Genomic DNA, 48,814 nt, shown 5'->3' on the forward strand with positions numbered 1-48,814 from the left:
CCGCTGGTGCCCCATGGCCGAACGCATCCTCGACGGGTTCCACATCGTGTCCTGGGCGACCGACGCGCTCGACAAGGTCCGCACCGCCGCATGGCGCGAGGCCAGAAAGGCCGGCACGGCCCGGAAGGGCGCCAAGGACCCGATCAAGGGCGCGCGTTGGGCGCTGCTGAAGAACGAGAACGACCTGACCGCCGGCCAGAAGGCCCAATTGGAGTGCGTGGCGAACACCAACGAGACCCTCTGGGAGGCGTACAAGCTCAAGGAACGCCTCAGGATGATCCTCAAGCAGACGGCGGACGAGGCCGCGCCCCTGCTGCGCCAATGGGCCGCGGACGCGTTCCTGTCCGGCATCCCGGGCTTCGTCCCGCTCGGAGAGAAGATCGCCAGGCGCCACTTCGACATCCTCGCAACCATCCGTTCCGGACTGTCCAACGCCAGGCTCGAGGCCATCAACAACAAGATCAAGACCACCATCAAGATCGGCTACGGCTACAGGAACCTCGACAACCTCATCAGCCTCGTCATGCTCAAATGCGGAGGACTCAACCTCACACTCCCCGGACGCCAATAGCCAGCAGGCCAGACCAGCAATCTACACCCACACAAACACCCGAAGAGCCAGAAGTACTTCGTGCGCCAGCAGGTGGCGCTGGGCGATGTGAACGGTCATGTGGAGGAGATGTACGCTGGGCACCTCATCGTCAAGTCGTACAACGGCGAGGCGGATTCGATCGAGCGTTTCGAGAAGTACAACGCCGATCTGTACGAATCCGGCTGGAAGTCGCAGTTCCTCTCCGGTCTGATGATGCCGCTCATGCAGTTCGTGGGCAACCTCGGCTACGTGGTGGTGTGCGTGGTGGGCGCGGCGCTCGCCATGGACGGGCAGATCGAGTTCGGCGTGATCGTGGCGTTTATGATGTACATCCGCCTGTTCACCCAGCCGCTTTCGCAGTTCGCCCAGGCCTTCCAGAACCTGCAGCGCTGCGCGGCCGCCGCCGAACGCGTGTTCGGCTTCCTCGAGGAGCCGGAGATGGCCGACGAGTCCGGCAAGCCGGCCCTGCTGGGAGCCGAAGGCCGGCCGGTGCGTGGCGATGTGGAGTTCAGCCATGTACAGTTCGGTTACGAGCCGGACAAGCCCATCATTCACGACTTTTCCGCGTCCGTCGCGGCCGGGCAGAAGGTCGCCATCGTGGGGCCCACAGGCGCCGGCAAGACCACGATGGTCAACCTGCTCATGCGCTTCTACGAGATCTCCGGCGGCTCGATCTCCATTGACGGCGTGGACACCAAGTCCGTGCCGCGCTGGAACGTGCACGACCAGTTCTCCATGGTGTTGCAGGACACATGGGTGTTCCGAGGCACCGTGCGCGAGAACATCGCGTATGCCAAGCCCGGCGTGACCGACGAGGAGATCGAGGCCGCATGCCGTGCCGTGGGTCTCGACCATTTCGTGCGCTCGCTGCCGCAGGGCTACGACACCGTGCTCGACGACAAGTCGTCGCTGTCCGCCGGACAGAAGCAGCTGCTCACCATCGCCCGCGCGATGGTGCAGGATGCGCCGATCCTGATTCTGGACGAGGCGACCTCGTCGGTCGACACCCGTACCGAGGAGCTCATCCAGAAGGCCATGGACGCGTTGACCGTCGGCCGCACGTCGTTCGTCATCGCGCACCGGCTCTCCACCATTCGCGATGCCGACATGATCCTCGTCATGAACCACGGCGACGTGATTGAGCGCGGCACCCACGACGAGCTTCTGGCGGAGGGCGGGTTCTACGCCGACCTCTACAACTCCCAGTTCTCGCTCGCCGACTGATGGCGCGTCTTCTGCGTTGCTGCCCGCTGCGACGTACCTTCGTACGCCTTTGCGGGCGCGCCTTGAAGCCACGCGCATCAGTCGGTTCGCTGCGCTCGCTGATTGATGGCGCGTCTTTTCGACGTACATATGGAACCGGCTCGCGTCATGCGAGCCGGAGATACATACTGTTGGTGCCGGGAATGGGTTTGAATCCGAAATGACTGTAGAAGGAGCGGGCTGAATCATCATATGGGTCAACGATGATGGCTCTCGACCCCAGCTGCAGACTGATGCCACGCGATCGTGCGATGGCGAGAGGATATCTCGCTTGTGAGGGGTACATTGGCGGGTTTTCGGGCACGTATCTGCTTTGCAAGGGGTACGTCGAATGCGGAATCGCGAGTACGAACGTTGCTATTGCGCCGTCTATACATGGGGTTCAGGCAATGAGGTACCCCTTGCAAAGCAGATACGTGCCCGCAGGGGCGCGAATGTACCCCTTGCAACGGAGATAGCTTTGGGCTGTGGCGTGAGGACGTTATTTCACGAAGAAGCTGCCGGGGAAATCGGGGGATTGGGCCGCCGTGCGGTCGGCGTTGAGCACTGCGCACTCGAAATGGAAGTGGGCGCGCAGGTGCGTGGCCGGGGTGACGAACAAGGCGGTGGCCAGTCCGTCGGCCACGGCCGTGCATGGTGCCGCAACCCATGTAGCTGCGACGTCATTGACGGGCAGGCCGTCGATGGCATTGAGCAGGTGGTGCAGCCGGTGCCCGGCAACTTCGCCCCAATGCCGGCGACTGGGCGAGCTCGCACAGAACGCGCCGGCGCCGATTTCGGCCGTGCCCACAGCGTTGCTCGGGTTGGCCGGATCTTCAAGGGCGATGGTGATCGGTTCGTCTGTGTGAACCAGCAGGTCGCCGCCCGCGTCGATGACGTATTGAGGGGATGGCGGCATGGGCTGCGTGGGTATGGTGTCTGGGCGATTGCCGCTGATATGGCCGGAATTGTCGGGCTTATCGTCCGCATCACGGCGTTCGTCGCCTCTGCCTGCTGGTTCGTCGGTTTGTACGACCTGCGTGCGATGCTGTCCGGCGGTTTCCAGCATCTCCGCAATCAGATCCACCAGATATCCCTTGCCGCATGCGCCGAAATCGAGCGCGACCGGTTGGTGCGTGATGAGTGTGGTGCCGTGCCGCTCCACATCGTCGCGCCAGGTCGCGCGACCGTGAAGTGCGCCGAGATGGCCGCCGTTCCGCAAACGCCCGCCGTTGCCTATAATGCCGGTCGTGTCGTCGTCTTCGTGGCCGTCGTCGGCTAGGTTACGGTTGGCGGTGTCGTTGCCGGTTGCGTCGCCGTCTGCCTCGAACGCTCCCGGCTCCACCGTAAACGAATATGCGGCGTCGTACCCCAAGCGAATCAAGTCCTCGCCGACGCATGGGTCGATCGCACCGTCGGTCGCCTCGATCAGCCGGTCGTACAGGTCGAAAAGCGGGCCGCACCAATCGGGGAACGTGAAGGTTCCGCCGTGTTCGGCCCGCCGCATCCGCGTCACCAACGATTTCGCGCGGAAGCGGGAGAGCGCGGCCTCGTATTCGTCGATGAGGATGTCGATGGCATCGTACAGCGAGATGGTGGGCGGTGTGGCGCCGGGTGCGGCGTGAGGTGTGGGGGAGGCGGTGCCGTCCATCCGCAGGGCGTCGCAGGTCGCGAAGTCGTTGCTCCCGCCCTGCAATAGCGCCGGCAAGGGGACGCGCTCGTCTCCGTCCAATGTGGACTGAATGATAAGCCCTGTGCCGAGAGCGTGCGGGAATGCCATCGTGTGCGGCAGGCGATGTTGAAGTCCGTCCATGTCTACCATCGTAGGAGGCGTGATGGGGCAAGTCGCACAGACGGTTTGGGCGCGGTGCGTGCCGCACGCGCCGCCGGTGTTAGACTAATGTTGACACAGCGTCAACAAGGAGGTTCGACATGGGTGACTCTGCGCGTGCTGCCGTACATGGCGGTGTGGTCGATGCGACGACGAGAGAGGATGCGGCGGCGAATGTCAAAGCGGTCAAAGACCTGCCGCTGCCCAAGGTATGGGCCTTCGCGATTGGCCAGTTCGGCTGGGCGCTGCTGTCCGGCATCATCTCCAACTGGCTGGTCTACTTCTACCAGCCCGATCAGGAGACCATCGCCCAAGGCCAGACTGTGTTCGTGCCGCAGGGGCTTGTGGTGCTCGGCATCGTGACGGTCGTGGGCGGCATCACCGCGTTCGCCCGCTTCTTCGACGCCTTCGTGGACCCAGCCGTCGCGTCCCTGTCCGACCGCTGCGACGCGCGTTCGGGCCGCCGCATGCCGTTCCTCAAGTTCGCCGCCCTGCCGCTCGCGCTGATTACCGTGCTCGTGTTCTGGAGCCCGATCAACGGTACGAGCTGGGTGAACGCCGCGTTCCTGTTCGTCACCGTGATCGGCTACTACATCGCACTCACGTTCTACTGCACGCCGTACAACGCGCTCATCGCCGAGCTCGGGCACGATTCCAAGCAGCAGCTCACCATCTCCACCGCCATTTCGTTCACATGGGTGGCCGGCACTGCCATCGCGTACGTGGCGCCGGTGATTTGGGGAGGCCTGGTGCCGACGATGGGCCGCATCACCGCCATCCGCGTGACTTTCACCATCATGGCTGCCGTGGCATTCGTATGCATGCTGGTGCCGCCGCTGGCCATCCGCGAGCGTGACTACGTCAACTCGCAGCCCACCTCCGAATCGACCATCGACTCCCTGAAGCAGACGTTCGGCGACGGCGAGTTCCGCAAGTTCGTCTGCTCCGATGTGGTCTACTGGGTGGCCATCACCACGTTCCAGACCGGGTTGCCGTTCTTCGTGACCTCTCTGCTCAAGCTGCCCGAGACCACCACGACCATCTACTTCGTGCTCATGACCGGCGTCTCCGTGCTGTTCTACCTGCCGGTGAATCTGCTGGCCAACCGCGTGGGCAAGAAGCGCCTGCTGCTGGTGGCGTTCGTGATTTTTACCTGCGCGTTCGCGTTCGCGGGTGCGCTCGGTTCCGGTGCGCTCGCCTTCCTGCCGGCGATGACGCAGGGACTGATCCTCTCGGTGGTGGGCGCGATTCCGATGGCCGCATTCGGCATCCTGCCGCAGGCGATCGTGGCGAACATCGCCGATGCCAGCTCGCGCGTGACCGGTCAGGATCGTCAGGGCATGTTCTACGCCGCCCGCACGTTCGCGATGAAGATGGGCCAGTCCGTGGCGATGCTGCTGTTCACAGGCGTTTCGACGATTGGTGTGGCGTCCGGTATGGGCTACCGCATCGCGGCGGTGTGCGCGGCTGTGCTGTGCGGCATTGGCGGCATCGTGTTCGCGTTCTACAACGAGCGCAAGGTGCTGGATGTGCTGGGTGCGGAGCGGTGACGTCCGGCGCCTGAGACCGGTCGGCCGGTCGGTTGGTCGGTCGGGAGATCGGGCGGTATGGAGATATAAAGGTAATACGATGAGCATGACGATACGACGCCGGTGATACGACAGACGATACGACACACTGGACACGCGAATTGCGTTTGACCGCACCCCGTACTATATTGATGCGAGTTGCTTTGCGGAGCAGAGCAACAATCCAATGGGGCTGTAGCTCAGTTGGTAGAGCGCTTCGTTCGCATCGAAGAGGTCGCGGTTTCGACTACCGTCAGCTCCACTAGCCTCCCGCTTTCATTCCACCGCGGGAGGCTTTTTCGTTATCAACCGTAGTGGCTGGGAGAACTGTTTCGGGCGGTTGCGCTCAGTGCCGTGCGTTTGCGAAGAATTTACGTAGCCTGAGGGTCGCGTTCCGTGGCTTGGGGAATACTGGAGTGTATGACAAGTGCAACCGATTTCCCCGAACAGCTCCGCAACGACGACGCCGCGGAGGTAAAGCCCGACGAGTCCGGTGAGTCCGGAAAACCCGGCGTTTGGGGGCATGGTCGGGCGGAATCGGACGCGGCCGGCTCCGCAGCAGTCCGCGATTCCGGCATTATCGACAACCCGGCACCCGCGGATGGCGAATCCGCTGAATCTGTGTCTGCATCCGAATCTGCATCCGAATCCGAATTTGAGTCTGCATCCGAATCCGTTGATTCCGGTTCCGATGCCGAGTCTGCTGCGCCCGCATCCGACTCCCGCGCCGCGGCCGTGACCATCCCGTCCGGAACCGTGGTGTTGGCCGCCACGCCGATCGGCAACACCGGTGACGCCTCCGCCCGTCTGGTCGCCCTGCTCGAACGCGCCGACATCGTGGCAGCCGAGGATACCCGCCGCCTTTACGACCTCGCCCGGCGTCTCGGGGTGTATGTGAACGGCCGTGTGGTCGCCTACCATGACCACAACGAACGCGGCAAGGCGGACGGTCTGCTCGACCAGGTCGAAACCGGCGCCACTGTGCTGGTGGTCTCCGACGCCGGCATGCCCACCATCAACGATCCGGGTCTCGCCATCGTGCGCCGCGCCATCGAACGCGGACTGCCGGTCACCTGCGCGCCCGGTCCTTCCGCCGTGCTGGACGCGCTGGCGCTCTCCGGCCTGCCCACCGACCGCTTCTGCTACGAGGGTTTCCTGCCGCGCAAGCACGCCGAGCGCGTGCAGTATCTACGCACGATGCTCGGCAAACGCCGCACCATCGTGTTCTACGAGACGCCTCACCGCATCGCCGATTCGATGGATGACCTGCTCGACGCCTTCGGTCCCAACCGCCCGATGGCGCTGTGCCGCGAGCTCACCAAGGACTACGAGGAGATTCGCCGCGGTACGATCGGCGAAATCCGTCAGGGTGTGATTGACAATCCGCCGCGCGGCGAGATGGTACTGGTGATCGGCGGCGCCTCCGACGAGGAGGCCGAAGCCGCCGCGCCCAGCAGCCTAAGCGTGGAGGACATGGCCGTGCTCGCCATCGATCGCGCGCTTGAGGACGGCCTGCGCATCAAGGACGCCATCGCCCAAGTGGTGCAGGAGCATCCGCAGGCCGACGGGTCGCTGGCCAACCGCAAGCAGGTGTATCAGGCCGTACTGGATATCAAGGGGTGATTTGAGGCTGCTCTGAGGCTGTTCAGTCCTCCTCTGTTCAGCCCTCCTCTATCGAGGTGAGCAGGATTTCCAGCGCGCGTCTGACGCCGGGGCCGCCTGCCTGAGAGACGTATTCGAGCAGTTCCGGGCTTGCCTGCGGATTGGCGACCAGCCATCGCCTCAGTTCGGGGACGTGCCATGCGATATGCCACAGTATCTCGGGGTCGGTGTCCGGCGAGCACGCCACTTCCGGCGTCAGGGCGATGGGTGGCTCGGGCGGCGCCGTCATGTCGTTGATGAGGTGCTCGTCCGATTGGGCGGCGGGCTCCGGCAGTCGTTGCCGTTGCCGGAGCGAATCCAGTCTGCTCGCTTTGTCTCGTCGCCGCCCGATCATCGTGGCTCCCCGGATGTCGTCGGCTCTGACGTTGTTGGTTTCGGCGCCGTTGTCTCCAGTGCCGTCGTGAGCGATGGTCGTTCGGGTGGCACCGGGGTCTGCAGTACCGGGGTTTGTGCCGAGGTTTGCGTCGCTGGCTGCGTCGCCTGTTGCGTCGCCGGCTGTGGGTCTACCTCGTTCATTTCCCGCTGGATGGACTCGAAGAACAGCCGTGCGCGTCCGGCGTACTTGTGATGACGGTGCTCCTTGATGATGTCTAGACAGTCGTTCGGGCGGAAGCGGTACGCAGACATCAGCTGACAGACCAAGTCGTTGATGCGGCTCGGCGTGACGTCGTCCTCCGGCGTCATCACCAGATCGCAGGCCGTGCGGGTCGGCGTGGTAATCGGCAGACTGCCCAGTTTGATGATCTGTTCGGGCAGGGTGAGTCGCCGGAAGACCCGGATACGGCGTCCGGCCGACGTGGAACGGAAGTGGGATGTGGATATCACGTCGATGCTGGCGGGGAATGGCGCGTCGCCGAGCCATACCCAGGCGGCCGTCTGCATGCAGGCCACGGTGCCGAACGGCGCGACGGTCGAGACGATGGTGGCGCGGCCGTACAGGGTGCCGGCGTGTTCGGACCAGTAGCTGGCGGACTCGTCAAGCTTGTGCACCGTGCCGAATGCGGCGAGGCGGTTCATGCTGAGCGGTCCGGGCAGGTCCTTGGTGAACAGGACTGCGGGAATCATCGCTGAGTCCGCGGTGGGCGGCGGGTGTGAAGGTCTCATGGGGCGACCATAGACGTTCTGCGCTGGTTCGCGCCACCGTCGTAGGCGAAATGGTGGATAAGTGCATGACGGCGGCGGGCGGAGGAAAAATGTGGATAAGTCGGTGGATAAGTTGTGGTGATTGGGCATGACGGTGGTGATGATGGCTGGTAGCTCGCATCTGGCGGCCCACATATGAGGCGTGTCCCGTGCGCGCCGGATAATCGGGCCTATGAGTCATGTTTTGGTGAATGTTGCTTGGCCGTACGCGAACGGCCCCCGTCATATCGGCCATGTTGCGGGCTTCGGCGTGCCCTCCGACGTCTACGCTCGCTACGAGCGTATGAAGGGCAATGACGTGCTGATGGTCTCCGGCACCGACGAGCACGGTACCCCGATTCTGGTCGAGGCGGAGAAGGAGGGCGTCACCGCCCAGGAGCTTGCGAACCGCTACAATCGCGTGATCGCCAAGGACCTGTGCGACCTCGGCCTGAGCTACGACCTGTTCACCCGCACCACCACGGGCAACCACGAGCACGTCGTGCAGGAGATGTTCAAGCAGTGCCTTGAGAACGGCTACATCTACAAGGGCACCCAGCAGGTGGCCATCTCCCCGTCCACCGGCCGCACGCTGCCGGACCGCTACATCGAGGGCACCTGCCCGATCTGCGGTGCCGAGGGCGCCCGCGGCGACCAGTGCGACGCCTGCGGCAACGAGCTGGACCCGGACGAGCTCATCAACCCGGTCTCCAAGATCAACGGCGAGACCCCGCGCTTCGAGCAGACCGAGCACTACTTCCTCGACCTGCCGGCGCTCGCCGAGGCCAACAAGGCGTGGCTGGAGACCCGCAAGGGCTGGCGCACCAACGTCATCAACTTCTCGCTCGGCCTGTTCAAGGAAGTCAAGCCGCGCGCGATCACCCGCGACATCGACTGGGGCATCCCCGTGCCGGTCAAGGGCTGGATCGACAACCCGAACAAGAAGCTGTACGTGTGGTTCGACGCCGTGATCGGCTACCTGTCGGCCTCCATCGAGTGGGCCCGCCGTCAGGGCGACCCGGAGAAGTGGCGCGAATGGTGGAACGACCCGAGCTGCCCGGCCTACTACTTCATGGGCAAGGACAACATCACCTTCCACTCCCAGATCTGGCCGTCCGAGATGCTGGCGTACAACGGTCAGGGTTCCAAGGGCGGCGAGACCGGCCCGATGGGCCCGCTTAACATGCCCGAGCAGGTGGTGGCCAGCGAGTTCATGACCATGGAGGGCAAGAAGTTCAGCTCCTCGCGCGGCATCGTGATCTACGTCAAGGACATCCTGTCGCGCTACCCGGTGGACGCCGTGCGCTACTACATCTCCGTGGCCGGCCCGGAATCCTCCGACTCCGATTTCACATGGGCCGAGTTCGTGCGCCACAACAACGAGGAACTGGCCTCCTCCTGGGGCAACCTGGTCAACCGCGTCGCCAACCTCATCAACAAGAACTTCGGCGAGATCCCGGCTTTGGACGAGGACTCCATGACCGATGAGGACCGTGGCCTGCTCGAGGAGACCTCCGCCGCGTTCGATGTGGTCGGTTCCTCCATCGAGACCCACCACCAGAAGCACGCCCTCGCCGAGGCGATGCGTGTGGTCGGCGACATCAACAAGTACATCTCCTCCACCGAACCGTGGAAGATCAAGGACGACCCGGCCCGTCTCGGCACCGTGCTGCATGTGGCTGCGCAGGCCGTGTCCGACGCGAACCACCTGCTCGCGCCGTTCCTGCCTCATTCCGCGCAGAAGGTCTGGGAGGCGCTGGGTGGCACCGGCACTTTCTCGCCGCTGCCCGAGCTGCGCGAGGTCGAGGATCTCGACAAGCCCGGCTTTACGTACCCGATCATCACCGGCGACTACGAGCTGGGTGTGAACGTGCATCCGTGGAAGAGCGAGCCGATCGAGGTGGGCGCTCCGGTGGCCAAGCCGACGCCGATCTTCGCCAAGATTCCGACCGAGGCCGTGGCCGAGGAGCTGGCGCGTTTCGACGAGGCGCTGGCCGCCCGTCGTGCCGCCGAAGCCGAGCGTCTGGCCGCGGAAAAGGCCAAGCTGGCTGCGGAGGCGGACGAGTCTGTGGCTGCCGAGGACGCCAAGCCCGCCGAGTGACGGTGGTCCGGCGCGGTCCTGATTCCACTAGTGGTCCATCTCTTAAATAATTGAGGGCTTCAGCTTTTCTTTTTCCCGTCAGATTCGCTGCCAGCTCCCTCATCAGAGAGGGCTGATACCCCTCAAACAATTGTGAGACAGACCACTAGTCGTCGGCATGCCTTGGTGATTTCTGGGGCTGCCGAGCGGTGGATGATTCGGCGTACTGCGTTTCGGGTCATCCAATTGGCGGTTCGGCTTCGGCGTGGCGACTCGGGGCCATGAGCGCCGGCCTTTATAGGGCTGCTGGAATCGCCGATTCAGGTCAATGAGCGGTCGTCATCGTGTTCACGCGGTGACGACCGTTTTGTATATGGGTTGTTGAGGACAATTGCGGTGGAATTGTCGAACGGCGTCACAAACCCGACACAGTTTGTCAAGAGTTTTCCCAGATAAGTGCATCGAATTCTCAAGGAACGGGCGGTTATATAGGAAACGTCAACGGATGGAGTTCAACGAAGTCCATCCCATGGCGAGGCCCATTCGGACCCCATAACTGAACCCTTCTTCTCTCTTCTCTCTCACCCGGCGGCTCCCTCCGCCGGGTTTCTTTTTGCTTGTGTGAAACCAGAATTGACATGCGCTACCCAATCTGGGTTCAGAGTGGGTTGATTTCCCAAGGGAATCCAACCCACATGACTCACCCTGTATGCCAATAGTTGGTTGAACAGCGTCTTCTGTATCTGGCAGACCGGCTTGGAGCCGGCTCCGAGTCTCAAGACGAGGCGACGCATGGATGTTCTCGTGAAAATCAGTCCGGCCTGAATCTACGAGGCTTGATTCCACGCCGACGGCAAAGAATGGCAAATAATGCTTCCCGTCGGTGGCAAATAGTGGCAAAGCAATGGGCAATATGCTGTGAGCTGGTTGTGGTCTGGAGGTCGCGGTGGCGATTGCGGTTCGGCAACTGCGGTATCGGCAGCGCTTGGACGGGCGCGGTTGGGCGGTACCTCTGCCATCGCCCGGCAATGCGATGGGCTAGAGCTCATGCCCGACGCTTACGGCTGTCAGGCCGAGGCGTGGCCCGAAGACGGACGAAAATGGAAAGGAATGATCATGGTGGATCAGGCTGTGGTGGCCGCTGCGACGCTTGCAGTGGATTGGGGCAATACGTTCTCCCAGCTGGGTGGAGCCTTGGGCAAGGGCTTCCTTGTCGTAGTGGTCGTGGGTGTGGGCGGAGCGCTTACCGATGCGGCCGCCCGATATATCAAGAACCGCTTCATGTGATGTGGAGCGCGGGTTCCCATGATGGGAATCCGCACGTTTTTGTCGTCGTACCTTTGCCGGGACGGCACTTGCGCGGCAAAATTCGTGGATTGTTCGCTGCTCAGCCCCTCGTAACGCCGATATGTCCCGATAAATGCCATTTGGGTAGGCTATCTGCGTTGCGAGGGGTACTTTCGCCGCTTTGCGGAGAGCTATCTGCTTTGTAAGGGGTACATGCCCAAGTAGAAGACGTTCCAAAACGCTGGAATGGCGTTGAAGAAAAGCCTCCGATACTTCGGTTTCGGCATTCGAGGTACCCCTTGCAAAGCAGATAGCTCTCCGCAGCGGGCCGAATGTACCCCTTGCAAGCGAGAAATCCCAATGCGGCTCCATAAATCCTGCGCATGCTGGATGTGCGCATGCTGGATGCGCATGCCCATATTGCTGGTGTACATCCGGTGCGCAGCCTGTGCGAAGGGGCGGATCGATTCAGCTGATGTAGTTTTCGTTTCTCCGCGGCCGCGTCGGCAGCCCGCCGTCAAGGAGCCCCGCTGGAATTCTCTGCCATCATAGGGTGGGGCGATGCCACCTAGTATCCCGCGTCAATAATTCGTTGATTATATTTTTGGTTCCCCTGTTAGGGGTGTTGGTCCGCGAAGCGGGTCTGAGGGGTAGGGAATTAATAAATGAATTTCTGACGCAGCATACTAGGCAATTGCGAGACAGACCACTGGCCCAACCTGAAGTTTCGTTCCCTCAAGGGGCTTCACCGTCCAGCCGACTACTTGACGGTGAAGCCTTCCTGCTTGCCGTACTCCCTGAGCGCTTCGGCCCATTGGTCGAGCCCCTGCTGCAACGTGACCTTGCCATGGTATGCCTGACCGACCGAATTGACGGCGATTGAATTGGCGTAGGCCATGTACGGCAGGTATTCGAAGTCCGTCGTCACGTTCTTGGCGGCATCGGCGATCACCTGATGCGTGGCCTGGCCGCCGAAGAACTCATCCTTCTCGGCCAGCCAATCGGCGTCCGACAGCACCGAATTGAGCGGCGGCAGACCGCCCTGCGCGAGGTTCACCGCAACGCCGTCGCCGTGAGCGAACCACTCGGCGAATTCATACGCCGCCTGGGTTTTGGAGTCGTCCGAACCCTTCGGCATGGCCAGCGCGCCGCCGCCGTTCTCGCCGTTCGCATGCGCGCCCGCCGTATATTGCGGCATCGGGGCCAAACGCCACGAACCGGCGCTCGTCGAAAGGTTCTTCTGCATCGACGAAACCAGCCAGGCGCCCGTGAGCACCGTGGCGATGGAACCGTCATCCAGCTTGCGCCACCAGTCGTCCGTCCACATGGCGGTGGAGGTGTCGATAAGCTTGTCGTCCATCATGGACTGCCACATCGAGATGAACTTGCGCACGTTCTTGCCGCCGAAGTCCACGCCCACCGTGGTGCCATCCACGCTGAACGGCTTGGCACCGGCCTGCCAGAGCATCGAAGTGAGGAATCCTCCGTCTCCGGTGTCGTTGGTGATATGGGCATTGCCCTTCAGCGCGGCCACTTTCTCCGCCGCCTCGCGATACTCGTCCCAAGTGGTCGGCGCCTGCGCGACGCCGGCCTTCGCGAACACGTCCTGGTTGTAGAACATCACCATCGGGCCCGAGGAGATCGGCAGTCCGTACGGCTGGCCGTTCACCGATACGTTATTCTGCGCGGCCTTGGTGAAGTCGTCGCGGATGTCCGCGTAGCCGTAGTCGTTCATCGAGCGCAGCTGGTCCGAGATGGCGAATTGATGCACGGCGTTGAAGTCGAGATAGACCAGATCGGGGATGCCGTTGCCCGCGTTGAGCGCATTGGTCAGCTGCATGTACTCGTCCTCGTTGGCGCCGGCGTTGGTCACCTTCACCTTGATGGTCGGGTGGCTCTTCTCGAACGCGCTCACGAAATCGCCGATGGTGGACTGCCAGGTCCACAACGTGATTTCGGTGGTGCCCGCCGTGCCGGCCCCGGCTCCGTTGCTGTTCGCGCCAGGTACGCCGCATCCGGCGAGGGTTCCGATGAGACCTATGGCAACGACTTCGGCCGTCGTCGTGCGAAGGCGTGCATTGCGAGACAAGCGAGACATGCGAACACTCCGATTGTGCTGAGTAAGTGTGCGGTGTCGGGTCGGTCCGTTCGTCGCCCGACGCCCGCCAGCCGGCTGCAAAGGTCTACGCCTACCGGCGGGAGCCGCATCATTGACGCTCGCTCATACGGGCTCTCCGCCGCGGTTTGCCGTCCCGTGCGGCGTGGCTCTCCGCCGCAAACCGGCGGGCGGACATCACGGACGCACAGGCGTGCGGGCGTTGGCGGACAGGCGAACGGGCGGCAATCGTCGTGGAGCGAACCGGCCCAAACCATTTTCCGAAAGCAGAGTTTACCTGCGCATGGAAGAGGGGAGGCCGATGAAGTCAAGATTCATGGGAATTGGCAAAGACCGGCAAGTTCGCGCCCATTTCGCGCAAACGCGGATTGGCAAGAAATGGCAAACGGCAGCAAAGCACAACAAATCGGGGATGGCAAAAAACGACAAACACCGTTTCCGCCGTATCTTATGCCATGTGAACCGGGAACACCCGGCGGGCCGAAGCAGCGATGACAACCGACGACGGTTTCGGCTCGAAGTGCAAGGATGTGCAAGAAAGGGACTGCAATGAGGCTCAACCTCAATGGAGTGTGGGACTTTTACCCGAACGGCGGGGAGCAGCGTTACGACATCGTCGTGCCGACTTGGTGGGATTCGCTGAGCCGCACCACCGGCTACCCCGAGGAGTGGGAGAAAGGCCTGCACCACGGCGTGTACGTCAAGACCGTGGAACTGCCGGAGAACATCACGGACGAGGACGTGTTCCTCCACGTCGGTGCGCTCGCCACGCTCGGCAAGGTGTTCGTCAACGGCAAGTCCGTGGGCCCGCTGACCACCAAGGGCTACCTCATGACCCTGCTGCCGTACGACCTTGACATCAACGATGCCGTCAAGCCGGGCGAAACCAACGAGATCCGCATTGAGGTGTGGTCCGTCAAGGCCCTGCCCGAAGACGCGCTCGCCACCGAGGGTGGCCCGGACCGCCTGCTCTTCCCGTTCGGCGTGGAGAACATCGTCGGCCGCGTCGGCATCGGCGAGGACGTGGAGATCGTCACCAAGCCGAAGCTGCGCATCGACGACCTGCAGATCATGCCGGACCTCAAGAAGAACGCCGATCCGTCCGACGACGAGCTTGGCGTGAACATCACCATCGTGAACCACACCGGTGAGGACGCGGACCTGACGCTCACGGCCGCCGTCCACCCGGTCAAGGGTGACGCCGCGGACGCCGCGCTCGACTTCGGCGCGACCGCCGTGCACGCGCCGGCCGGCAAGGCGACCGTGGTCAAGCTGGCCAAGGGCTGGCCGACCGCCCACTACTGGTCCCGCACCGACCCGTTCCTGTACACGCTCGACGCCGCCATCGCCGCGGCCGGCGCACCCGCCGACGCCGCGCCGGTCAACGAAGCGTCCGACCGCTTCGGCTTCCGCCAGTTCTGGCGCGAGGGCGACAAGTACATCCTCAACGGCGTCAAGATCCGCCTGCGCGGCGACTCCCTGTGCCTGCTCAACCAGGGCGACCGCGACCTCATCAACGAGATCGGCGACGCCTACGGCGTGATCCTGGACGACAACCACGCGATGGACGAGATGGCCAAGGTCTGGCTCGACGCCTACCGCCACGCCAACTGCAACATCATCCGCAACCACATCCGCTCCGTGCCCTCCCATGTGCTTATGGACCACGCGGACGAGACCGGCATGCTCCTCGAGGAGGAGACCGCCTTCTGGAACCCGGGCTCCACCTCCAACGTGTCCCTCGAGCCGCCGTACTACCTCAACTACTCCGACGAGGCCATCGGCTACTACACCGAATGGGTGGAGCGCTGGGTGCGCGAATACCGCAACCACCCGTCCATCGTGCTGTGGTCCACCACCAACGAGGCGTGGAACCCGAACGACGCCGAAATCCTCATCCCGCCGCTTGAGGCCGCCGCGAACCGCGAGGACCCGACCCGCATGGTCATCAACGACGGTTTCAACAAGCCGATCACCAACGAGGACTCCCGCCACTACTTCGGCGGCTACCCCTCCGGCATGACCAGCGCCCCGGACATCTACGACCTCTACCAGATCGACGGCGACCTGCCGCTCGGCGCCGGCGAGGAGTTCTCCGTGTCCACCGCAGGCATCCCGCAGTACGCCGAGGACGGCACGATCAAGGACATCTACCACGGCCGTCTCAACGGCAACCCGGACACCATCTCCCGCGCCGACTTCGGCCGCGAGGTGGGCCGCGTGACCCGTGGCGTGCGCACCACGCGCATGGCCAACTGGAAGCCGTTCTGCCTGTCGATGTTCATCTACGACAACATCGAGAAGGTCATCGAACTCGATCAGGAGCACACCAAGCACGGTCTGAACCCGAAGGCCCTGCTGCGCCCGCAGTTCGATCCGACAGCGGAGGGCGACGCCCGCTGGATTGAGGGCGATGGCTACCAGTACTTCGCCAACTCCTACGCCGACGTGGCAGCATTCGACAAGGAATTCGACAAGGAGCCGCGCCTCGGTCTGCCCCACCACATCTACCAGCTCGGCACCGCCTCCCAGCGCACGCTGATCGTCTACAACGACGAGGAGATCGACGGCACCGAACTCGAGGTGCGTTGGACCGTCTCCGCGGTCAACACGCAGGACGGCACCGTGCGCGAGGTGGAATCCGGCTCGAAGACCCTCACCGTGGACCACGGCGAGTTCACCGAGACGCCGATCACCATCCATGTGCCGGGCGAAGTAGAGACCTACGAATCCAAGCTCGTCGAGACGCTGAGCGTGGTCAAGAACGGCAAGCTCAAGTTCACCGAAGACAACTTCCTCGGTTGGATCGGCCGTCCGGCGCCCGCCAAGATCGGCTCCAACCGCCCGGACATCGACCTCGGCACCGTGGATTGGGTTTCGCGCAACGTCAAGCACTGCCTGCACCTGAAGCAGGAGGGCGGCGCCCTGAGCGAGAAGTGGACCGCCCGTGTGGTGGACGACGCCGACGGTTCCATCAGCTTCGAGCGTCTCGCCGGCAACCTGCGCCACGAGCAGGAGCTGTTCTACACGGTGAACGTGGCCGGGCTCGAATCCGGCAAGGAGTACACCGGCCAGATCGAATACACCGGCGAGAACGGCGACACCGTGACCGTGACCGTGCGCTTCGTGGCCGGCAAGATGCCGTGCCAGTGCCAGGCCGCCAACAAGGCCCTCGGCGCCACCGTGCGCGTCTCCTCCAACTCCGAGCGCAACGGCTGGACCGCCGCATCCCTGGTGGACGGCGAGTTCAAGGCCGATTACAACCATTTCGGCTGGTCCAGCAAGCCCAGCGCCGAAAACCACGACGAGTGGGTGGTCCTGAAGCTCGCCCGCCCGACCACCGTCGCCCAGGTGGTACTCGCTCCGCGCGGCGAGAACCCCGGCGGCACCGTGGCCGAGGCCTTCCATGGCGAAGGCGAGGGCGTCGGCGGTGTGCAGGAGTTCGCGGCAGGCCACCGCGCCTTCGACCCGAACCAGGGTCAGGGCTTCCCGGTCGACTTCACGATTTCCGTGTCCGCCGACGGCAACGCGTGGACCAAGGTGGCCGACAAGCACGGCTACGCACTGCCCGCCAACGGCAAGCCGCGCGCCTTCGACTTCGACCCGGTGCAGGACGTGCGCTTCGTCAAGGTCGAGGCGTCCAAGCTGCGCTCCAACCCGAACGAGCACGACGAGTACGCCCTGCAGCTCGTGGAGATCGCCGTCTACGCCGACCATCACATGCCGGCCATCCCGTCCGAGCCGGAACATGTGACCGTCTCCGTGCAGGCGCACGACGTGCAGGTCGAATGGGCGTTCGCCTCCGACGGCCGCTCGCCGATCCTCGGCACCACGCTCACGCTCACCAACGCCGCCGGCGAGATCATCCCGGCCGCGGTGGAAGGCACCGACACGCACGCGCTCATCGCCGACGTGCCGGCCGGCGAGTGGACCGTGACCGTGCAGGGCCGCAATGAGATTGGCGAGGGCGAAACCGCCACGTCCGAGCCGTTCAAGGTGGGCCGCGCCTCCGCCAACGAGGTGGATACGCTGCTGCCCGTACCTAAGGCCCCGGTGGCCGAGCTGATTGTCGAATCCGGTGCGGTGGCCGTCTCCTAGAACGACGTGGACACCCGCTCCGGCTTCGGCAAGGGCGGCACCAACATCCACCTGACCCCGGTGGATGTGGCGGCCGAACTGCCCAAGCGCGCCGCCTGGGCGCCGATCGGCACCACCGCCTACACGTTCGCCGATGTGGCTCGCGGCACCTACCAGGTGACCATCGAAGCCACCACCGGCGAAGACAAGGTCTCCGCGGCCAGCGAGCCGAGCGAGCCGATTATCGTCGCCGCAGTACCCGCCAAGCCCAACAAGCCGGGCGTCACTTCCTCCGGCGACACGATGAACGTGACCTGGCAGGCCCCGGCCGACGGCGGTACCCCGGTCGCCTCGTACGTGCTCACCCTGCGCAACCTCACCGAGAACACCGTCAAGGTGGTCAAGGCCGAGGCCGGCGAGGAGGCCAAGAGCGTGTCCGGGCTCACGGCCGGCAACTACACGGCATCCGTGATCGCGGTCAACGCGATCGGCATGTCCGCCGAGTCCAGCCCGTCCCTGCCCTGCCTGATTAAGTAAGGGACAGCAGCGCGCGCAATCGGAGGGTGATTCGTGCTCACCCTCCGATTCGATGCGCTAGCAACAAGATTTGTCGTCGTTTCGGCGGCGACATCGCTCCTTGGGGAGCGAGCCGTTCCTTTGAGAACGGAAAACAAGGAAAAAGAACTAAGGAGTTCTCAAAAATGAGCACTGCAATAGCGCAGCCGGCCAAGAAGGCCCCGCAGAAGCTGACTTGGCTGAACATCGTCGGTTATGGTTCCGGCGATCTTGCGAACAACATCGGCTGGCGTATGATGTCGATGTTCCTGGCCACCTACTACATCTACATGGGCATCGACCCGGTGACCACCGCCAACATCTTCCTCTTCGCCCGCTTCTTCCAGGCCGTCGTCTACCTGCTCGCCGGCAACTACGCCGACCGTGTCAAGCCGAACAAGAACGGCAAGTTCCGTCGTCTGGTCGTCTGGTTCGGTGTGCCGATGATGGTCGCCATCGCCCTGATGTACACCATTCCGGCCGATGCCGAGATGGGTGTCAAGGTGGCATGGGCCATCGTCACCTACCTGCTCTACCAGCTGCTCGGTGCCCTCGGCGGCGTGCCGTACGGCGCCCTGCTCGGCGCCATGACCCAGGACCAGAACGAGCGTCAGCGCCTGTCCTCCGCCCGTATGGTCGGCGGCGCCCTGTTCGGCCTGATCGTCACCTTCACGCTGGCCCCGGCCATCAACACCGTCAAGGACCAGGCCGCCCTCGCCAAGCGCATGCTGCCGATCGTCTCCATCTTCTGCCTCGTCGGCGCCCTGATCTACGTCTTCCTGTACAAGACCACCATCGAGCAGATCGATGTACCCGAGCAGCCGAAGGTCTCCTTCCTTGACACCCTCAAGGCCATCGTCATGAACCCGGCCCTGCTCATCCTGTGCTTCGCCACCGGCTTCTACCTGATCGCCACCTGCGTGGGCTCCATCGGACCGATCATCGCCAAGGAAGTCCTCGCCAATGGCGCCGACGCCGGCACGCTGGCCCTCATCACCACCATCGTCACCCTGATCAACGCCTCCATCGGCGTCGTGGCCTCCCCGTTCGGTCCGGTCATCGCCCGCCACCTCGGCAAGAAGGGCGGATGGTACCTCGGCTGCGCCCTCGGCATCATCGGTGGTGTGATGTTCATCTTCGTCTCCAACGTCTGGCTGTCCCTCGTGGGCATGGCGCTCAACGCCATCGGCGCCCAGTTCTGCGGCAACTACGTGTGGGGCATGGAAGGCGACACCGTCGAGTACTACGAGTGGAAGACCGGCAAGCGCACCGATGGCGCCGCCATGGCCGGCCTGAGCTTCTTCCGCCAGATGTTCGGCGCCCTGACCTCCTGGCTCGGCCCGGCCATCCTCGCCTTCACCGGCTACAAGTCCGGCATGAACGTGGCCCAGGACCCGACCGTCGCCGAGAACCTGCGTCTGGCCGCCGGCCTCGTGCCGCTCATCGGCTTCGTGATCTCCGCCGCGATCATGTTCTTCTACCCGGTCACCGAGGAGAAGTTCAAGCAGATCAAGGCCGAGCTCGCCGAGCGTCACGCCGCCGCTGAGGCTGCTGCCGTTCAGGCGTGAAGCGGCAGCCCAGTGGGCTGTTTGTAGCCGAGGTCGAACGGCGACAGCCGTGATGTAATGATGGGTCCGGCCGATAGGCTGGTCCGAAATTGCAGGCTGAGGCGTGATTTCTCTGGGTTCCCCTCTCTGAGGGGAGCCCAGATACTATATGTCTTCTAAGGCATTGAGAGGGCGGTGACGATGACCCAACGCAAGGCGACGGACCGTGTCCGTCTGGCTGATGTGGCCGAGGAGGCCGGCGTGGCCATCTCCACCGTTTCCCGTGTGTTCGGCAATCCCGACCGTGTGAACTTCCAGACCGTGGAGCATGTTCGCGCGGTGGCCGAACGGCTTGGATACCGGCCGAATCCGAGACGCCGCAGTGCCGGCAACGCCGTCCTCGGAGCGGCCTCCGCGGGCATGTACGGCACTGCGTCCGCCGACGACATCGGCTCTCATGACGGCTCCGATGCCGCCGTCGACGTCCGCCGGCCGGCCGGTTCCGTCGGGGCGTCCGCCACTGCCGGTGAGCGTATGCCGGCAGCGCCGTCGGTTCCCGGTACATTCCCATCATCACCATCGGCATCGGCTCTGTCGTCCGGCTCGCAAACCGCGAACGAGAACGGACGGCTGCGGCCATACGATACGGAATCCCGTCGCGGCGGCACGGCCGTACCGCGCGCGAACGTCGCATCATCCCGCACCGGCGGCGGTGCGCGGCAGCGCGCCGAACGAGGCGTGGAGGGCGGCATCATCGCGCTCGTCGTCAAGGACACGGCCGACGGCATCTCCTCGCAGATCCTCAAAGGCGCACAGGTCACGGCAATGGAGTCGGACAGCGCCGTCAGCATCATCGAAACCGGCCAATCGCAGGCCCGCACCCAGCAGATGCTCACCCATCTCGAAGGCAAGGTGGACGGCATCATCCTCGCCTCCGACTCGCCCGGCATCGACTTCATCCGCAACTATGCGAAGCGCATGCCGCTGGTCGTGCTCAACCGGCCCGTGGACGGCGTGCCCAGCGTGGTGCCCGACCCGCGCATCGGCGTGGTGCGGGCACTGAGCCTGCTGCGGCGGTACCATCACACCGCCATCACGTATGTGTCCGGGCCGAGCGCCTCGTGGGCCAACCAGTCGCGATAGTCCTGCCTGCACGAGGTGGGGCAACGGATGGGATTCCGCGTGAACCAGATCGGCCCGGTGCATGCCACCGTGGAGGGCGGATATCAGGCGGCGCTGGCGCTGGAGGGCTCCAAGCCCACGGCCGTCATCACGTATAACGACCTCATCGCCGCCGGCATCGTGCTCCGCCTCGGCGCGGACGGCGTGCGGGTGCCGGATGACGTCTCCGTGATCGGTTTCGACAACACACTCATCGCACCGGTGGTCACGCCGCCGATCACCTCGATCCGCATCCCGCGCGCCCAACTCGGCCAGGCCGCGGTCCGGCTGCTGCTCGGCCGGGAGGCCGGCGGATTCCGCAATCCGGCGGACGCCCAGCTCATGGAACGGCTTACCGAACTCGGCGTGCGCAACGAGGACGAGGCCTCGGATTCCGTCACCCTCGTGGATACGTCGATCATCGTACGGCGGTCGGTGGGCGAGCGGCGGCAGGATCAGGGGTAGGTCTGAAGGCAAGGTGTCGGGGCGAGCCGTGTCGCCGGCTGCCGTGCCGAAACGACGTCGTCGCCTTTGGCCAATAAGCTGGTCAGGTAGCGGTATGTGCCGGGCGTGTGCCGCGCGATGCGAAAGCGGGGAATCATGGCGGAGGTTGACAGCCACGCGCTACGGGCGGCGCTGGACGGCACCGGTCCGCGCAAAATCACGTTGCGCGAGGCTATCGGCTTCGGCATCGGCGACTTCTACGGCGGTGGCCAGCTCACCATCATCGCCACCTACCTTTCCCTGTTCTGGACTACGTTCTGCGGGATGTCCATCGCCACCGCACAGTCGGTGATCGGCCTGAGTGCGCTCATCAGCGCCGTGGCTGCGCTGGTGTTCGGCGTCTTCGACGACAATCTCTACCGTTACAGCCTTGGCCGCAGGTTCGGCCGTCGCCGCTTCCTGCTCATGATCATCGGACCGATGCTGCTCGTGGGCGTGTTCCTGTGGATTCCGGGCTTCCCGGTGGCGGTGTACGCGCTCGTCTACGTGTTCTGGGTGGTGCTCGCGCAGCTGTTCCAGACCGCCTACAACCCGCTGCCCGGCGAAATGACGCCGGATTTCAACAGCCGCACCAAGCTGTCCACCGTGCGACTGTTCATCTCCACCGGCGCGGGCACGCTCATCCCGCTGGCCGGCAGTCTGGTGCTGGCCGTGGTGGGGGAGCGCACACCCACCGGCTACATGATCTTCACCATCGGCACCACCGTGCTGTTCGCGCTCGCCGTGTTCGCCTGCTGGCGTTCCACATGGGAGATGACCCCGGAGGCCGCGGGCTTCGGTGCATGGGCGCGCGGCGAGCGGCATGACGGCCATATCGGCGCGGCAGGCTGGATGCGCCGCGCGGTCAAGGTGCTGCGCGAATACGCCACCACGCTGAGAATCAAGGAATTCCGCAAGCATCTATCCATCTACCTGCTCGTGCAGGTCTCGATGGACGTGTTCGGCCAGACTTTCGTGTTCTTCGTGGTCTACAACTGGAGCCACACCGCGGCGTTCGCCTCGCTGCTGCTTTCCTGCGCGGTCGTCTCGCTGCCGCTGATGCCGGTGTTCGGCTGGGCCATGACCCGAATCGGGCCCAAGAAGCTGTACGCGATCAACTTCGCCGGCTGCCTCATCGGCGTTGGCTGGCTGTTCGCCGCATGGATGCTGGTCGGGCGGCTGTCGGGCGTGGCCTGGACCGTGTTCGCCGTCGTCGGCGCGCTGTGGTTCTTCGCGTTCAAATCGTTGTGCGGCTACCTGCCGTGGGCCGTGTTCCCGTACATCGCGGACATCGACCAGATCGTCACCCGCCGTTACCGCTCCGCCACGTTCTCGGGCATTCAGGCGTCGTGCCGGCAGCTGGGGTCGGGGCTCGGCACCATCTGTGTGGGTGCGATTCTGGGGGCGGTCGGCTTCGACGCCACGCGAACCGCGCAGACCCCGACGGCGCAGATCGGACTGGGGGCCGTGCTGCTGGGCTGGTTCGCGTTCGCGATGATCGTCGCCTGGATCATCTCCGCCCATTTGGTCATTGACAAGCGCACTGATGCCGTGCTGCTCGCCGAAATCACCCGACTGCGTAACGGGGGCGCCAAGGCGGATGTTGATCCGGAGGTGCGCGGCGTGGTGGAGCATTTGACCGGCCTGCCGTACGCGGCCTGCTGGCGCTGATCGGCGAATGCTGGCGCCGATTGGTGAATTCGCCGGATTCTCGCGGAATTTCTGTCGGATTTCGCGCCGATTTCGCGTTGAATCCGCGTTGAATCCGGCGAAATCGACTGTAAGTACGCGGCTCAACGAAGTACTCGCGTACTTGCAGTCGGAAATCGGCCCCAAAGGGACTGTATGTACGCGGCATGTTCGTTGGGCCGCGTACATACAGTCGGTCGCGGTGCCGTCCGCGCAGCCGGAGGCGACTTCTGCACGTTCCTGATGACGGCCTGGATCGCGCAGTGCCGTCTGCGCGGCCGGAGGCGACATAGGGCGGACGGACCGTGTTCGACGTGACCGTGTTGTGTCGCCCGCGCGACCGGGGCCGACGGGACGCTACGCGCGGCACGCATTCGTGACATACACTGGGGAATCATGAGCAAACACCACCGCGACCGCAGCTGGGCGCCGGCCCCCGACGCGCTGCCCGCAGACGCCCACGTCATCGACAACCATACGCATGTGGCCTCGGTGATCCCCTTCGCCAGGGCCATGGATCACGAGGCGCAGGCCAAGGGACAGCCCGCCGTGCCGGTCTACGATGTGGACCAATTGCTTGCGCAGGCGCAGGCTGTCGGCGTTGGGGGTATCATCGACTGCGGTTGCGAGCTGCCGCACCTGATGACCGCGGTCCAGATGGCGATCGAACATCCAGGTAATGTGCACGCGGCGCTCGCAATTCATCCCAACGAAGCCGTGCTGCACGGTCATCGCGGCGTGCCCGGTCCGGATGGGCTGCCGGTCAAATACAAGCCTTATCACGACGTGAGCTTCGAGGACGCGCTCGCCGAAGTACATCGCCTCGCCACCCAATACCCCGAGCAGGTGGTGGCCATCGGCGAGACCGGCATGGATCTGTTCCGTACCGGCGCGGGGGCCATGGAGCTGCAGCGCGAGGCCTTCCGCGCGCACATCTCGTTGGCCAAGGAACTGAACCTGCCGATGCAGATCCATGACCGCGACTCGCACAAGGAGGTCATCGAGACGCTGCTCGCGGATGGCGCGCCCGAGCGCACGGTCTTCCACTCCTACTCCGGCGACCGTGAGATGGGCGAGATCGCGCGCGAGCACGGCTGGTACCTGAGCTTCTCCGGCACGGTGAGCTACAAGGGCAACGACGGCATCCGCGAGTCCCTGCGCATTGTGGGGCTCGATCACGCGATGGTCGAGACGGACGCCCCGTACCTGACGCCCATGCCCTACCGAGGCCGGACGAACGCGCCGTACATGATTCCCTACACGCTGCGCGCGATGGCCGACGCGCTCGATCTGCCGCTGGCCGAGGTGGCGCGTGGTACCCGGGCCACGACCCGTGCGGTATACGGAATCTAAGGCGCGGGGCAACGTCGTTGATGTTGGTCGTCCGCTCTACTAAAAGCTGTCCGTCCGCCTTGTGAAAAATAGACAATCTGCCCTATTTCCGTAAGTTGTTAAGAATTCGTTAGGGCGCTACCATGGCTTTCGAAAGTAGGGCATAGTAGGCGAGAGCAGGAGTTCGCGGGCTGTGGTGTGAACCCGCGTGGAGGACGAACGTATGGCTGAGTCGGACAATCAACCCACGCGTGCCCCGAAGCCGGCAGGCAGAGGGCACAACGATCGCAACGACCGAAGTGTGGCGAACGGTCAGGCGCCCAAGGCGACGGAAGCACCACAGACATCCAAGCCTGTCACCGGCAAGATTGGCGGAATCGGCAAAAACGGCCGGGTTTCGGCTGTCAAATCGGCTGCCAAGCCGGCTGCCAGTAAGGCCGGCAAAGCGGTTACCAAGCCGGCCGCTGGCAAGGCCGCCAAAGCGGCAGCCAAAACCGGCAGGTCCGGTGCCGATGGCGCCAGCAAGTTGAAGCAGGAGGAAGAGGCGCTGCTGCGCGCCGACACCTTCACCAACGCGCCCAAGGTCTCGCGTCGCACGCTGACCCGCGAGGAGCGCGAGGCGTTGGCCAAGCTCAAGGAGGCCGAGAACAAGGAGGCCGAGAAGCTCGCCAGCACCGCGGCCAGGGGACGTATCGGCCGATGGTGGGCGCGGCTGCAGTCCGGCCCGGACAAGGTCACGCTCGGCATGGCCATCGTGGCGCTCGGCGTGGTCTACGGTGACATCGGCACCTCGCCGCTCTACACCGCGCAGACGTTCCTCTCCGGTCAGGGAGGGCTCGGCAACGCCGACCGCGAGGCCGTGCTCGGCATGCTGTCGCTCGTGTTCTGGTCCATCACGCTGATCACCACCGTGAAGTACGTGCTGATCGCCATGCGCATCGACAACAACGGCGAAGGCGGCATCTTCGCGCTGTATTCGCTGATTCGCCGGTACGGCGCATGGCTCGCCATCCCGGCCATGGTCGGTGGTGCGGCGTTCCTCGCCGATTCGGTGCTGACGCCGGCCGTCTCCATCAGCTCGGCCGTCGAAGGTCTGCAAACGCTGCCACCCCTGGAACAGGTCTTCGATGAGAACCCCAGCCTCACGCTGATGATCACCGTGGTCATCATCGTCATCCTGTTCGCCGTGCAGTCGCGCGGCACCGAAAGCATCGGCCGCGTATTCGGCTCCATCGTGCTCATCTGGTTCAGCTTCCTCGCCATCGTGGGACTGGTGAACCTCTCCAACGACTGGACGGTATTCGCGGCGCTCAACCCGGTCTACGGCATCAAATTCCTCTTCAGCCCGCACAATGAGGCGGGCATTGCGCTGATGGGCACGGTGTTCCTGTCCACCACGGGCGCCGAGGCCCTGTACTCGGACATGGGCCATGTGGGGCGCGGCAACATCTACTTCACCTGGCCGTTCATCAAGGTGGCGCTCGTGTGCAACTACTTCGGCCAGGGCGCGTGGATCCTCGCCAACAGCCGCAACCCCGAGTTCAACACGATGAAGACGCTCAACCCGTTCTTCCAGATGATGGACCCGAACGTGCGCTATCTGGCCGTCGTGCTCTCCGTCACGGCCGGCGTGATCGCCTCGCAGGCCCTTATTACCGGCGCATTCACGATGGTCTCCGAGGCCACACGCCTCAACTGGATGCCGCATCTGCAGGTGCGTTACCCGGCCCGCACGCGCGGCCAGCTCTACATCCCGGTGATCAACGGTGTGCTGTGCGTCTCCACGCTGCTCGTGCTCGCCATCTTCAAGGATTCGGAACATATCTCGGCCGCGTACGGTCTGGCGCTCACCATCACGATGATCACCACCACCGTGCTGCTCGGCGTCTACCTGTGGCATAACGGCCGTCGTCTGGGCGCGGTCCTGTTCATCGTGCTGTTCCTCGCCATCCAGACCATGTTCTTCGTGGCGTCCATGGCCAAGTTCCTGCACGGCGGCTGGTTCACCTGCCTGCTGACCATCGCGATTCTGTTCGTCATGGTCACCTGGGATCAGGGCACCAAGCTGGAGCGCGCGCAGCGTCGTCACATGCAGCCGCAGGACTTCCTGCCGGCGCTCGACAAGCTTCACGGCGACTTCCGCATCCCCTATTTCGCGGACAACATCGTCTACCTGACCTCCGATTCGGAGACCAAGCGACTCGATACGGACATCTTCTTCTCGATCTTCGCCGACCATCCCAAGCGCGCCCGCGCCTGGTGGGCGGTGAGCGTGGAGACCACCGACGAGCCGTTCACCCGCGAGTACTCCGTCGAGAACTTCGGCACCAGCTATATCTACCGTGTGCGCATGCGGCTTGGTTTCAAGGTGTCCCAGTCCATCCCGGCGTACATCCACCAGATCATGCACGACCTGTCCAAGACCGGCGAGCTGCCCAAGCAGAAGTCGCTGTACCCGAAGGTGGACGCGGATCCGGACATCGGCACCATCCGGTACGTGCTGATCCACAAGGCCCTCATGCCCGAGTCCAAGGTCTCGGCGTGGGGTGCGCTTTCGTTGCAGGTCAAGTACACGATTCGCCATGTGGCCGGTTCGCCGGTCAAGTGGTTCGGACTGGCGCCGTACAACCCGCTGGTCGAGGTCCAGCCGCTGTTCGTCTCGACGCGCCGTCCGCCGCGCCTGAAGCGCATCGGTGTCGCCGACGTGCGCGGCGCCGGTGCCGCTGGGGCGCGCGTTGCCGCCGAGCCCACCCGCGCCAAGATCGATCCCGCAGCCGTGCCCGATCCGCTCGACACCACCTCCGGACTGGGCCGGTTGGTTCACGCACCCGAGGCTACAGTGCCGTCCGGCAAGAGCTCCGCCAAGACTGCGAAATAAGGCGCAATAAGACCATATAAGCAATCTCTATAACCCCGTCCGCGCGTTCGTGATGATGCTCCACTAGGTTGTCAAGGTATGTGCAGACTACTGGGATACGCGACGGCGGGGTTCAACGTGAGCCTCAACGCCATTTTGGGTTCGGAGAACACCGCTGACTTCCAGGAACTGTCTGAAATCCACAATGACGGCTGGGGCGTGGCGCAGCTCGCCGACCCCGCCGAAGCCCCGTACATCCGCGACGGTGGTGCGCCCACCCCGGAGACCGGCACCAAGATCTACAAGTCCACCGTCGCCGCGCGCTTCGACTCCACCTTCGAGACGCTCGCCAACGAGCCCGCCCGCGGCGCGCTGTGGCACCTTCGCCTCGCGAGCTCCAACCTGCCGCTCATCATGGAGAACCAGCAGCCGTTCTACGCCAACGGCCTGAGCTTCATCCACAACGGCGACATCTCGGACGCCAACGGCCGCAACATCGTGACCAACCGTTCCTACCCGGTGGATCACAGCATCCTGCTGTCCACCGGCGGTCGTTCCGATTCCGCCATCTTCTTTGCGGTGATTCTCGAATACATCGGTTTCGGCTTCCCACTGGACGAGGCCGTGGCGCAGGCCGTGCGTGAGCTGCGCCAGGCCTACCCGAAGTCCAGCTACAACTGCATGATCCAGTCCGAGGACCAGCTGGTAGCCCTGTGCGCGGCCGGGCGCGAGAAGACCAGCCCGCGCATCGTCGAGATCTACGACGAGTACGGCCGTGGTGAGCAGGCCGCCGATTACCGTGTGATGCGCTACCGCGCGCTCGAGGACGAGAACGGCGACCCGGCCGGTGTGGTCGTGTCCTCCTCCGGATACGACCAGGGCGACTGGGACGTGCTGGAGAACGATCAGATGATTGTGGCCTCCAACCGCAACGGCACCTTCCGCCTGCGTTCCATCTGAAGCTGAACTGCTTGATGAACCTGAATCATCTGCATTTGAACCATCTACACCTGAACCGTTCAGTTCGGATGGTTCAGATTCAAATCATGCGCATGTGGTACTTGGTGGCCAGCAGCAGGATGTCCGGCACGCCGTATTTGGCCACAAGATCGAGCCAGCGGCGCTTGTTTGCTTCTCCGTATCGTGCGGCACGAGCGGTGTAGGCATCGACCTGCAGGAACTTCGGCGGCACCGACTTGCTGTGGAACTTGTCGGCGTACATCACCACCTCCTGCTCGAGGTTCACTGGCACGTAGTCGGCCGGCGGCAGCGGCAGATCCTGGGCGATGACGTCCTCGCGCGTAAGCCCCACGCCGGTGTGGTTGCGACAGAACTGCGCAATCGACTCGTCCACGCCTTCGCTGAGCAGGTACTCGTAGCCCTTGAGACCGTGGAGGATGTATTTCTTTCCGCTGAATTTCAACGGTTCGCCGTCCGTGCCGTCGTGCTTGAAGACGCGGTAGGTGCCGATGTCGTGCAGCAGACCACCGATGAGCACCAGATGCTCGTCGATTAGGCGAGGCGGCACATGGCCTCCGGTCACGCCGCCGGTCGGCGGAACAAGATAATCGGGGGAGGGTTGCGTCGCCGGGGCGGTGGCAGCGGATGTCGGGTTATCGGGGGTGTCGGTCAGGCTGGCTGCCGGATTGGCAAGCGGGGTCGCAGTGGTTTCGGTGGTGCCGTCGTCTGCGTTATGCTGTGCCGCGCGGTCGCCCCACTCTGGTGCGTCCTTGGGCAGGGTGCAGCGGCGCGTGAACAGGGCGTTCTGCCGGCGGGCGATCTGCTGGGCGATGGTGGCCACTATCACGCAATGCGTATGCACCAGCTCGTAGGCCTCCTTGGACGGTGCGATCTTGTGATGCAGCTCGTCGATCTGCTCCAGCGTGGGAATATATCCGCTCATGATGCCCGCTCCAATCCGTAAGTCGAACCAGCCCCAAGCGTAGCGCGGCAGGGCGGCATTCTTCTGACGGTGTGCGCGACATATTAGTGGTCTGTCTCTTAAATAATTGAGGGCTTCAGCTTTTTCTCTCCCCCAGTTAGCTTCGCTGACAGCCCGTCCTGTCATTAAGGATGCATTGTGTGCGTGGCATGCTGGCTCGCCTGTCGGTTCACACGTTGCCTGAAAACAGCTCCGCTGTCTGCTTCACGGCAACGGTCCATCAGAGAGGACCGATACTACTCAAACAATTGCGAGGCAGGCCACTAGCTTGAGGTTTTTTGGTTGGTGATGCAAGTATTGGGACCGGAAAGATCGTTTATGTGTTCGCCGGGCCTGTATCTGCCTTGCGAGGGGTACATTCTTCGTATTTCGGACAGGTATCTGCTTTGCAAGGGGTACCTGCACGCGCAAAACCGAGTACAAACGAGACAATATCAACGTTCATACTCGGGTTTTGTGGATTGAGGTACCCCTCGCAAGGCAGATACGTGTTTGCAAGAGGCCGAATGTACCCCTTGCAAAGCAGATAGCTGCCGGACAGGCGAATATGGACTTGCGGCAGTGACGAGAATGGCCGTGGAGGAGTGCTCCACGGCCATTCCCATCATTCGGCGTCTAACGTTTGTGCTCGGCGTCAGTTCAGTATCGAGCGTTCAGCGTCCAGCGACGAATTGCGACGGTCCTTACAGCCACGCCGTCAGACCTCGAACAGGGTGTCGGCAGCCTCGGCGATTTCGCGAGAGGCGGTGAGCACGATCACGCAATGCTTCGGGTCGCCGCTGTGAGCCAGCTTGGCCAGCGCGGCGAACACGGTCACGGTGTCGTCATCGCCGAGTCCGCGCGTCGGCTCGTCCAGAATCAGGACCTCGGCCTCGGTGCTAATCGCGCGTGCGATGGCCACCAGACGCTGTTGCACCAGCGGCAGCTTGCCGACAGCCAGACCGGATGTGGCCTCGGTGAAGCCCACCTTGGCCAGCAGCTCACGCGCGATAACCGGCTTGGGCTTGAGGAAGTTACGGTTCGAAGCGTTCATCGCGTACAGCACGTTCTGCTCGGCGTCCAGATCCGGCTGCACAGCATGCAGCTGCGGCACAATGCCCAGACGGTGCCCTCGCACCTCGATCGGCTCGAGATCGGCGATGTTCGCGCTCTTGTTCATCACCGTGCCGGCGGTGGGACGTGCCAGCCCGGTCATGACGCCCATCAGTGTGCGACGCTTGACATCGGCGGTCACGCCCGAATCCGGGTCGTCCTGGATGAGCAGTGCGTAGGCGTGGCCGGCGTAGCAGGCGAATTCCACGCCGCCGAGCACGATTTTACCCTTGCCGTCCTGCACGCTCACCTTGTTGAGGGCGAATGTCGGATAGGTTTTGAGCAACACGTCGTCCGCGCCGCCGCCCACCAGCACACGATCGATGCGGGACGCCAGCGTCATGGTCGGCTCGCTCTTGGCGCCGGAGGCCTCATGATCGGCCAGTTCGTCCTTCTTGTCGTGCTTGGCGAGAGCCAGCGTCTCGTTGACGTGACGGGCGTTGCGCTCGGTTACTTCGGCGGAGGCGTTGGCCGAGGCAAGGGCGTCGCGCTCGGCCTCGGTAGGCTCGCCGGCTGCGTCGGAAGCCTTGGAGTCGGCGGATGCAACGGTGTCGGCGGCTCCGGCGGATTCGGCCGTTTCCGATGCGTTCGAGGCATCTGCTGCGTGGTGATGCCCCGCAGACGTGCTCGCGCTTGTGCCGTCGGTTGCGGCACTGACGTCAGTGGTGCCACTGGTCGAGCTGTTCGCCGCATCGCCGCCTTGCTGAGTGGACTGGCCATCTTCTGCAGTATTCGGGCCTTCACCGTGCGTGTCATTGGCGTCCGGGACCTTCGCCGCGGACTTGGACAGTCCGGCCGCCGCCTTGACCTTGGTCGGGTCGGCGCCGGTGGCGGCCGCAATCAGCGCCGCCGTGACATCGTCCTTATCGATGACCGCGTCGGCGGGTTCCTCCGCCGCGCCGTCATCGGAGGCATCGGCGACCGACTGCTCGGCCGACGCCAAGCTGCTGTAGATGTCGCCGCCGGCGTCAACCGTTGCCTCATCTTCGCTGTCGTCGTCATCGTCGAAGACCACGCTGAATTGGACCGAGTCCGGCAGCGTGCTCTTGTCGGCATCCTTAGTCGCCGCAGTATCGTCAGCATCGTCAGTATCGTCGGCATCGCTCGCATCATCCACAACCGCGGCGGCATCCGTGGCCTCATCCTGCTCGGCCGTCTGCCCAGCGGCCTGATCGGGTACCTGCGCGTCCGTCCGCTCGGTAGCGGCGTCGGACGTCGCGTCGCTTACCGTGGCCGCCGTCTGGTTCTCGGTCACATCCGCGGCAGCGTCGGTCTGCTGGGCCTTCTCGGTGTTCTTGTCGTCGCTCATGCCTGTGCCTCCGCATCATCGTCGGCCTTCGCGGCCGTGCCGTTCGTTGTGGTCTTCTTGCCCGAGTTGGTATCGGCGTCCGTGCGGTCACTACCAGCATCGCCCACGACGTCCGTATTCTTCCCCACGGATTCGCCGTTGACCGCATCCGCCGCGGACTCCGCCTCGATGCTTTCGGTCTCGCGCACCGTGCCCCAATCGCCGTCGGAGGTGAACAGCTTGTCCGCGCCGTAGAAGGGCAGACGCAGCGCGGCCAGAATCGCCAGCACCAGAATCGCGCCGAGACCGTACCAGACCATCTTCCAGACCAGATCGGAGGTTACGGGCGTGGCGTGGCCGGCTGCCAGCGCGGTGCCGATCGGCTTGGCCGCGAACGCGCCACCCACCAGACCGATGGCGTAGAACGGCAGCGTGGTAATGAATACCTCAAGCATGAACTGCCAGCCGAGGCGTCCGCGCGTGACGCCCGAGACCAGCGCCATGCCGATCTCGTCGTCGCGCTTGCGGGTCCACACGCCGAGCAGCACGAGCGCGAGCAGCACCACGCCACCGGCCGACAGCAGCAGAATCACGCCGGTCTGCGCGCGGGAGGCCAGAGTCTCGATCGGTGCCAGCGACTTCGTGTATCGTTCGAGCGCGGGGGAGGAGATTGCGAAGCCGTCCGCCGGCAGCTTGGACTTCTTGAGCGTGTCGACCACCGACTTGTACGTGGCGGCGTCGCTGATGTTGAACACCACGTTGAGATCGGGCAGCGCCCAGCCGCTCACCGAGTCGTCGGAGGACTGCGGGTCGAGTCCGGCCTTGGAGAAGGTCTGATAATTCGTGTAGATGGCGTTCTCACGATTGCGGGCGGTCACCACCGGGTTGTCCGCGGCCGCGTCGGCCGTGTACTCGTAGATGCCGCGCACCGTAAGTTCCGTGGTCTTGGACTTGTCCGCCGCTACGGCCACCTTGAACTTGTCGCCCACCTTGAGGTTATTGGCCTTGGCGAAGGCGGCGGAGACCAGCGCGCCCGTCGTGTCCGGGTTGTCGGACTGGTTGTCGTAGCTCAGGGCCTTGCCGTCGGTGATGGTGTAGGTGCCCAGATCGTTGGCCTTGGCGGCGTCCTTGGTCCAGAACGCGCGCCAGATGAGCTGACCGCCGGTCTCATCGTCCGAGGCGGAGCCCAGCGAGCCGCCGTCCAGCGCCTTGAGGTCGCCGGAGACGCGCGCCGGCACGGTCTCCGTGACCGTGAAGTCAAGCGTGCTGGTGGCCTGCTGGATGGCCGTGGCGTACTCGGTGTAGCTCGTCCACGTCATGTACTGCTTGGTGGAGGCGGAGTCGGTGGCCGAGACCTTCTTCCACGCGGCCGCCGTGGGGCGGATGGCCAGATCGGCCTTCTGCGCGTCGTATGTGGTGGTGTGTGCGGTGGTGTTTTCCTGAATGATGGCCAGCCCGGCAACCGTGCCAAACGTGACCGCCAACGTGACGAACGCGGTAAGGGCCGTGCGCCCCTTCGAACGCATCAAAGCCCGCCAGGCGTTGCTGAGGACGAACATGTGCTACTTCTCCCGTTCTCCTAAGCCGAACAAATCATACGGCTCCCACTATTGCTGCGCATCGTGACCGTTTTCTTGCGCATTACTGTTATACCTCTCAACGAACCCTGAGAACATGCTGAACGCGATGTGGTGGTCGTGCGCGGATTTGCCCATGTTTGCAGCCCGATTTGCCCGCTGTTGCGGGGCAGTAGGTACACTGTCAAGAGATTGCGCTCTGTTGGGTCCGGCCGCCGTCGCGCCGCCATGCGGGTGCCGCGCTGCCATGTGCGTCATGTTGCTGCCTGGTTGCTGCCTGCGCGGTGTGCCGCATGGAAGCCATATGAAAGACGTATGGCGTGTGTGGCATATGCGTGTGCGTTTGCATGCGAGCGTGCGTGCAAATGCGCGTGGGGCGGACCGTGCGCGGGGCGTTGCAGCGAGCGAGATTGTGCGAATGTGCGATTGTGAGATGGGCAGGTGGGTATGCGATCCAGTTCAGGACGTCACGGACGTCGCGCCAGGAGTTTCCGCGCGGATGATGACAACCGGCTGGAGGGCCTGTCCGGGATGCCTGGCGACAGCGTGAGCGGCGCAGGTGATGCGAACGGCGCGAACAGCGTGGATGGCGCGGGTAACGGCATGGGCGACGTTACCGGAGGCCGTGGGGCTGGCGCGGGCGGTATGGGTGGCTTTGGCGATGGGACTGGTGATGGGTCCGTCGCCGGCGTCGGACGGCATACCGCTCATGGCGCGAGCGATACGAGCTATGCGGGCGACGCGGGTGACGCGGTTCGCGGGGATGGCTCAGGTGCTACGGGCGCTACGGCTGCCGCGTCTGGTGCCCACGGCGCCCATGATGCCTACGATGTTCACGATGCCCACGAGGTCCACGGCTCCAAAGCCCATGACGATACTCGCATCGGCAAGGATGGCGTCAACAAGAATCACATCAATAAGGACGTCGTCAATAAGGACGTCGTATCCTCCGGCTCCGGCGGCCATCTGAAGTTCGGCACGCCCCAGCATGTGGGTCGCAAGGGGCGCTCGCTGCTTGCCCGCACGCCGATCTGGGCCCGCGTGCTCGTGGTGTTCCTGATGACGCTGTTCGCCGCGGTCTCCTGCGTGGTGACGCTGTACGCCGCGTCCGCCGCGCGCATGGTGTCGAACGCGCAGAAGGTGCTGACTTCGGCGCAGGGGCTCGCCAACACCGCGCTCGGCTGCGGCAGCGACCAGAGCCTGTCCGAGATGGCCCTCGACCTCGTTGATGCCACGAACAACCTCAACGAGGAGCTGAACGGCCCGCAGTGGGACTTCGTGCGCGACCACACGCGCTATGGCAACGACATCACCGCCGCGCGCGAGATGCTCGCCTCGGTGGATGTGCTCGTCAACGGCCCGTTCACCGATTTGCTCAATCTGGCGGGCCGTCTGCAGGGCTTTTCGATGAAGAACGGCACGGTGGACGTCAGCGCACTCATGGACATGCCGAACATCGTGGCCGACACGCACAAGGACCTGAAGGCGCAGATCGCCCGGCTCGACGCCATCGATACGCCGACCATCGGTCGCGTGGCTTCGATTCTGAGCACCGAGAAGACCGCGCTCAAGACGGTCGATTCGATGCTGACCGAATACGACGACCTGGTCAACCTGCTGCCGCAGCTGCTGGGCCAGAACGAGGAGCGCACGTATCTGGTGCTCGTCCAGAACCCTGCCGAGCTGCGGTCCGCCGGCGGCATGGTCGGCACGATCGCCGCCGTGACCGCCCACAACGGCAAGGTGACAATCGGCGATTTCGCCTCGACCATCAACTGGGACATCCCGGACGAGCCGCTGGACGACACCGTGTATCAGGAGCGCGACGTCTTCGGCCACACCTTCGACGAGTACCCGGCCACGACCACCATCAACCCCGAATTCCAGCGCGTGGCCCAGTACAACAAGTACCTGTGGCTGCACCAAAAGGGCCACGAGAACAAGAACGTGGCGGGCGTGATCGGCCTCGACCCGGTGTTCCTCGAGTCGCTGCTCGACGCCACCGGCGAGGTGACGCTCTCGGACGGCAAGGTGCTCAACGGCGACACCACTGTGCCGTTCATGCTGCACGACCTGTACATCGAGCACCCGAAGTTCGAAGACCAGAACACGTACGTGTCCGAGGCTGCGCACGAGATCATGACCCATGTGCTGGGCAACGCCAACGGTTCCACGCTCTCTGCGCTGCTGAAGTCGGTGCGCGAGACGTCCGCCGGCGGGCACCTCAAGCTGTGGATGGCGAATCAGGCCGAGCAGTACTCGCTGATCTCCACCGGCCTCATCGATGACAAGGCCGGCGGCGAGCTGTCCACCGACGAGACCAAGCCACAGGCCGGCATCTACCTGTCCGAGCTGCAGCAGGGCAAGCAGGACTGGTATCTCAAGACCACCACGACCGTGACCAAGACGTGCGGGGACACGTTCGCGGCCGATAACGCCGCCGCGACCGGCTCGCTCGACAACCGCATCGTCCAGCCGGTGATCGGTACTCAGGTGAGCACGATTCCGGCCGATCAGCTGGGCGAGGAATACACCGTGACGTTCACGATGAAGAACACGATGACCAAGGAGGAGGCCAAGACCTTCCCCGAATTCATCACCGGCGGCACGGACTCCGAGATTCCCGGCGGCCAGCTGTACCGTGTGGTGCTCACCGCGCCCGTGGGCGGTGAAATCACCGTGGTACAGGCCGATGCGGTCAAGTGGGGTGCCAATTACGGCACGCTGTACGACCGCCAGTACCTGTCGTTCGATCAGGACTGGATTGCGCCGGGTGAGGAGCGGACCATCGCCTTCACCGTGCGCGTCAAGAACACCGCCACCCAGCCGCTCGACGTGGTGACCACGCCGGTGGTGAACAAGGACGGCATCGAAACCGGCTCGGACGGCAAGGTGACCGACGAATGCCCGGCCGGTGGCACGGGTTCCGCCGCCGCACAGGCAAACGGCGGGGCCGTGGCTGGCACTGACGGCACGGGTGCCGGAGTCGGCGCCGGTGCGGATGGCGTTGCCGGCGATAGCGCAAACGGCACTGCAAACGGCCAGACCGGTACGCAAACGGATGGTCAGGCCGCGGACGGCGGCACGACGACGAACGGCCAGGCAGGCCAGCTCGGCGGTCAATCGGCCAACGGACAGAACGGCTCGACCACCGGAGGCACCGCTGGCACCACCGTCAAGGATCCGACCGCCGGCCTCAACGCCCTAGACAAGCTCAAGAGCCAACTCTCCTGCCCGGTAGACATCAAATCCCTAGCCGGCGCTGCCTAGCAGTAGCCTTCGTGGCCCCCTCCCTGAGGGGAGCTGTCCGCAAAACGGACTGAGGGGAGTAAATAGGAGAGGAAGCCTCAACCGAGGAAACTCGCATAAATCCCCCAACCACCACAATCCCCAGCAACAACACAACAGGCAAGAGCTAAACGAAAGGTGATGTTTATGACGACCCGTCAGGAACTGCATAAACAGCACCCGCAAGCCACCCATCAGCGCGACGTGAACTACGATCTGCTGCGCGTGGCGGCGATGTGTCTGGTGATCGGCGTGCATGTGGTCAACAACTACATGCCCGTCAAAATGACGCTCACCGGCCCGGCTGAAACCGTGCGGTTCACGTTGTTCGCCCTGTTCATGACGTGCAACCCGCTGTTCATTATGGTCTCCGGCCGTTTCAACCTTACATTCCGCGTGGAGAAGGCTGCGAGGGAGTCTGATTCCGGCCTCAGACCGTACTCCCGCTACTACTACAAGCGATTCGTGTCGCTGATCGCCCCATACCTGCTGTACGCGGGCGGCCTCGGTTTCGTGGCGTATCTGGCGATGGACCATCGTTCGGTGGGCGGTGCGGTGGCCGGCACGCTGTTCGATCTGTTCTCCGGGTACGACGATTCCGTGTACTGGTTCGTGTTCATGCTCGCCGGATTCGTGCTGGCCACGCCGTTCCTCGCTCCGATGATGCAACGCATCGGCCGCACCGGCGCATGGCTACTCATCGGGCTCGCCTCCGCGGTGGCAGCCGCCGAGCAGATCTGCGCGCTCGCCGGCTACCCGCTCACGTTCCTGAGTTCGTTCCCGTGGCGCGGACTGCTGTTCTACTATCTGCTGGGATACGTGCTCGAATACTATCCGCCGAGCAAGCGAGCCCGTCACGCGCTGTACGCGATCGCCCCGTTCGCCCTCGCATGGACGGTCGCCACGCCGACGCTGTTCCCCGGCCACCCCGCCCAAGTCAACCGCACGCTCACCGTGGCCTATGCCGTGGTGGTCGCCGCTGTGTTCCTGTTCTTCCGCTACGACGTGCACATCCGTTCGGAACGCGCCCGCAAGGCCATCATCTGGCTCGCCGGCTACTCCTACACCATTTATCTGGTTCACTCGCCGCTCTCGAAGGTGGCGATCGGCCGTTTCCTGCCCACGCCCACCAACGGCCTCCAATACGCCGGCGTGAGCGTCCTCATGTTCCTCGCCACGCTGCTGGCTGCCCTCCTCTTCGCCCTTATCGCCGACAACCTGCTCCTCAAGCCCATCCAACGCCTGTTGCGGCGGGTGCGGGTGTAGTAAGGCGTCCGAATGGACGAGGCAACCGTGCTGAATGTGTGGAAAGCCAGCGCAATATTCACACAGCAATCTCCAGACAGTGGTAAGCCTCCCATGTAAGCCTCACACGGTGGACATGCACGAATGTTCATGTTTTGGGCAGAGTGGCATGTACGAGCCGATGCATTATAAGGGCCATCGCTTAGAGTGGATTGACAGAAGAAGCAGTTGAGCGTCCAGCTCTGCCTAGGGGGATAGTATGTCCAAGCCGTTCAAGCTTGTCGCCGCCGTCTCGGCGGTCGCACTGTCGTTCGTATTCGTTACGCCGGCATTTGCGGATACATTGGTCGACACCAATCTTGACAACGTCCAGTCGTCGCGTAGCACGTTGCAATCCCAGCAGATCGCCGACGATGACGATGTGAATGCCATGCCCGGCAATCCGGAATCCGAACTCCCGAGCAAGGTCGCGAACAGCATCCCCGACAATGCCACTGTGGTCTCCGAAAACCATGCCATTACGTCCAATGGCAAGCTGAAGGATCTTGAAACGGGCAAGACCGTCACCGATCCTGAACTGGTGGGCACCAAGGACACCCAACCGGACCCACTGGCCAAGACGGACGGCGCATCGTTCGTACCTGTCCAAGCCAACGCAGTGAAGGAAAAGGTCAAGCAACGCGACGAGGAGACCCGCAGTGGTGAGTCTTCGTCGGCGCGCACGATAGCGCTCGGCGGCAACGAATACGGCGCGCATTGGGGCACATACAATGGTGCGCCGGCCTTCTTCGACGCAGGAAACAATGTGTTCGCCAGCAACGCCAAAGGCGTCATCGACGTGTCCGAATGGCAGCACACCATCGATTGGGAGGCAGCCAAGGCAGCCGGCGTGGAAGGCGCCATCATCCGTCTGAGCTACGGCTGGGGTAATGGCTTCGATAAGCAGGCCTTGCGAAACATCAGCGAATGCAAGCGTCTCGGCATCCCCTTCGGTGTGTATCTGTACTCATACGCCTATGATGCCGGCGGCGCAGCCGGCGAAGGTCAGGGCACGGTCGATCTTCTCCGCCAGGCCGGGGTAAGCCCGAGCGACCTTGCCTACCCGGTGTATTACGACCTCGAGCAGTGGTCGTGGACCGGTCATGTGCCGCCTACCGATCCCGCAGTGTACGACGATATCGTCAATGCATGGTATGCACAGCTGCGTAGCGCCGGATACACCAACCTGTCCGTGTATTCATACACAACGTACCTGAACGGTCCGTTGAACAGCGGCAACATCCACGCGAAGACCCGTTGGGTCGCCCAGTACTCCGGCTACATGAGCTACACCGACTGGCCCGCGGCCGACCGTGGCTGGCAGTACACGGCTGGCGGAACGGTCAACGGCATCGAGGGCACGGTTGATTTGAACGCGTTCGGCACGGGAACCACGGGCACGAACAACGGCGTCAGCGGCAAGTGGGTTGAGAAGAACGGGCAGAAGTACTGGTACGAGAACGGTGCCATGGTCCGTTCCAAGGAGATTTACGATCCTGAAAGTGGTGCTTGGTATTGGCTGGATGCCGACGGCACCATGGCCCGCAATAAAGATGTCTACATGAAGTCCGGCGAAAAGTGGGTTCGCTATGACGCCGACGGCCATATGATCAAGGGCGAGGACTACCGCTATGGCGGCTGGTACTACTTCGACCCGATCACCGGCGCAATGGCCAAGGGCATGCGCTATGTGAGGTCCAATGGCGGCAAGTGGGTGTACTACGACTGGGCCACCGGCCAGATGCACCACGGCGAGACCTACGTCAACTACGACAAGGAGCACACCGGCTGGTATCTGTTCGATTCCGTGACCGGCGCCATGTTCCATGGTTTCACGTACTTCGCCAATGGTGATAAGTGGGTCTACTACGATCAGGTCACCGGAATCATGGCCAAGGGCTATGTGAAGGTGAACGGTGCTTGGTATTACTTCGATAAGAACACCGGCAAGATGGCCCACGGCGTCGCTTGGGTTGCCGATCAGAACGCGTGGATCTACTTCGACCCGGTTACCGGCCGCCACAATGGTGCCGGCGAGTATCAGAATTGGAAGTCTGCTTCCAGCGGCAACCACCCGAAGCTGTCGAATTACTCCAACATCAACCTTCAGGTGCGTCTCAAGGATCAGGTGGTGCTGGTCCGTAGCGGTGACAAGGTGATCTACGCAATGACCGCATCGACCGGCCAGAACGGCAAGACACCGAAGGGTGATTTCAAGACCGGCACGCGTGGCCAGTCCTATTACGACCAGTCCGCCAAGCAGGGTGGTAAGTACTGGGTGCAGTTCAAGGGCGATTATCGCTTCCAGACCGTGCCGACGGATGCCAACGGTAATTACATTGAATCCGAAGCCCGGAATCTCGGCACCGCAGTCACCAACGGGTCGATTTTCCTCACGGTGCCGGATGCCCAGTGGCTGTTTGAGCAGCTGCCGGACAACACCCCGGTGCATATTGCGTGAGTCAAGACGATGTAGGGGTCTGGTCCTAACCTCTTGACCGTGAGTCAGTTCCTCAGTAACGAAAGCGAATCCCGAATGAGCATCTCAACACCGCGTATCGCGTTTGTGATTCCTTGCTATAACGAGGAAGAGGCGCTTCATGTGACGGCCGGGGTACTGCGCAAGAAGGTGGAGACGCTATCGGCTGCGCACGCTATCAGCGCGGAAAGCTCAATCATTTTCGTGGATGACGGTTCGGCGGATGCCACATGGAATGAGATCGAGCAGCTACATCAAGAGGCGCCTGAGCTCTTCCACGGCGTCAAGCTGGCCCATAATCGCGGCCATCAGAATGCCCTGTTCGGCGGGCTGATGCATGCGTTGGACATTGGCGTGGACGCCGCGATCTCCATGGACGCCGATCTTCAGGATGATCCGAATGCGGCAGACGAGATGATCGAACGGTTCCGCAATGGCGCCGAAATCGTCTACGGCGTGCGCGACAGCCGTGAGACGGATACGGCGTTCAAGCGCAACACCGCCCATGCCTTCTACTCCGTGATGCGCTGGATGGGCACGGAGACGATTCCCGATCACGCCGATTACCGATTGATGGGCGCCAACGCACTGAGGGCGCTCGCCGAATACGGCGAGACGAATCTGTTCCTGCGTGGTATTGTGCCGTCGCTCGGTTTCCGGACCGACAAGGTCTACTACCAGCGCGGCGTCCGCGTCGCCGGCGAGTCGAAGTACCCGCTGAAGAAGATGATTTCCTTCGCCATTGAAGGCATCACCTCGTTCTCGGTGAAGCCGTTGTCGATGATTACTGGCTTGGGTGTGCTCTCAGTAGTTGTGGGCATCATCATGCTGATTTATACGCTGGCATCGGTCTTCTCCGGTCACGCCGTTGCAGGCTGGGGATCGATGATGTGTTCGTTGTGGCTGCTCGGCGGCATGATTCTGGTATCGCTCGGCATCGTCGGCGAATACATCGGCAAGATCTATATGGAAGTAAAGCGTCGCCCGCGCTTCATTGTCGAAAAGACGGTCTGATTGTTGTGCTGATGGGTGCATAGGCATCTGGGCGGCTATGCGTGATGAGCATGGCATGAATGCTTTGGCTTGCTCTGTCTATGCTGCATGTTGAGGGGATGAATGTATGAAAAAGATGTTGTCCGTGTGCATGAGCGTCATGCTTGTCGTCGCTCTTTCGGCGCAGGTGATGCCGGCAGCAGCTGTTGAAGTCAATCCATCGAATCCCGTTGAATCGCAACAGTCGTCTGCGCAATCATCTGTGCGTCAGCAGGGTCATGCATCGGAGCCCGTCACGCCCGAACAGGCGCCGCAATCCGTGCAATCCACGCCGTCTGAGGAGTCCACGACGCTCACTCAATCAAATGGTGATGCTGCCAACGGATGGGTGAAGCGTAACGGGCAATCGTACTGGTATGACCATGGTGTAATGGCCCGCTCCAAGGAAGTCTATGATCCGGGGAGCGACGCATGGTATTGGTTTGACGCAGACGGGACTATGGCCCATAACAAGGACGTCTACCTGCCCTCGGGGCATAAGTGGGTCCGATACGATGATTCTGGCCACATGGTCAAGGGCGAGGACCATCGGTACGGCAGCTGGTACTACTTCGATCCCGTCACCGGGGCCATGCAGTATGGTTTCGTCTATCTGCCTTCGCGCAAGTGGGTGTACTACAACACCGTGACCGGCCGCATGCAGTATGGCGAACAGCATATTGATGGCGGCTGGTATTACCTCGATCCCGTCACCGGAGCCGTGCATTATGGATGGCAATATCTCCAGCGGGGTAATAAATGGGTGGCGTATGACTGGCCGAGTGGACGCATGCTGTATGGCGATCAGACCATAACGGGGCGTTCCTATTATTTCGATTCTGGTACAGGGGCGTTTGACGCATCCCGTTCTGCTGACCCACTGCCGTCACGGGTTGTGCCTTCCACGGCTTCGTCGTTCGGCCAGAAATTACGTGCCGGTACATACCATTCCGTGAGGATTCTTGGCGATAGTCTGGCTGCCGGCGTAGGCGCACAGCCGGATTATTGGACCACCAACACGCCGTTGTTCTCTTATGAGAACGTGCAATATTACGAACCGGCACATGAGATCGACTCCGCATTCAACAAGCTGCGGTCCCTCCTGACACGGTCCCAAGTCACAATGTTCAATGCCAGTGTGCCGGGCAAGGGCAGCATGAAGGCATATCTCAGTCTTGGGCAGGAGACCCTTGGCAACGAGGATGCCGCCATTGTGATGCTTGGCACCAATGATCGTCTGGTCTCCACGTTGCCGGAGTTCCAAGCCAATGCGGAAGCGTACCTGCAATCCGTCGCCGATCGCTACCACGGCAATATCGTTGTCATTGCCGGTCCGCCGGTTGCGGATGAACATGAGATGTTCACTATGGCGGAGGTCAATGCGTCGCTGCGTGACATCTGTGCCCGGCATGGCTGGCAGTTTGCCTCCATGTATGAGGCGTTCAACCAGATGAGCGTCGCCTATGGCGTCCCGGTGGAGGGTCTGATGCAGGATGGCGTCCATCCGAACCATCTTGGTCAGGAAGCCATGTGGGACGCATTGCGTCAGATGTTGGGGCTGTGATGCCTTGCCGTAAGCGAGCCGACGGAATAGTGTTCGTCGGCTCGCATCCTTACACTGTCTCAAGTGACGCAGACTCGAATTCGCTTCTTTGATATCGCTCGTGGCATTGCCATCCTGTGTGTGATTCTGTCCCACAGTGTGCTGATGGCTGGCACGGTTGCACCAATGCATACCCTGTCCCACACGATTTACGCCGCATGTTTTTCGTTCCACATGCCCTTGTTCTTCATCCTGTCCGGGTATTTCATGCATCCGGAGCGGAAATTCCGGTGGGGCAAGGAGCTGCGAGAATTGGTGGGAACCTATGCGGTGACCGCGTGCCTGGTACTGGTCGGCATCGGCATTGCAGCCAAAGGTCTGCGTGTGAGTGTGCGGGAAGCGTTGAAGATCTGGGGGTCTGCTGCCATTTATGCGGCCGGTGATGTATCTCAGCGTGCTCTGTGGCCGCAAACCGCCCGCATTGGTGCTATCTGGTTCCTGCTGGCGCTATTCTGGGCGCATCTTCTGCTGCATATCTTTGCCAAACTGCCGTATACGCCGGTATGGGTGGTGGTTTCGTTTGTCATCGGCTATGCGTCCGCGCGTTGGATCTGGCTTCCGTGGGATATTCAGTCCGGTATGTGCACGTTGGCTTTCGTATATGTCGGTTACCTGATGAAGCAGCATGACATATTGTCCTGGCTGAAAAAGTATCCGGTGGTTTGGGCTGTGATGGCTGTGGTCTGGATTGCGGACATTGCGGTGTTCTCCGGATTCAGCCTTGCCCTCAATGAGTATGGTAAAACACCAGTACTGGCCGCGGTGGGCGGCATTGCCGGAACGGTCTGTATGATTGGCGTTTCCATGCTGGTGGACCGTATACCGCAGCCGCAGGTTGGTGGGGCGTTGGCATGGGTCGGTCAGACCTCACTCGCCTTGCTTTGCGCCCATCTCATCGAGGATGATGTGCTGCCATGGGCGCTGTTCCTCACGAAGATTCAGACAGTAATGCCTCACATGCCCTTGTGGGTTGTGCTTTTTGCCGTTCGTCTGCCACTGGACTTCTTCCTTGCCTGGTGTCTGTCTAAGCTGCCCTATGTGAACCTCTGGTTCTACCCGATGAAGGCCAAGCAGAACGCATTGAAGAACGCTTCTCGAATCGCGTGAGCAACCGAGTGATGCCGGTAAGCGACATCTGTGCTCCGTACGCGGCCATGGGAATCAGCATGAGATAGAAGGGCAGGGTGTATATGCCTTTGGCCTCCCATACCACGTAGCACAGGAATCCGCCGATGAATGCGATGGACAACAGCGACCGGGAATAGACGTCGGCTGCATCAACGAGGTTGCGGCGGTCGACGAATAAGCCGTGAATCAACGCCAACAAGCCTACGAAGCCTAACAGATACATAGCGCTCATGCCGATGTTCTGATAGGCCAGTACCAGATCGTTGTGCGGGGTGAGCACTACGCCGGCGATTCCCGAGAAGCTATGGCTGGAATGCCCCATCTGGGAATACAGAGAGGTCATGAACGTGGGTTCGCTCCATTCCGAGGTGAGCTTGGCCGTGAAGAACTCCACTCCACTGACAGGGGACGCTGCGAATTCGGATAGACTGTCCTGGATGGTCTTTCGCGCCGCATCAAGCTGAATCTGGTAGTTGCCGTTTGAAGTAGTCCATGTGTTGACGGCATCCGGCCCCCACCACCCGGGAACGGCACCTTTGGGGTGGCCTAGTCCGATGGCGATCCATGAAAGCATGGGCATTGTCTTATCGAATGATTGCCCTGACCAGGATTCAAGGAAGCGCACGGGCAATCCTGAAATGGTTTTGGCCAGCCAGGCCAATGGGAAAGCCGCGATGATCTGCCAGTAGCGTGAACCACTGCGCAATGCGGCAAGAATAATGGCGATGATGGCCGCCAGCAGCACAATGATGTACGTCGTCTTGAACAGCATACCCACGCCAAACACCACGAAGGCGGTTATCAGTAATGCCGCACTGCCGGCGGTTGTGCGGGCGGACAACGATTTGCGCAACAGCAGTGCTCCGATGAGCATGAAGCCGAGACCGATGATGTTCGTATACACGAAAGCGCAGTACATCAGCAGTGGCATGCAGGTGCAGCAGAGCGCCGTGAACGCGGCATGACCGGTTTTGTCCAATCCGATGGACGTGCCGAACCGCCAAAGCACAGCGGTAATAGCGATGATCATCAATGCGTTGATGAGCTGAAAGGCGATGACGTTGCCGATGCCGAAGATGGCGAATACCCCAATGAACCACAGCAGAGGCCCACTTTGGAAGGGATACCACGAGAAGTAGGCATATGGTGCCGGCAAGGCTGTGCAGCCTGCTGGCATGTTGCCCGGTAGGCAATAGGTTGGGTCAAACTTTTCCGGATGATGCTGAAGCACCGATGCCGCGGCATCCATGAGACTGCTTGAATCCGGATACCGATAGTCGGTCAGAGACAACGCGAAAATCCACCCGAACTGCACGATGGTGACGAATGCGAGCAAAAACAACAGTGTTCCACGTTCGGGCATACGTGCGAGCAGCGACGTAATGACCAGCATCAATGCCATGAATATGATCAGGCCGGCGAGAAAAGCGGCCGAAGGCGCTCCCATGTTGAAATTCATCGCCTCGGTGATGGAATCCGGCCCCGGATGCGATGTTCGAGAGATGAACGTCGGTGTGAACAGCAGCGAGAGGAGCAGCAGCAGGAATACGATCGCGCATTGTCCGGCAATCGCCAGAATCTCAAGCCATGCTGAAAGATGAGCGGACCAGTGCGATGCTTTGGTATGAACTTCATCATCAGAATGCTGATGCGTCATGAATCCCTCTCCAAGCTGATTCAGGGTCGTGCAGTTAGGCCCCACCTACCTTGCCTACATTACAGTAATGCCTGCCTTCCGCTGTGGAGAGGCAGGCATTACTAATGAACGGCGCTGGCCGATTCTACTGGTTTGAATCAGCCGCGTCCGGTAATCTTGTCGAACTCGTGCCAATCCTTCCATTCCGGCACCCATGTCTTGCCATGCGCCATGGCGCCGGTTTGCGGGTCGAAGTAGTACCATGCATCGTCCTGACGCTGCAGGCCCTTGACCATGACGCCGGTCTTGCGGTCGTAGCGTACCCACTTGTTTCCGACCGAAAGGTAGATGTCGCCGTGGAACATGGCGCCTGTCCGCATGGCGAACAGGTACCAGCCTGTCTTGTGCACGCCGTCGTTGATGTACTGCTCGCCGTAGTGCATGGCCCCGCCGTTCTGCGGATCGTAGTACACCCACTTGTCCGCGTTGGCGATGTACTGCAATCCGGTGCGCATAGCGCCAGTGCCGTAGTCGAACAAGTGCCATCCGTAATAACCGGGATCCGTGATGAACGCCTCGCCATGGACCATTTGGCCGGTATTGCGGTCGTAGTAGACGGTCTTGGTGTAGGTCTTGCCAGTCGCCGGCTTGGACGGTTTGTAGTTGCCGGTTCCATCGTCGGCCGGATCGTCTGCCGGAGTCTTGGACGGAATCGTCATGATGCCCTTGCGCATGGCTCCGGTCGCAGGGTCGAAGTAATACCAGCCGCCATAGCGGAAGTCTTCGCCCTTGACCATGTGCCCGGCGGAATCGTAGCGGACCCACTTCGCTGCTGTGGCGATGTACACGTCCTTGTCATGAGCCATCGTGCCATTGGCATCGATCCAGTACCAGGCATTGGAAGTGGGGTCGTACACTTCCTTGGAGACGGCGCGGATGCCGTCGTCGTACCAGTACTTTTCGCCGTCTTCGGTGACCCAGCCCTTGACTCCCGGCTTGTATTGACCATAGCCGAGTTGTTCACGCAGGTTCCAGATCACATTTTTGGCGTTCGGATTGGTGACTGTGAACACACTGCCGTGACGGTTGGGAATGATGTTGCCGTTGACGTCCACCGTGGTGATGCGTTGGGGGGTGCTCCAGTTGGCGGAGAGCCTGTTCGACTGCATGACGAATACGCCAGCCGTGCCGTCGTAGTTATGAGGCGGCCAATCCTTGAGCTTGTCCACATAGTAGTAGTATGAGCCCTTGTATTTGGCCAGATATGGTCCCTCGTAGCCGGTCACCACGTCTTTGTTGACCACGGTCCATGCGCTCGGGTCCTGAACGTCTTTCAGGTTCTGGATGGAGAAGATCTGGTTGGTGACGCCCTCTTTCTTGATACTGAGGTAGTAGCGTCCGTTCTCCTTATATATGGAGGGATCCAACCAGTCGTTGGCCTTGATGGGCAGGTTGATTGGTTCAAGGTCGCCGTAGGTGAGGTTCGGCTGTTTGCCGGGGTCCACGGCAGGGTCGGCACCTGGTTCCAGGTTCTTGACCTTCACGATGTAAGGTGACATCTGGTCTTTCTGCGGGTGCCCGTGCTTGGACCCGAAGTATCCGAGTGTGGTGACCACATACACGTCGCCGTTGTCGTCGACGAAGCCGTCAGTGCCCGCGGTGTCGTATTGGCCGCCTGTGAGCTTGCTCGCGCCTGCGGGCATGACGGTGGGCGCGAGATTCGTGGCGCTGCCGCTGTTCGGGTAGCTCCAATGCACGAGATCCTTGGATGAGCCGAACATGGGCGTATACCGCCAGCCGATGCCGGCCTGCTTTTGCACGAAGCCTGAGAGCATCCAGAATGTGCCGTTGCGGTAGAACAGGCCGGGATCGTGCAGTGCATGTACGTAGCTCGGGACGCCGGCGACGGTGTCGTCGCCGTGGCCTACGGCCTGATAGGCGGTGGAGAGCTTCTGGAAGTCCTTGCCGTTGTACGACATGTATACCGTGTCGGACAGGTCCTCATCGCTGTTCCAGAACGCCGCCAGCATGATGTCCGGATATACGGTCGCTTGAGCTGTGGGGGCAAAAATCCCCATGACGAACAGCAGCACGGTTATTGCGACAGCTGGTATGGGCAGCCGCCGGTAAGCGTGTGTATGCATAATCCCCTCTTCTGCAAATGCTTAGACGGGTAACAGCATAATACAAGCGAACGTCCGGGAAAGAGAAACAATAGGCGGAGTGCCAAAGAATAGATTGTGCTGCACTCAGAGCAGGCGGATACGCTGCAAGATGTTGTGAGCCCGCCGGAAGAAGCTCCTCCGGCGGGCTCACAACACCGCGATGTCCCGATGCAACACTTTATGCGAATAAAGTATTACTGAAAGTAGGTGCACAATTTGTGTCCACACAAACTCCACGCCTACCGAAAGAGGATAGCGTCATTTGCTGACATTGTCGAATCGGGGGGGCGAAACGCCGAAGCGGTTGAAGAGCGATGGGCAGTGAAGGCGTGTCATAAGTGTTTTCTATGGAAAGCTGTAACGAAGGCTTAACATATGCTGAGAATTACATCAGTGTAATTACGTCGTTTGCTGTAGCTTTTGAAGCTTTTTATGCTTGGAATATCAACGATGATTGAGGATATCCACAGTTGTCCACAATTCCGTCTGAGCGGTTGATAAGTCGGTTGATAGGCAAGAGCGTGGGTAATATTGAGCTGACTACCTGCTTACTCTAGGCAGATTTAGATTTGACAATGTCTAGGGGTGAGAGGTAGAAATAAGGCGCTATTGCTGTTTTCGTGGGTGGTTGTTTGCCGGTGAGGCGTTGAACCGGTAAGAGAAGAGCGCTTTTTGGTTAGGATGTTCATCGACCAAGAAAAACACAACCGAAAAGCGCCTGATGAACAGCATATTCAAACAGCTCCTCAACGTCAAAGGCATGGTCGTCGAGAACGTCTGCATCGTCGATGGTCCCATGCGCCCCGAACCCGTGCTCGAGGTGCGGGTGCGTCCGCGTGCGGGCATGCTCAGGTGCTCGAGGTGCGGGCGGAAGCGTCGTGGCTATGACCGTGGCGGCGGCGTGCGCCGATGGCGCCATCAGGATTTCGGATGCTGGCGGGTCGAACTGGTCGCCATGATGCCCAGGGTGGACTGCCCGAAGTGCGGCGTGGTGGTCGCGTCCGTGCCGTGGGCGGAGCCGGGAAGCCGGTTCACGCGGGACTTCGAGGCGGAGTGCGCGTGGCTGATGACCGTCGCCAACCAGAAGACCGTGAGCGGG

At 62.3% G+C, this 48,814-nt stretch carries 27 protein-coding genes, 1 tRNA gene and 5 pseudogenes; 24 read left to right on the forward strand and 9 right to left on the reverse strand.

The genetic code is table 11. The features are described from left to right. A partial coding sequence (locus BMYO_RS00005) for a transposase (RefSeq protein WP_143249068.1) occupies window positions 1-571 on the forward strand: 571 nt, incomplete at its 5' end. Window positions 572-616: 45 nt separating this feature from the next. Next, a pseudogene (locus tag BMYO_RS00010) lies at window positions 617-1,816 on the forward strand (ABC transporter ATP-binding protein); the annotation flags it as partial. A 520-nt stretch (window positions 1,817-2,336) separates the two neighbouring features. Here BMYO_RS00010 and BMYO_RS00020 read toward each other — a convergent pair. Continuing rightward, entirely contained in the window at window positions 2,337-3,566 is a 1,230-nt protein-coding gene (locus tag BMYO_RS00020; RefSeq protein ID WP_143249069.1) for an FAD:protein FMN transferase, read from the reverse strand. Between the two features lie 200 nt (window positions 3,567-3,766). Between BMYO_RS00020 and BMYO_RS00025 the strand changes: the two genes are divergently transcribed. The 3 genes from BMYO_RS00025 to rsmI all read left to right on the forward strand — a co-directional run bounded on the left by BMYO_RS00025 (window position 3,767) and on the right by rsmI (window position 6,856). After that, window positions 3,767-5,215, forward strand: a complete 1,449-nt coding sequence (locus BMYO_RS00025) for an MFS transporter (protein WP_094666584.1) — start codon at window positions 3,767-3,769, stop codon at window positions 5,213-5,215. Window positions 5,216-5,422: 207 nt separating this feature from the next. Further along, a tRNA-Ala gene (locus BMYO_RS00030) sits at window positions 5,423-5,495 on the forward strand. A 158-nt stretch (window positions 5,496-5,653) separates the two neighbouring features. Then, window positions 5,654-6,856, forward strand: a complete 1,203-nt coding sequence (gene rsmI, locus BMYO_RS00035) for a 16S rRNA (cytidine(1402)-2'-O)-methyltransferase (RefSeq protein ID WP_338024357.1) — start codon at window positions 5,654-5,656, stop codon at window positions 6,854-6,856. A gap of 37 nt (window positions 6,857-6,893) precedes the next feature. On the opposite strand, the gene BMYO_RS00040 is transcribed toward rsmI, so the two are convergent. Continuing rightward, on the reverse strand, window positions 6,894-7,229 hold the full coding sequence (locus BMYO_RS00040) for a variant leucine-rich repeat-containing protein (protein WP_233427943.1): 336 nt from the start codon (window positions 7,227-7,229) through the stop codon (window positions 6,894-6,896). A gap of 146 nt (window positions 7,230-7,375) precedes the next feature. Continuing rightward, window positions 7,376-7,999, reverse strand: a pseudogene (locus BMYO_RS00045) (hypothetical protein); the annotation flags it as partial. Window positions 8,000-8,210: 211 nt separating this feature from the next. On the opposite strand from BMYO_RS00045, the gene metG reads away from it, so the two are divergent. Together metG and BMYO_RS11630 are read left to right on the forward strand one after the other, a co-directional pair. Then, window positions 8,211-10,118, forward strand: a complete 1,908-nt coding sequence (gene metG, locus BMYO_RS00050) for a methionine--tRNA ligase (protein WP_094666585.1) — start codon at window positions 8,211-8,213, stop codon at window positions 10,116-10,118. 1,095 nt (window positions 10,119-11,213) lie between these two features. Then, the gene (locus BMYO_RS11630; protein ID WP_158216913.1) at window positions 11,214-11,384 is read left to right on the forward strand and encodes a hypothetical protein; all 171 of its coding nucleotides are present in this window, start codon (window positions 11,214-11,216) and stop codon (window positions 11,382-11,384) included. A gap of 760 nt (window positions 11,385-12,144) precedes the next feature. On the opposite strand, the gene BMYO_RS00055 is transcribed toward BMYO_RS11630, so the two are convergent. Then, complete coding sequence (locus BMYO_RS00055; RefSeq protein WP_094666586.1) at window positions 12,145-13,482, reverse strand: ABC transporter substrate-binding protein; 1,338 nt, start codon at window positions 13,480-13,482, stop codon at window positions 12,145-12,147. Between the two features lie 319 nt (window positions 13,483-13,801). On the opposite strand from BMYO_RS00055, the gene BMYO_RS11635 reads away from it, so the two are divergent. From BMYO_RS11635 to BMYO_RS00100, 9 genes and pseudogenes are all read left to right on the forward strand, one after another. Continuing rightward, window positions 13,802-14,053, forward strand: a complete 252-nt coding sequence (locus BMYO_RS11635; RefSeq protein ID WP_158216914.1) for a hypothetical protein — start codon at window positions 13,802-13,804, stop codon at window positions 14,051-14,053. Continuing rightward, on the forward strand, window positions 14,050-17,598 hold the full coding sequence (locus BMYO_RS00060) for a glycoside hydrolase family 2 TIM barrel-domain containing protein (protein WP_158216915.1): 3,549 nt from the start codon (window positions 14,050-14,052) through the stop codon (window positions 17,596-17,598). Before BMYO_RS11635 ends, BMYO_RS00060 begins: the two co-directional genes overlap by 4 nt. Window positions 17,599-17,604: 6 nt before the next feature. After that, entirely contained in the window at window positions 17,605-18,114 is a 510-nt protein-coding gene (locus tag BMYO_RS00065; RefSeq protein ID WP_094666588.1) for a fibronectin type III domain-containing protein, read from the forward strand. 164 nt (window positions 18,115-18,278) lie between these two features. Further along, complete coding sequence (locus tag BMYO_RS00070) at window positions 18,279-19,700, forward strand: MFS transporter (RefSeq protein WP_094666589.1); 1,422 nt, start codon at window positions 18,279-18,281, stop codon at window positions 19,698-19,700. A gap of 180 nt (window positions 19,701-19,880) precedes the next feature. After that, window positions 19,881-21,305 (forward strand): annotated as a pseudogene (locus tag BMYO_RS11940) (LacI family DNA-binding transcriptional regulator). Between the two features lie 135 nt (window positions 21,306-21,440). Next, on the forward strand, window positions 21,441-22,994 hold the full coding sequence (locus tag BMYO_RS00085) for an MFS transporter (RefSeq protein WP_169833992.1): 1,554 nt from the start codon (window positions 21,441-21,443) through the stop codon (window positions 22,992-22,994). 414 nt (window positions 22,995-23,408) lie between these two features. After that, the gene (locus BMYO_RS00090) at window positions 23,409-24,365 is read left to right on the forward strand and encodes a TatD family hydrolase (RefSeq protein WP_094666590.1); all 957 of its coding nucleotides are present in this window, start codon (window positions 23,409-23,411) and stop codon (window positions 24,363-24,365) included. Window positions 24,366-24,870: 505 nt separating this feature from the next. Continuing rightward, a complete protein-coding gene (locus BMYO_RS00095; protein WP_169833994.1) occupies window positions 24,871-27,222 on the forward strand; it encodes a KUP/HAK/KT family potassium transporter in 2,352 nt (783 codons plus the stop codon). 78 nt (window positions 27,223-27,300) lie between these two features. After that, window positions 27,301-28,161: a class II glutamine amidotransferase gene (locus BMYO_RS00100; RefSeq protein WP_094666591.1), complete on the forward strand. Its 861-nt coding sequence runs from the start codon at window positions 27,301-27,303 to the stop codon at window positions 28,159-28,161. A 79-nt stretch (window positions 28,162-28,240) separates the two neighbouring features. Here the strand turns inward: BMYO_RS00100 and BMYO_RS00105 are convergent, their stop codons facing one another. The 3 genes and pseudogenes from BMYO_RS00105 to BMYO_RS00115 all read right to left on the reverse strand — a co-directional run bounded on the left by BMYO_RS00105 (window position 28,241) and on the right by BMYO_RS00115 (window position 33,082). Further along, window positions 28,241-29,104: an HD domain-containing protein gene (locus tag BMYO_RS00105; protein ID WP_094666592.1), complete on the reverse strand. Its 864-nt coding sequence runs from the start codon at window positions 29,102-29,104 to the stop codon at window positions 28,241-28,243. A gap of 736 nt (window positions 29,105-29,840) precedes the next feature. Further along, a pseudogene (locus tag BMYO_RS00110) lies at window positions 29,841-30,743 on the reverse strand (ATP-binding cassette domain-containing protein); the annotation flags it as partial. Between the two features lie 797 nt (window positions 30,744-31,540). Then, window positions 31,541-33,082, reverse strand: a complete 1,542-nt coding sequence (locus tag BMYO_RS00115; RefSeq protein WP_094666593.1) for an ABC transporter permease — start codon at window positions 33,080-33,082, stop codon at window positions 31,541-31,543. 1,008 nt (window positions 33,083-34,090) lie between these two features. Between BMYO_RS00115 and BMYO_RS00120 the strand changes: the two genes are divergently transcribed. From BMYO_RS00120 to BMYO_RS00145, 7 genes and pseudogenes are all read left to right on the forward strand, one after another. Further along, window positions 34,091-36,370 carry a DUF4012 domain-containing protein gene (locus BMYO_RS00120; RefSeq protein WP_233427947.1) on the forward strand — a complete coding sequence of 760 codons (2,280 nt, stop codon included), beginning with the start codon at window positions 34,091-34,093 and terminating at the stop codon, window positions 36,368-36,370. Between the two features lie 165 nt (window positions 36,371-36,535). Then, window positions 36,536-37,654 (forward strand): acyltransferase, encoded by a 1,119-nt coding sequence (locus BMYO_RS00125; RefSeq protein WP_094666594.1) that lies wholly within the window; start codon window positions 36,536-36,538, stop codon window positions 37,652-37,654. Window positions 37,655-37,892: 238 nt separating this feature from the next. Next, window positions 37,893-39,692 (forward strand): annotated as a pseudogene (locus BMYO_RS00130) (GH25 family lysozyme); the annotation flags it as partial. After that, entirely contained in the window at window positions 39,666-40,133 is a 468-nt protein-coding gene (locus BMYO_RS12490) for a L,D-transpeptidase (RefSeq protein ID WP_420807270.1), read from the forward strand. The pseudogene BMYO_RS00130 and the gene BMYO_RS12490, both read left to right, overlap by 27 nt. Before the next feature lie 75 nt (window positions 40,134-40,208). Then, entirely contained in the window at window positions 40,209-41,165 is a 957-nt protein-coding gene (locus tag BMYO_RS00135; RefSeq protein WP_094666595.1) for a glycosyltransferase family 2 protein, read from the forward strand. Window positions 41,166-41,271: 106 nt separating this feature from the next. Continuing rightward, window positions 41,272-42,747, forward strand: coding sequence for an SGNH/GDSL hydrolase family protein (locus tag BMYO_RS00140; RefSeq protein WP_143249071.1), 1,476 nt, complete (start codon window positions 41,272-41,274; stop codon window positions 42,745-42,747). Between the two features lie 63 nt (window positions 42,748-42,810). After that, a complete protein-coding gene (locus tag BMYO_RS00145) occupies window positions 42,811-43,893 on the forward strand; it encodes an acyltransferase family protein (RefSeq protein WP_094666597.1) in 1,083 nt (360 codons plus the stop codon). On the opposite strand, the gene BMYO_RS00150 is transcribed toward BMYO_RS00145, so the two are convergent. Both BMYO_RS00150 and BMYO_RS00155 read right to left on the reverse strand, forming a co-directional pair. Continuing rightward, on the reverse strand, window positions 43,811-45,571 hold the full coding sequence (locus tag BMYO_RS00150) for a hypothetical protein (protein ID WP_094666598.1): 1,761 nt from the start codon (window positions 45,569-45,571) through the stop codon (window positions 43,811-43,813). The two genes, BMYO_RS00145 and BMYO_RS00150, sit on opposite strands and share 83 nt — an antisense overlap. Before the next feature lie 137 nt (window positions 45,572-45,708). Then, window positions 45,709-47,694, reverse strand: a complete 1,986-nt coding sequence (locus BMYO_RS00155; RefSeq protein ID WP_233427946.1) for an N-acetylmuramoyl-L-alanine amidase family protein — start codon at window positions 47,692-47,694, stop codon at window positions 45,709-45,711. 742 nt (window positions 47,695-48,436) lie between these two features. On the opposite strand from BMYO_RS00155, the gene BMYO_RS00160 reads away from it, so the two are divergent. Further along, window positions 48,437-48,814 (forward strand): helix-turn-helix domain-containing protein (locus BMYO_RS00160; RefSeq protein ID WP_143249072.1); only part of this gene is annotated, 378 nt, incomplete at its 3' end.

Source organism: Bifidobacterium myosotis, from assembly GCF_002259745.1.
GTDB lineage: Bacteria > Actinomycetota > Actinomycetes > Actinomycetales > Bifidobacteriaceae > Bifidobacterium > Bifidobacterium myosotis.

Coding starts and splice junctions, on each gene's coding strand:
- BMYO_RS00150 (WP_094666598.1), bottom strand. CDS start 45,571: ATGACGCATCAGCATTCTGATGATGAAGTTCATACCAAAGCATCGCAC.
- BMYO_RS00090 (WP_094666590.1), top strand. CDS start 23,409: ATGAGCAAACACCACCGCGACCGCAGCTGGGCGCCGGCCCCCGACGCG.
- BMYO_RS00125 (WP_094666594.1), top strand. CDS start 36,536: ATGACGACCCGTCAGGAACTGCATAAACAGCACCCGCAAGCCACCCAT.
- BMYO_RS00100 (WP_094666591.1), top strand. CDS start 27,301: ATGTGCAGACTACTGGGATACGCGACGGCGGGGTTCAACGTGAGCCTC.
- BMYO_RS11630 (WP_158216913.1), top strand. CDS start 11,214: ATGGTGGATCAGGCTGTGGTGGCCGCTGCGACGCTTGCAGTGGATTGG.
- BMYO_RS00070 (WP_094666589.1), top strand. CDS start 18,279: ATGAGCACTGCAATAGCGCAGCCGGCCAAGAAGGCCCCGCAGAAGCTG.
- BMYO_RS00105 (WP_094666592.1), bottom strand. CDS start 29,104: ATGAGCGGATATATTCCCACGCTGGAGCAGATCGACGAGCTGCATCAC.
- BMYO_RS11635 (WP_158216914.1), top strand. CDS start 13,802: ATGAAGTCAAGATTCATGGGAATTGGCAAAGACCGGCAAGTTCGCGCC.
- BMYO_RS00135 (WP_094666595.1), top strand. CDS start 40,209: ATGAGCATCTCAACACCGCGTATCGCGTTTGTGATTCCTTGCTATAAC.
- BMYO_RS00025 (WP_094666584.1), top strand. CDS start 3,767: ATGGGTGACTCTGCGCGTGCTGCCGTACATGGCGGTGTGGTCGATGCG.
- BMYO_RS00040 (WP_233427943.1), bottom strand. CDS start 7,229: ATGATCGGGCGGCGACGAGACAAAGCGAGCAGACTGGATTCGCTCCGG.
- metG (WP_094666585.1), top strand. CDS start 8,211: ATGAGTCATGTTTTGGTGAATGTTGCTTGGCCGTACGCGAACGGCCCC.
- BMYO_RS00060 (WP_158216915.1), top strand. CDS start 14,050: ATGAGGCTCAACCTCAATGGAGTGTGGGACTTTTACCCGAACGGCGGG.
- BMYO_RS00115 (WP_094666593.1), bottom strand. CDS start 33,082: ATGTTCGTCCTCAGCAACGCCTGGCGGGCTTTGATGCGTTCGAAGGGG.
- BMYO_RS00140 (WP_143249071.1), top strand. CDS start 41,272: ATGAAAAAGATGTTGTCCGTGTGCATGAGCGTCATGCTTGTCGTCGCT.
- BMYO_RS00085 (WP_169833992.1), top strand. CDS start 21,441: ATGGCGGAGGTTGACAGCCACGCGCTACGGGCGGCGCTGGACGGCACC.
- rsmI (WP_338024357.1), top strand. CDS start 5,654: ATGACAAGTGCAACCGATTTCCCCGAACAGCTCCGCAACGACGACGCC.
- BMYO_RS00055 (WP_094666586.1), bottom strand. CDS start 13,482: ATGTCTCGCTTGTCTCGCAATGCACGCCTTCGCACGACGACGGCCGAA.
- BMYO_RS00155 (WP_233427946.1), bottom strand. CDS start 47,694: ATGCATACACACGCTTACCGGCGGCTGCCCATACCAGCTGTCGCAATA.